The 57671-nt window shown below is 47.7% G+C and carries 52 protein-coding genes, 2 tRNA genes and 1 other RNA gene (2 of these 55 cut by a window edge); 47 read left to right on the forward strand and 8 right to left on the reverse strand.

The features are described from left to right. On the reverse strand, positions 1-135 hold the beginning of the coding sequence (locus DXD02_RS10935) for a tRNA(Met) cytidine acetate ligase (RefSeq protein WP_117805083.1). It extends 1116 nt beyond the left edge of the window; the window shows 135 of its 1251 coding nt (coding positions 1-135); its start codon is at positions 133-135; its stop codon lies beyond the left edge, outside the window. Between the two features lie 215 nt (positions 136-350). Here DXD02_RS10935 and pta point away from each other — a divergent pair, with 215 nt between their 5' ends. The 11 genes from pta to ilvA all read left to right on the forward strand — a co-directional run bounded on the left by pta (position 351) and on the right by ilvA (position 12526). Then, on the forward strand, positions 351-1346 hold the full coding sequence (gene pta, locus DXD02_RS10940) for a phosphate acetyltransferase (RefSeq protein WP_022462726.1): 996 nt from the start codon (positions 351-353) through the stop codon (positions 1344-1346). A 99-nt stretch (positions 1347-1445) separates the two neighbouring features. Further along, the gene (locus DXD02_RS10945) at positions 1446-2642 is read left to right on the forward strand and encodes an acetate kinase (protein ID WP_022462727.1); all 1197 of its coding nucleotides are present in this window, start codon (positions 1446-1448) and stop codon (positions 2640-2642) included. 74 nt (positions 2643-2716) lie between these two features. Next, entirely contained in the window at positions 2717-3244 is a 528-nt protein-coding gene (locus tag DXD02_RS10950; RefSeq protein WP_055267341.1) for a YceD family protein, read from the forward strand. Positions 3245-3246: 2 nt separating this feature from the next. Further along, a complete protein-coding gene (rpmF, locus tag DXD02_RS10955) occupies positions 3247-3426 on the forward strand; it encodes a 50S ribosomal protein L32 (RefSeq protein ID WP_022462729.1) in 180 nt (59 codons plus the stop codon). 207 nt (positions 3427-3633) lie between these two features. Continuing rightward, a complete protein-coding gene (locus DXD02_RS10960; RefSeq protein ID WP_055218872.1) occupies positions 3634-4419 on the forward strand; it encodes a hypothetical protein in 786 nt (261 codons plus the stop codon). A 228-nt stretch (positions 4420-4647) separates the two neighbouring features. Then, positions 4648-5688 carry a phosphate acyltransferase PlsX gene (plsX, locus tag DXD02_RS10965; RefSeq protein WP_117802559.1) on the forward strand — a complete coding sequence of 347 codons (1041 nt, stop codon included), beginning with the start codon at positions 4648-4650 and terminating at the stop codon, positions 5686-5688. After that, positions 5678-5911: an acyl carrier protein gene (gene acpP / locus DXD02_RS10970; RefSeq protein ID WP_117802558.1), complete on the forward strand. Its 234-nt coding sequence runs from the start codon at positions 5678-5680 to the stop codon at positions 5909-5911. Before plsX ends, acpP begins: the two co-directional genes overlap by 11 nt. Positions 5912-6016: 105 nt before the next feature. Next, positions 6017-6709 carry a ribonuclease III gene (gene rnc, locus DXD02_RS10975; protein ID WP_055228392.1) on the forward strand — a complete coding sequence of 231 codons (693 nt, stop codon included), beginning with the start codon at positions 6017-6019 and terminating at the stop codon, positions 6707-6709. 7 nt (positions 6710-6716) lie between these two features. After that, the gene (smc, locus tag DXD02_RS10980) at positions 6717-10277 is read left to right on the forward strand and encodes a chromosome segregation protein SMC (RefSeq protein WP_117805082.1); all 3561 of its coding nucleotides are present in this window, start codon (positions 6717-6719) and stop codon (positions 10275-10277) included. 60 nt (positions 10278-10337) lie between these two features. After that, complete coding sequence (gene ftsY / locus DXD02_RS10985; protein WP_022462735.1) at positions 10338-11279, forward strand: signal recognition particle-docking protein FtsY; 942 nt, start codon at positions 10338-10340, stop codon at positions 11277-11279. A 35-nt stretch (positions 11280-11314) separates the two neighbouring features. Further along, complete coding sequence (ilvA, locus tag DXD02_RS10990) at positions 11315-12526, forward strand: threonine ammonia-lyase (protein ID WP_055219017.1); 1212 nt, start codon at positions 11315-11317, stop codon at positions 12524-12526. A 125-nt stretch (positions 12527-12651) separates the two neighbouring features. Here the strand turns inward: ilvA and DXD02_RS10995 are convergent. Continuing rightward, positions 12652-12736 (reverse strand) — tRNA-Leu (locus tag DXD02_RS10995). A gap of 25 nt (positions 12737-12761) precedes the next feature. Beyond that, positions 12762-12846: transfer RNA gene (locus tag DXD02_RS11000), tRNA-Leu, on the reverse strand. A 203-nt stretch (positions 12847-13049) separates the two neighbouring features. Between DXD02_RS11000 and DXD02_RS11005 the strand changes: the two genes are divergently transcribed. From DXD02_RS11005 to DXD02_RS11090, 18 genes are all read left to right on the forward strand, one after another. Then, a complete protein-coding gene (locus DXD02_RS11005; protein WP_055218880.1) occupies positions 13050-14057 on the forward strand; it encodes a deoxyguanosinetriphosphate triphosphohydrolase in 1008 nt (335 codons plus the stop codon). A 16-nt stretch (positions 14058-14073) separates the two neighbouring features. Further along, the gene (gene dnaG / locus DXD02_RS11010) at positions 14074-15852 is read left to right on the forward strand and encodes a DNA primase (RefSeq protein ID WP_055228390.1); all 1779 of its coding nucleotides are present in this window, start codon (positions 14074-14076) and stop codon (positions 15850-15852) included. A gap of 105 nt (positions 15853-15957) precedes the next feature. Then, positions 15958-17100 (forward strand): RNA polymerase sigma factor RpoD, encoded by a 1143-nt coding sequence (rpoD, locus tag DXD02_RS11015; protein ID WP_055228389.1) that lies wholly within the window; start codon positions 15958-15960, stop codon positions 17098-17100. Between the two features lie 29 nt (positions 17101-17129). Beyond that, the gene (locus DXD02_RS11020) at positions 17130-17828 is read left to right on the forward strand and encodes a tRNA (adenine(22)-N(1))-methyltransferase (RefSeq protein WP_022462740.1); all 699 of its coding nucleotides are present in this window, start codon (positions 17130-17132) and stop codon (positions 17826-17828) included. A gap of 117 nt (positions 17829-17945) precedes the next feature. After that, entirely contained in the window at positions 17946-19601 is a 1656-nt protein-coding gene (locus DXD02_RS11025) for a nucleoside kinase (RefSeq protein ID WP_022462741.1), read from the forward strand. 100 nt (positions 19602-19701) lie between these two features. Then, positions 19702-20052: RNase P RNA component class A (gene rnpB / locus DXD02_RS11030), an RNA gene on the forward strand. 182 nt (positions 20053-20234) lie between these two features. After that, positions 20235-20831: a Maf family protein gene (locus DXD02_RS11035; RefSeq protein WP_118666840.1), complete on the forward strand. Its 597-nt coding sequence runs from the start codon at positions 20235-20237 to the stop codon at positions 20829-20831. A 16-nt stretch (positions 20832-20847) separates the two neighbouring features. Further along, positions 20848-23022, forward strand: coding sequence for a M3 family oligoendopeptidase (locus DXD02_RS11040; protein WP_022462743.1), 2175 nt, complete (start codon positions 20848-20850; stop codon positions 23020-23022). A gap of 233 nt (positions 23023-23255) precedes the next feature. Further along, positions 23256-23465, forward strand: a complete 210-nt coding sequence (locus DXD02_RS11045; protein ID WP_022462744.1) for a FeoA family protein — start codon at positions 23256-23258, stop codon at positions 23463-23465. A gap of 19 nt (positions 23466-23484) precedes the next feature. Then, the gene (locus tag DXD02_RS11050; protein ID WP_022462745.1) at positions 23485-23706 is read left to right on the forward strand and encodes a FeoA family protein; all 222 of its coding nucleotides are present in this window, start codon (positions 23485-23487) and stop codon (positions 23704-23706) included. Positions 23707-23821: 115 nt separating this feature from the next. Further along, positions 23822-25972 (forward strand): ferrous iron transport protein B, encoded by a 2151-nt coding sequence (gene feoB / locus DXD02_RS11055; RefSeq protein WP_118666851.1) that lies wholly within the window; start codon positions 23822-23824, stop codon positions 25970-25972. 97 nt (positions 25973-26069) lie between these two features. Then, a complete protein-coding gene (locus DXD02_RS11060) occupies positions 26070-26204 on the forward strand; it encodes a FeoB-associated Cys-rich membrane protein (RefSeq protein WP_022462747.1) in 135 nt (44 codons plus the stop codon). Positions 26205-26237: 33 nt separating this feature from the next. Continuing rightward, on the forward strand, positions 26238-26693 hold the full coding sequence (locus DXD02_RS11065; protein ID WP_022462748.1) for a transcriptional repressor: 456 nt from the start codon (positions 26238-26240) through the stop codon (positions 26691-26693). Positions 26694-26869: 176 nt separating this feature from the next. Next, a complete protein-coding gene (locus DXD02_RS11070) occupies positions 26870-27181 on the forward strand; it encodes a DUF6110 family protein (RefSeq protein ID WP_022462749.1) in 312 nt (103 codons plus the stop codon). Positions 27182-27278: 97 nt separating this feature from the next. Further along, entirely contained in the window at positions 27279-29366 is a 2088-nt protein-coding gene (locus tag DXD02_RS11075; protein WP_022462750.1) for a heavy metal translocating P-type ATPase, read from the forward strand. 364 nt (positions 29367-29730) lie between these two features. Next, complete coding sequence (locus DXD02_RS11080) at positions 29731-30021, forward strand: DUF2325 domain-containing protein (protein ID WP_022462751.1); 291 nt, start codon at positions 29731-29733, stop codon at positions 30019-30021. A gap of 18 nt (positions 30022-30039) precedes the next feature. Then, on the forward strand, positions 30040-30594 hold the full coding sequence (locus DXD02_RS11085; RefSeq protein WP_117761771.1) for a DUF3793 family protein: 555 nt from the start codon (positions 30040-30042) through the stop codon (positions 30592-30594). A gap of 91 nt (positions 30595-30685) precedes the next feature. Further along, on the forward strand, positions 30686-31108 hold the full coding sequence (locus DXD02_RS11090) for a flavodoxin (protein ID WP_022462753.1): 423 nt from the start codon (positions 30686-30688) through the stop codon (positions 31106-31108). A gap of 94 nt (positions 31109-31202) precedes the next feature. Here DXD02_RS11090 and DXD02_RS11095 read toward each other — a convergent pair whose 3' ends face one another. Beyond that, positions 31203-32357, reverse strand: a complete 1155-nt coding sequence (locus tag DXD02_RS11095) for a DUF4317 domain-containing protein (RefSeq protein ID WP_022462754.1) — start codon at positions 32355-32357, stop codon at positions 31203-31205. A 275-nt stretch (positions 32358-32632) separates the two neighbouring features. Here DXD02_RS11095 and DXD02_RS11100 point away from each other — a divergent pair, with 275 nt between their 5' ends. The 4 genes from DXD02_RS11100 (at position 32633) to nadC (ending at position 37373) form a co-directional block, all read left to right on the forward strand. Then, the gene (locus DXD02_RS11100) at positions 32633-33847 is read left to right on the forward strand and encodes an AI-2E family transporter (RefSeq protein ID WP_242991186.1); all 1215 of its coding nucleotides are present in this window, start codon (positions 32633-32635) and stop codon (positions 33845-33847) included. Positions 33848-34227: 380 nt separating this feature from the next. Then, on the forward strand, positions 34228-35136 hold the full coding sequence (gene nadA, locus DXD02_RS11105) for a quinolinate synthase NadA (RefSeq protein ID WP_117510301.1): 909 nt from the start codon (positions 34228-34230) through the stop codon (positions 35134-35136). A 40-nt stretch (positions 35137-35176) separates the two neighbouring features. Beyond that, positions 35177-36553: an L-aspartate oxidase gene (locus DXD02_RS11110; protein ID WP_118666841.1), complete on the forward strand. Its 1377-nt coding sequence runs from the start codon at positions 35177-35179 to the stop codon at positions 36551-36553. Continuing rightward, positions 36519-37373 (forward strand): carboxylating nicotinate-nucleotide diphosphorylase, encoded by an 855-nt coding sequence (gene nadC / locus DXD02_RS11115; protein WP_118666842.1) that lies wholly within the window; start codon positions 36519-36521, stop codon positions 37371-37373. The genes DXD02_RS11110 and nadC overlap by 35 nt, the downstream gene beginning before the upstream one ends. Before the next feature lie 141 nt (positions 37374-37514). Here nadC and DXD02_RS11120 read toward each other — a convergent pair whose 3' ends face one another. After that, positions 37515-38147, reverse strand: coding sequence for an SdpI family protein (locus DXD02_RS11120; protein ID WP_118666843.1), 633 nt, complete (start codon positions 38145-38147; stop codon positions 37515-37517). Then, positions 38131-38415, reverse strand: a complete 285-nt coding sequence (locus DXD02_RS11125; RefSeq protein WP_118666844.1) for an autorepressor SdpR family transcription factor — start codon at positions 38413-38415, stop codon at positions 38131-38133. Before DXD02_RS11125 ends, DXD02_RS11120 begins: the two co-directional genes overlap by 17 nt. Before the next feature lie 194 nt (positions 38416-38609). Here DXD02_RS11125 and DXD02_RS11130 point away from each other — a divergent pair, with 194 nt between their 5' ends. Next, positions 38610-39791: an MFS transporter gene (locus tag DXD02_RS11130; protein WP_118666845.1), complete on the forward strand. Its 1182-nt coding sequence runs from the start codon at positions 38610-38612 to the stop codon at positions 39789-39791. Between the two features lie 60 nt (positions 39792-39851). Here the strand turns inward: DXD02_RS11130 and DXD02_RS11135 are convergent, their stop codons facing one another. Both DXD02_RS11135 and pyrB read right to left on the reverse strand, forming a co-directional pair. Further along, complete coding sequence (locus DXD02_RS11135; RefSeq protein WP_022462761.1) at positions 39852-40289, reverse strand: aspartate carbamoyltransferase regulatory subunit; 438 nt, start codon at positions 40287-40289, stop codon at positions 39852-39854. A gap of 19 nt (positions 40290-40308) precedes the next feature. Beyond that, complete coding sequence (pyrB, locus tag DXD02_RS11140) at positions 40309-41229, reverse strand: aspartate carbamoyltransferase (protein WP_022462762.1); 921 nt, start codon at positions 41227-41229, stop codon at positions 40309-40311. 413 nt (positions 41230-41642) lie between these two features. Here pyrB and pheA point away from each other — a divergent pair, with 413 nt between their 5' ends. The 13 genes from pheA to tnpB form a co-directional block, all read left to right on the forward strand. After that, on the forward strand, positions 41643-42773 hold the full coding sequence (pheA, locus tag DXD02_RS11145) for a prephenate dehydratase (protein WP_118666846.1): 1131 nt from the start codon (positions 41643-41645) through the stop codon (positions 42771-42773). A 77-nt stretch (positions 42774-42850) separates the two neighbouring features. Further along, entirely contained in the window at positions 42851-44179 is a 1329-nt protein-coding gene (locus tag DXD02_RS11150) for an ATP-binding protein (RefSeq protein ID WP_055228687.1), read from the forward strand. An 83-nt stretch (positions 44180-44262) separates the two neighbouring features. After that, a complete protein-coding gene (locus tag DXD02_RS11155; protein WP_055228686.1) occupies positions 44263-45804 on the forward strand; it encodes a Ppx/GppA phosphatase family protein in 1542 nt (513 codons plus the stop codon). Positions 45805-45817: 13 nt separating this feature from the next. Next, positions 45818-48004: an RNA degradosome polyphosphate kinase gene (locus DXD02_RS11160; RefSeq protein ID WP_055228685.1), complete on the forward strand. Its 2187-nt coding sequence runs from the start codon at positions 45818-45820 to the stop codon at positions 48002-48004. 393 nt (positions 48005-48397) lie between these two features. After that, entirely contained in the window at positions 48398-49552 is a 1155-nt protein-coding gene (locus DXD02_RS11165) for an ABC transporter ATP-binding protein (protein WP_118666847.1), read from the forward strand. 55 nt (positions 49553-49607) lie between these two features. Beyond that, positions 49608-50435: a carbohydrate ABC transporter permease gene (locus DXD02_RS11170; protein WP_117814019.1), complete on the forward strand. Its 828-nt coding sequence runs from the start codon at positions 49608-49610 to the stop codon at positions 50433-50435. A gap of 101 nt (positions 50436-50536) precedes the next feature. After that, complete coding sequence (locus tag DXD02_RS11175; RefSeq protein ID WP_416388109.1) at positions 50537-51349, forward strand: carbohydrate ABC transporter permease; 813 nt, start codon at positions 50537-50539, stop codon at positions 51347-51349. A gap of 53 nt (positions 51350-51402) precedes the next feature. After that, positions 51403-52821, forward strand: a complete 1419-nt coding sequence (locus DXD02_RS11180; protein ID WP_118666852.1) for an ABC transporter substrate-binding protein — start codon at positions 51403-51405, stop codon at positions 52819-52821. Between the two features lie 477 nt (positions 52822-53298). Then, positions 53299-54027 (forward strand): glycerophosphodiester phosphodiesterase, encoded by a 729-nt coding sequence (locus DXD02_RS11185; protein WP_117510340.1) that lies wholly within the window; start codon positions 53299-53301, stop codon positions 54025-54027. A 29-nt stretch (positions 54028-54056) separates the two neighbouring features. After that, entirely contained in the window at positions 54057-54848 is a 792-nt protein-coding gene (locus tag DXD02_RS11190) for an HAD-IIA family hydrolase (protein WP_243108245.1), read from the forward strand. 408 nt (positions 54849-55256) lie between these two features. Then, on the forward strand, positions 55257-56813 hold the full coding sequence (locus DXD02_RS11195; RefSeq protein WP_118666848.1) for an ABC-F family ATP-binding cassette domain-containing protein: 1557 nt from the start codon (positions 55257-55259) through the stop codon (positions 56811-56813). A gap of 324 nt (positions 56814-57137) precedes the next feature. Next, the gene (tnpA, locus tag DXD02_RS11200; RefSeq protein ID WP_055222090.1) at positions 57138-57551 is read left to right on the forward strand and encodes an IS200/IS605 family transposase; all 414 of its coding nucleotides are present in this window, start codon (positions 57138-57140) and stop codon (positions 57549-57551) included. A 5-nt stretch (positions 57552-57556) separates the two neighbouring features. Beyond that, positions 57557-57671: the beginning of an IS200/IS605 family element RNA-guided endonuclease TnpB gene (tnpB, locus tag DXD02_RS11205; RefSeq protein ID WP_117802548.1), read on the forward strand. The gene runs 1004 nt beyond the window's last position; the window shows 115 of its 1119 coding nt (coding positions 1-115); its start codon is at positions 57557-57559; its stop codon lies off the right edge, out of view.

A 57671-nucleotide genomic window follows, 5' to 3' on the forward strand; every position in this document is an offset into this window, starting at 1 on the left:
GCCGCGCTGGACGAAATCGCCGCTCATAATCACGACAAGATAGTCCGCCCCGGTCAGTTCCCTGGCTTTTGCCAGCTGATAAGCATGGCCGTTATGAAAAGGATTATATTCTGCAATGACTGCGGTAATGGTCATAAAACGTACCTTCTTTCGAAAAAAATAGCACGATTCCAAACAGAGAGGAACCGCGGATCACATAGCCCTATCGTAACAAAAACAGAAAAGGAATGCAAGAATTCCTCCGTTTTGGATTTTTTGTCCAGTTGTTTTGAATTTTATACTTGCGAAAGGGCAAAAAGCGTACTACAATGAGAATATCGAGTAAATTTATCGAAAGGAGTCAAAAGATCATGGGATTTATTGACACAATTAAAGCAAGAGCAAAAGCAGACAAAAAAACAATTGTACTGCCAGAGTCAGAAGACAGAAGAACATATGAGGCTGCTGCACAGATCCTGAAAGAGGACCTTGCAAATCTGATCATCATCGGAAGCGAAGAGGCAGTAAAGAAAGGCAGCGAGGGACTGGATGTCTCCAAAGCTACTATTGTAGATCCAGAGAAAAACGAGAAAACACAGGCTTATGTAGATAAGCTGGTAGAGCTTCGTGCAAAGAAAGGCATGACTCCGGAGAAAGCAAGAGAGACCATCCTGAATGACTATACATATTATGGCGTTATGATGGTTAAAATGGGAGATGCAGACGGACTTGTTTCCGGTGCCTGCCATTCTACCGCAAATACCCTTCGTCCATGCCTGCAGATCTTAAAGACCAAACCGGGCACAAAACTCGTATCCGCATTCTTCCTGATGGTAGTTCCGGACTGCGAGTACGGCGATGACGGTGTATTCGTATTCGGTGACTGCGGTCTGAACCAGAACCCGAATCCGGAAGAGCTGGCTGCAATCGCAGAGTCTTCCGCAGAGTCCTACCGCATGCTGACCGGAAACGAGCCAAGAGTTGCTATGCTTTCCCACTCCTCCAAAGGAAGTGCAAAACATGCTGATGTAGACAAAGTTGTTGAGGCTACCAGAATTGCAAAAGAAGCAAACCCGGATCTCGCTCTCGACGGCGAGCTGCAGCTTGATGCAGCAATCGTTCCGAGCGTAGGTGCATCCAAAGCTCCGGACAGCAAAGTAGCAGGAAAAGCAAACGTTCTGATCTTCCCGGATCTGGATGCCGGAAACATCGGATACAAACTGGTACAGAGACTGGCAAAAGCAGAAGCATACGGCCCAATGACGCAGGGTATCGCAGCTCCAGTCAACGATCTGTCCCGTGGATGCTCCGCAGAGGATATCGTTGGTGTTGTAGCAATCACTGCTGTACAGTGCCAGGCACAGTAAGCACGAAATAAAACCAATTACAAGCGGTTTTCTGGCCGGCTGCGGAGAACAGGCCGGCCAGAAGTTTTAATAAGACTTTTAAAATAGGAGAATTTAGAAATGAACGTATTAGTAGTAAACTGCGGAAGTTCCTCTCTGAAATTCCAGCTGATCAATTACGATAACCGTGACGTCCTGGCAAAAGGACTCTGTGAGAGAATCGGTATCGACGGACGCCTCGTTTATGAGCCAAAGAACGGCGAAAAAGAGGTAACAGAAGCAGCAATGCCGACACACGTAGAGGCAATCCAGATGGTTCTGGACGCTCTGGTAAACGAGAAGAGCGGCGTCATTAAGAGCCTGGAAGAAGTAGATGCCATCGGACACCGCGTTCTGCACGGCGGAATGAAGATCACAAACTCTGTTATCATCGATGACGAAGTAATCAAAGTTATCGAGGAGTGCGCTGACCTTGGTCCTCTGCACAATCCGGCAAACCTGATGGGAATCAATGCCTGCATGAAACTGATGCCGGGCGTTCCAAACGTAGCAGTATTTGATACCGCATTCCATCAGACCATGCCTCCGAAAGCATATATGTACGGTATTCCGAAAGAGTACTATGAGAAATACGCAATCCGTAAATACGGCTTCCACGGAACTTCTCATAAATTCGTATCCAAGAGAACCGCAGAGTTCCTTGGCAAAGACTACAACGATCTGAAGATCATCGTATGCCATATGGGAAATGGTGCTTCCCTTTCCGCTGTAAAGAACGGCAAATGTGTAGATACCTCCATGGGCCTTACCCCGCTCGAAGGTGTGATCATGGGAACCCGTTCCGGAGATATCGATCCGGCTTTTGTTGAGTATCTGTGCAACAAAGAGAACCTGACCGTATCCGAGGTTCTGAACATTCTGAACAAGAAATCCGGTATGCTCGGCATGACCGGCATCTCCAGCGATTACCGTGATGTATCTGCAGCAGCAGAGGCAGGTAATCAGGATGCCATCAACTGTCTGGAAGCATACGCTTACCGCATTATCAAATACATCGGTTCCTACATCGCAGCTATGGGCGGCGTAGATGTGATCACCTTCACCGCAGGCCTTGGAGAGAACGCTATTCCACTTCGTGAGACCATCTGCAAAGCATTTGAGTTCATGGGTCTGGAATTCGATTCTGAGGCAAATAACTGCCGCGGCGTTGAGAAGATCATCACCAAAGAAGGCTCCAAGATTACAGCATGCGTGATCCCGACCAACGAGGAAATCGCAATCTGCGAGGAGACTGTAGAGTTAGTAAAAGGAAAATAAAAAATAATTCAAAAAGCAGTTGACAATTCTTACCTTCCCGGGTATAATTGGTAAAGTGTGATTAGGAGAACAATATGAAAATCAGTCTGACCAAGTTATTTGCGCAGGACGGAAAGTCCGAAAAGTATGAAATTCCGCTTACATCCGAAACTTTTTCGATCGGCGGGCAGGACTATCGGGTAATCGAAAAACATCCTGTTATCCTTGGCCTTACGCATGAAGGCAATCGTGTGATCACGATCACCGGCAGCGCAGACCTTACAATGGAGATTCCATGTGCAAGATGCCTGACACCGGTAGCGACTCCATTCCAGCTCGAGTTCGATCTGCAGATTGATCTGAATCTGTCAGAGGAAGAACGCGAGGAAAAAGAAGAGGACTCTTCGTTTGTGGAGGGAGACGAGCTCGATGTGGAAGAACTGGTTCGTAATGAGCTCATAGTCCAATGGCCGATTCGAGTGCTGTGTAAAGATGACTGTAAAGGAATCTGCAGCCGTTGTGGTGCGAATCTGAATATTCAGACCTGTGATTGTGATACCACAGGGCTAGACCCCCGAATGGCTGCAATCAAAGATATATTCAGCAAATTTAAGGAGGTGTAACTATGTCCATTTGTCCTAAGAATAAATCTTCCAAAGCAAGACGCGATAAGAGAAGAGCAAACTGGAAAATGTCTGCTCCGAACCTTGTAAAATGCAGCAAATGTGGTGCTCTTATGATGCCGCACAGAGTTTGCAAAGCTTGTGGTTCTTACAACAAAAAAGAAGTCGTTGCAATGGACTAATATTCATAAATCGGAATCAGTTCCGATGTGCAATGCAGCAAAAGGCTCCCGTCACCGGGGGCTTTTTTGTTGTCTCTGCGGGTTGTCTGGAAGCGTCATATAAAAGATTTGACGTGGTGTGTCGTGATGTGCTATAATGGTCTCGGTGAGAATTGAAACAATATTGCAACATTTTCGTAACAATTATAAAAAAGGAGTGCAAAGCATATGAAGAATAGACGAATCATATTTCTGGCAGCATGCATGTGCAGTGTAGTATTCCTCTCAGGATGTTCCACAGACAGTCTGATGGATAAAATGATGGGAACTGAGACGACGGTTTCGTCTTCGGCCAGTGTAGATATTTCAAAAGAGGACAGCGATGCTGTTCATGTAGATGCCAATCTGGAAAAGCCGGTTTTTTCGGTAAATCCGGTGGAGAGCCTGCAGATTCCCGTTGGAAATACATCTGGAAAGCTGACTTGTGAGGCAGGAATAACGGGAGAAGGCACAGTAACATATCAGTGGTATAAGAACAACGTAAATTCCAACGGCGGAGGAACGCCGATTGAAGGCGCAACAGAAGTGACATACCAGGTCGATACTTCGGCGGAGGGCAAAGATTACTATTACGTTGTGGCAACAAACACGGTTGGAAATACCGTTTCCATGGCGACGAGTACAGTAACAGAAGTTACGGTAATTCCGGCAGGGAAATGGGTTCAGAATGAAAACGGATGGCAGTATCAGAATAATGATGGAAGCTATGCAACCAATACCTGGCAGAATATCGACGGCTACTGGTACGTGTTTGATGAAAATTCATACATGGTGACAGGATGGTACTGGAGCGGAGAAGAATGGTATTATCTGGCGGACAACGGTCAGATGCAGACCGGCTGGTTCACGCAGGATGGTGAGGAATATTATTTGGATCCGGATACCGGTGTCATGGCACGGAATACAACCATAGACGGTCATGAGATGAATTCGAGCGGAGTCAAGGTTTCTTAAGAAAAATAAGATAAAACAGAGCGGGTGGATTTTGGAAAGATAAATCCACCCGCTTTTTTGGAATACAGGAGAAAGCGCGGATGGGCATTTGTGCTTGATTTTTGCAAAGGAGTTTAGTATAGTTAATACAGCACTTGCATGAGTGCTTTTAGAGCGTGGTTGAAAACGGTTTTTTGAAAGAAAAAGAGTTTTCAAACGCGCTTTAGAAAAGAGAAAAGAGGAAAAAACATGAGTGACTTAGTCAGAGTTGCAGTGGACGCGATGGGCGGCGATTATGCGCCTGTGGAGCCGGTAAAAGGCGCCGTTGAGGCCGTAAACGCAGATGAACGTGTCAAAGTCCAGCTGGTCGGCCAGGTGGATGTCATCGAAAAAGAACTGCAGAAATATACGTACCCGAAGGAGCGGGTTGAGATCGTTCCGGCAACCGAGATCATTGAGACGGGAGAGCCGCCGGTCAATGCGATCCGCCACAAAAAAGATTCTTCGATCGTTGTCGGCATGAAAAAAGTGCGCTGCGGAGAGGCAGACGCGTTTGTCTCCTCCGGAAGCACCGGAGCAGTCCTGGTCGGCGGACAGACGATCGTAGGACGCATCAAGGGCGTAGAGCGCCCGCCGCTGGCTCCGCTGATCCCGACGAAAGACGGTGTATCCCTTCTGATCGACTGCGGTGCGAATGTTGATGCAAGACCGTCCCATCTGGTGCAGTTTGCCATGATGGGTTCCATCTATATGGAACACGTTGTCGGCATTAAAAATCCGCGTGTGGGAATCGTGAATATCGGTGTGGAAGAAGAAAAAGGAAACGCGCTCGTCAAAGAGACGTATCCGCTTCTGAAAGAAAACCCGTATATCAACTTTGTCGGCAGTATCGAAGCAAGAGAAATTCCAAACGGAGCCGCAGACGTTGTTGTCTGTGAGGCGTTTGTCGGAAACGTTATCTTAAAGCTGTATGAGGGCGTCGGCGCGACCCTGATTTCCAAGGTAAAACAGGGCATGATGACATCTCTGCGCAGTAAAATCGGAGCCCTTCTTGTGAAACCGGCGCTGAAAGAGACACTGAAGTCTTTTGATGCCAGTGAGTACGGCGGAGCACCGCTGCTTGGCTTAAAAGGACTCGTTGTAAAAACGCACGGAAGCTCAAAAGCCAACGAATTTAAAAATTCCATTCTCCAGTGCATTTCATTTAGCGAGGAGAAGATTCCGCAGAAAGTGCAGGAGCATCTGGCAGACTATAAGAGCAGCAGGGAGGCAGCGAAAGATGGAATTTGAGAAATTACAGGAGATCATTGCGGATGTATTAAACGTAGATCCGAATGAAGTAACCATGGAGACAACCTTTACAGATGATCTGGGAGCGGATTCCCTGGATGTATTTCAGATTGTGATGGGAATTGAAGAAGAATTTGATATCCAGATCGAAGCAGAAGAAGCAGAGCACATCGTATCGGTTGAGGATGCGGTGGAAGCGATCAAAAAGAAACTGGCAGAATAATAGAAAATGGCGAAGGGGCTGTTTGCTACAGGACAGCCCCTTTGTTACCGTCCGCAGAACACCTGCAAACGGTAACTATGAGGAAGGACAGGCTTAAAACAGGTTATGAATAATATTGATAAACTCGTGGATTTGGAAAAGAAGATCCAGTATAAATTTCAGGATTTCGGACTGCTGGAGATGGCGATGCGCCATTCTTCCTACGCAAATGAGCACCATATGGAGCGCCTGGAGTGCAACGAGCGTCTGGAGTTCTTAGGAGATGCCGTGCTGGAAGTTGTATCCAGCGAATTTTTATACAAGACATTCCCGCGTCTCCCGGAGGGCGAGATGACGAAAAAACGCGCCAGCCTCGTCTGTGAACCGGCACTGGCATTCTGTGCCCGTGAGATTGACCTTGGCAGCTTTCTGCTCCTTGGAAAGGGCGAGGAGGCAACCGGCGGCCGTCACCGCGATTCCATCGTTTCGGATGCTATGGAGGCAACGATCGGTGCGATTTTCCTGGACGGCGGCTTTGAACCGGCAAAAGCGTTCGTTCTGAACTATATCTTAAACGATATCGAACACAAACAGCTTTTCTACGACAGCAAAACGATTCTGCAGGAGCTGATCCAGGGTGAGACGGATGAAGAGATTGTTTACACCATCTTAAAAGAAGAGGGACCGGATCACGACAAGAGCTTCTGGGCACAGGTCAGCGTCGGAAAGAAAGCGCTCGGTACCGGAAAGGGCAGAACGAAAAAAGCGGCAGAACAGGCAGCGGCATACGATGCAATTCTTGCCAGAAAAAAAGCGTAGGTGAATTATGTATCTCAAATCCATTGAAATGCAGGGATTTAAGTCGTTTGCCAACAAAACCATTCTGCAGTTCCACGACGGTATTACCGGCGTTGTAGGGCCGAACGGCAGTGGAAAGAGCAATGTTGGCGATGCGGTGCGCTGGGTGCTCGGCGAACAGAGCGCCAAGCAGCTCCGCGGCGGAAATATGCAGGATGTTATTTTCTCCGGAACCGAGACGAGAAAGCCGCTCGGCTACGCGTCGGTTGCAATTACACTCGACAATTCCGACCACAAGCTGAATGTCGATTTCGAGGAAGTCACGGTGACGAGACGGCTCTACCGCTCCGGTGAGAGCGAGTATCTGATGAACGGCGCATCGTGCCGGTTAAAGGACATCAACGAGCTGTTCTACGATACCGGTATCGGAAAAGAAGGCTATTCCATCATCGGACAGGGTCAGATTGATAAGATTTTAAGTGGTAAGCCGGAAGAGCGCCGGGAGCTGTTTGACGAAGCGGCAGGAATTGTCAAATTCAAGAGAAGGAAGGCCGTGACCGAAAAGAAGCTGGCGGAAGAGCAGCAGAATCTGGTGCGCGTCAACGACATTCTCTCGGAACTGACAAGGCAGTTAGAGCCGCTGGAACGCCAGTCTGAGACGGCAAAGATTTATTTAAAGAAGAAAGAGGAATTAAAGCTCCTCGATATCAATATGTTTCTGCTCGAGATGGAGCGCATCCGGAACGATCTCGCGAAAGTAGAAGACCGGTACCGGATTACAGAAGAGCAGTTAAAGAGCACGAAAGAGGCTTTTGAGCATACGAAGCAGGAGTATGAAAAGCTGGAACAGGAGCAGGAAAAACTGGACCAGACGATTCTTTCTGCGCGCGATCAGGCGGGGGAGAATGCACTGAAACGTCAGCAGCTCGAAAACCAGATCGAGGTGTTGAATGAGCAGATTCATGCATCGGAGAGGAACAGCGACACATTAAGAGAACGTCTGGAGGCGATCCGCGCGGAGAGCCGCACAAAGACGGCAGAAAAAAATACATATCAGGCAGAAAAGGACGGGCTTCATGAAGCACTTCTTGCGTCAGAGACGGAAAAGAGTGAGAAAGAGGCCGCTCTCTCGGAATGCCAGGAGCAGATCCAGGCAGTCGAGCTGCAGAGTGAACAGGATAAGAGCGAAGTCATCGGCCTTCTGAACCAGCGGGGTTCCACGAAGGGAAAAATGCAGCGCTACGATGCGATGCTCGAGCAGATCGGCATCCGAAAGGCAGAATTAAGCCAGAGGGTGCTGCATTTAAAGACGAGTGAGTCCGAACAGAACGGGCAGATGGAAGAACTGCAGAACGCGTTTGAAGCGCTCGAAGAGACGGTAAGCAGCCTGAAACAGCAGTACCAGGAGGCAGATCAGAAGATTACCGCGCTGACGGCGGATCTCTCGAACCAGACGAAAGAGATGGAAGCCGGCCAGACCAATTACCACAGAGAAGCGTCAAGGCTCGAATCCTTAAAGAACATCACCGAGCGGTACGACGGCTATGGAAACAGTATTCGGAAGGTCATGGAGCAGAAAGACCGGAATCCCGGCATCCACGGCGTTGTGGCGGATCTTCTGCAGGCGGAGAAAAAGTACGAGACGGCGATCGAGACCGCACTTGGCGGTAGCATTCAGAATATTGTCACCGACAATGAGGCCACGGCGAAATACCTGATTGAATACCTGAAACGGGGCCATTTCGGCCGTGCGACGTTCCTTCCGCTCACCAGTATGCGCGGGAAAAAAGCGCAGGTGAATGAGGATGCGGCAAGAGAAACCGGTGTGCTCGGTGTGGCAAATGCACTTGTTTCGTACGACCCGGTGTATGAGGGCCTTGTGGCACAGCTGCTTGGAAGAACGCTGGTGGTCGACACGATCGACCATGCCATTGTGATCCAGCGGAAATACCGTCAGACGCTCCGCATGGTAACCCTCGAGGGCGAGCTCTTGAGCCCGGGCGGTTCCATGACAGGAGGTTCGTTCCGGAACAACAGCAATCTGCTCGGAAGACGGCGTGAGATTGAGGAACTCGAAAAGAGCGTACAGGGTCTTGCGAAGGAACTGCGGGAAATCCAGCAGGAACTTGAAGAGAAGAAAAATAAGCGGAATGAAATCCGCGATCTCCGCACCGAGCTGAATGAAAAACTGCAGCGGCAGTACATCGAGCAGAATACGGTGCGCCTGAATCTGGAAAAAGCGCGCGAGAAAAAGACGGAAATCCGTCTGGATTTTGAAGCGCTTCAGAAGGAGAGTCTCGAGATTGAAAATCAGATCGCCGAGATTGAGCGGAACCGGAAAGTCATCGGTCAGGAAATGCAGGAATCGGTGGAGCGGGAAAGCACGCTGCAGGAGAATATCCAGAAGGCGCAGGAAGCGCTTACAGGGCTTCGCCGCCGGGAAGCAGAATATACGAAGGATCTTGAAGAAATCCGGTTAAATTACGCAAATCTGTCCCAGAAGGATGGATTCCTTGCCCAGAACATCCGCCGTCTTGAGGAAGAGACGGGAAAACTGGAAGCGGAAAGCCGCACCATGCTGGAAAAAGCGGCGGAGGAAAAAGACGATGTCAAAAGGAAACAGCAGGACATCGTGGAGATCCAGAAGACGATTGCAGCAGCAGTGCAGGCAAAAGAAGAGGAAGACCGCCGGATTGTGGAACTGCAGGAGAAAAAAGAAGCATTAAGCGCAGATCACAAAGAATTTTTCGAGAAGCGGGATCAGCTCTCCGACCAGATTTCCCTAATGGACAAAGAGTGCTTCCGTCTGAACAGCCAGAAAGAAAAGCTGGAGGAGACAAAAGAGGCACAGACCTCGTATCTCTGGGAAGAGTACGAAGTGACACCGGGCCACGCAAGAGAGTTCCAGATGGAGGAGATTCCGGAGCGCAGTGAATTAAAGCGGCGTGTGCTGGAAGTAAAAGATGCGATCCGGAAGCTTGGCTCTGTCAATGTGAATGCGATTGAGGAGTACAAAGAGATTTCGGAGCGCCACGCCTTTCTCGATGCACAGCACACCGATCTTGTCAAAGCGGCAGAGACACTGCAGGGCATCATCGATGAGCTGGATGCCGGTATGCGCAAGCAGTTCACGGAAAAATTCGAGGAGATCCGGAAAGAGTTTGACCGCGTGTTCCGCCAGCTGTTCGGCGGCGGAAAGGGAACGCTGGAGCTCGAGGAGGACACGGATGTACTCGAGGCAGGTATCCGCATCATTTCCCAGCCGCCGGGAAAGAAACTGCAGAATATGATGCAGCTCTCCGGAGGCGAGAAGGCACTGACCGCGATTGCGCTGCTTTTTGCAATCCAGAACTTAAAGCCGTCCCCGTTCTGTTTACTTGACGAGATCGAGGCGGCGCTCGACGATTCCAACGTAACGCGTTTTGCGCAGTATCTGCACAAGCTGACAAAAAATACCCAGTTCATCGTCATCACCCACAGGCGCGGTACGATGACGGCGGCAGACCGTCTGTACGGCATCACGATGCAGGAGAAGGGTGTTTCTACCCTTGTTTCTGTCGATTTGATTGAGGGAGAACTGGACAAATAGAAACGAATAAGATACAATACGAAAGAAGTAAGATAGAAAAGATAAAGGGAGGCGAACGGTATGGCGGAGGAGAAAGTAGGCTTTTTCAAACGTCTTGTCAACGGTCTGACGAAGACCCGAGACAGCATTGTAGCTGGAATTGATTCTATTTTCAGCGGCTATTCCAATATTGATGACGATTTTTATGAGGAGATCGAGGAGATTCTCGTCATGGGAGATATCGGCATCAATACAACGACCAAAATTATTGACCACTTAAAAGAGCGGGTGGCAGAAGAACACATTACCGATCCGGCAGAGTGCAAACAGCTTCTGATCGAGAGCATCAAAAAACAGATGGATGTAGGCGATACAGCCTATGAATTTGAAAACCGGAAATCGGTAGTGCTGGTGATCGGTGTCAATGGAGTCGGAAAAACGACCTCCGTCGGAAAGCTGGCCGGCCTTCTGAAGGATCAGGGCAAAAAGGTTGTTCTTGCGGCAGCAGATACGTTCCGTGCAGCGGCAGGCGAGCAGCTCACGGAGTGGGCGCACCGTGCTGGCGTGGATATCATCGGCGGACAGAACGGAGCAGATCCGGCGTCCATCGTGTACGATGCAGTCGCAGCGGCAAAAGCCAGAAATGCGGATGTGCTGATCTGTGATACGGCAGGAAGACTTCACAACAAGAAGAACCTGATGGAAGAGCTCCACAAGATTTACCGGATTCTGGAAAAAGAGTACCCAGAGGCATACCTGGAAACGCTGGTGGTGCTGGACGGTACCACGGGCCAGAATGCGCTGCAGCAGGCAAGACAGTTTGCAGAAGTGGCAAATGTCACCGGTATCATTCTGACGAAGCTGGACGGAACTGCAAAGGGCGGTATCGCCGTTGCCATCCAGTCCGAGCTTGATATTCCGGTCAAATACATCGGCGTGGGCGAGAGCATCCACGATCTACAGAAATTTGATGCAGACCAGTTTGTAAATGCACTGTTCCATACATCCGAAGAGAATGCTTAAAAAGACAACAAGGAGAAAAGACTATGGCAGAAGAAATGCTGACACTCCCGAAATTTGAGGAAGCGTCTGAAATCGTAAAAAAAGTAACACAGGAGACCAAACTGGTTTACAGCAAATATTTCAGCGAGCAGACGGGAAATAAAGTCTACTTAAAACCGGAAAATATGCAGCTGACCGGCGCCTATAAGCTGCGCGGTGCCTATTACAAAATCAGCACCTTAAGTGAAGAGGAGCGCGCAAAAGGACTGATCACCGCATCTGCAGGAAACCATGCACAGGGCGTTGCGTATGCGGCAAAATGCTACGGTGCAAAGGCTGTCATCGTAATGCCGACTACCACACCGCTCATCAAAGTAGAGCGTACCCAGAGCTACGGCGCTGAGGTTGTTCTGTACGGAGATGTGTACGATGAGGCATGTGCAAAAGCATACGAGCTTGCAGCAGAGCATGGCTATACCTTTATTCACCCGTTTGATGATCTGACCGTTGCAACCGGCCAGGGAACCATCGCTATGGAAGTGATTCAGGAGCTTCCGCTCGTAGATTATATCCTTGTTCCGATCGGAGGAGGCGGACTGGCTACCGGTGTTTCCACACTGGCAAAGCTGCTGAAACCAAACATCAAAGTCATCGGTGTTGAGCCGTCCGGAGCAGCCTGTATGAAGGCTTCTTTTGAAAAAGGCGAGGTAACGACCGTATCTCCTGTCAGCACAATTGCAGACGGTACTGCAGTACAGACACCGGGATCCAAGATTTTCCCGTATGTAAGACAGAACCTGGACGAGATCATTACTGTGGATGATGATGAGCTGATCGTAGCATTCCTTGATATGGTAGAAAACCACAAGATGATCGTTGAGAACTCCGGTCTTCTGACTGTGGCTGCATTAAAGCATCTGGATGTCAAGGGCAAAAAGATTGTTTCGATCTTAAGCGGCGGAAATATGGACGTCATCACCATGTCTTCCGTGATCCAGAACGGACTGATCCAGAGAGACCGTATCTTTACTGTATCCGTTCTTCTGCCGGATAAACCAGGCGAGCTGGTACGCGTTTCCCAGGTGATTGCAAACGAGAACGGAAACGTCATCAAACTGGACCACAACCAGTTCTTCACAACGAACAGAAGTGCTGCAGTAGAGCTCCGCATCACAATGGAGGCATTCGGCACCGATCACAAGAACCGTATTGTCAAAGCACTGGAAGAGGCTGGCTATACACCGAAGATTGTAAGACCGAACCTGTAAAAACAGAAATTGCAGAGAAAATTCTGAAAAAAAGAAAAATAAGAAATCAGAGGGATCCGGAAAGGAATTTCCTCTGATTTTTTTTGAGCAGGAAAAAACCCTTGCATGCACAAGGGTTTTCATTCTGCGGAAGATGGGACTTGAACCCACACGATCGCAATGACCACCAGATCCTTAGTCTGGCCTGTCTGCCAATTCCAGCACTTCCGCATGTTATGTAGTTTTTTAAATTTCATGCGGAAGATGGGACTTGAACCCACACGATCGCAATGACCACCAGATCCTTAGTCTGGCCTGTCTGCCAATTCCAGCACTTCCGCATGTTCTTTAAGTTTTTGTCATCTCGCTGACGACAAGATGTATTATAGCACCAGAGTTGTAAGCCGTCAACACTTTTTTTGAAAAAATTTGAAAAATTTGAAAAATAAAAAAGGAAATCGGAATCGGGCACCGAATATAGGAAATAGGAGGACAATGAAAAGAACTGTTACAGGCATATTACCGGGAAAGAGGTGGTCTTCGTTTGAACTTGAGAGAATCGTTTGAAGAACGGGAATTTCAGGAGCTGAGTCCTTATGCGGCGCACAGCCGGAATTCCAGAGGAAGGGACCGATATGAACCGGAGTGTGACATCCGCACCGTCTACCAGAGAGACCGGGACCGGATTCTCCACTCCAAAGCCTTTCGCAGGATGAAAGACAAAACACAGGTGTTTCTTGCTGCGCAGGGCGATCATTACCGGACCCGCCTGACGCACACACTCGAGGTGTCCCAGATTGCCCGCACGATTGCGCGGGCGCTGAATCTGAATGAGGATCTGACCGAAGCCATTGCGCTTGGCCACGATCTCGGACACACGCCGTTTGGCCATTCCGGGGAAGCGGCGCTCAATGCGGTGCATCCCGGGGGCTTCCGCCACGCGGAACAGAGCGTCCGTGTCGTGGAGGTTCTAGAAAAGGAAGGACAGGGCCTGAACCTGACCTGGGAAGTGCGGGATGGAATTCTGAACCACCGCACGGCGGGAAAGCCGTCGACCCTGGAGGGACAGGTTGTGCGTCTCTGCGACAAGATCGCCTACATCCACCACGATATGGACGATGCCATCCGTGCCGGCATTTTAAGCGAGGATGACATCCCGATTACGATCCGCGTCGTCCTTGGCGATACATGCCGCGAGCGGCTCAATACGCTGATCCACGACATTGTGGAGCAGAGCCGCGGAACGGAGTATGTGCGCCAGTCGGCGGAGATTGCCGAGGGCATGCGCATGCTGCGGGAGTTGATGTTCGCGAACGTCTACCGCAACCCGGAGGCGAAAAAAGAGGAGGAGAAGGCAAAAAAGATGCTGATTTCCCTCTACACCTACTACCAGGAGCACCCGGAACAGATGTCCCGCGAGTACCGGAATCTGATCGGGTGCGGCGAGGACAAGACACAGGTAGTATGCGATTACATTGCCGGTATGACCGATCAGTATTCCATGCACAAATACGAGGAGCTGTTCGTGCCGAAAGCCTGGGCGGTTTATTAGATACAGGGAGGAAAAAATGCGATATTCCGATGATTTAGTGGAAGAGATTCGTATGAAAAATGACATCGTAGATGTGATATCCGGCTACGTAAAGCTGACAAGAAGAGGAAGCTCTTACTTCGGGCTCTGCCCTTTCCACAATGAGAAGTCCCCTTCCTTTTCCGTCAGCCCAGGAAAGCAGATGTATTACTGCTTCGGATGCGGAGCCGGAGGAAATGTTTTCACATTTTTGATGGAATACGAAAACTTCACGTTTGTGGAAGCCTTGAAATTTCTGGCCGACCGGGCCGGGGTGGAGCTTCCGCAGATGGAGTATTCGAAAGAAGCAAAGGAGCAGGCGGATTTAAAGAACACGCTGCTGGAAATCAACAAACAGGCGGCGAAATTCTATTATTACCAGCTCCACACCGAACGCGGAAAACAGGGCTACGATTACCTGAAGGGGCGCGGCCTTTCGGATGATACGATTCGAAAATTCGGCCTTGGCTATTCAGATAAGTATGGAAGCCTGCTGTACCGTTTCTTAAAAGAAAAAGGGTATGACGATGAAATCCTGCGTCAGTCGGGCCTTTTTCTGGCGGACGAGGTGCATGGCATGCAGGACAAGTTCTGGAACCGTGTCATTTACCCGATCATGGATGCCAACAGCCGTGTCATCGGCTTCGGAGGCCGTGTGATGGGGGATGGAAAGCCGAAATACCTGAATTCGCCGGAGACAAAGATTTTCGATAAGAGCCGCAATCTCTACGGGCTGCATCTGGCGCGCTCTTCACGGAGAAAAAATCTGATTATCTGCGAGGGCTATATGGACGTCATCTCCATGCACCAGGCAGGATTCAATAACGCGGTAGCTTCTCTTGGAACAGCACTCACATCGCTGCAGGCGGGGCTGATGAAACGGTATACCGACGAGGTTCTTGTGATCTATGACAGCGATGAGGCAGGCGTCAAAGCGGCGCTTCGTGCGATTCCGATGCTCAAAGGGGTTGGTCTTACAACGCGTGTCGTCAATTTGAGACCGTATAAGGACCCGGATGAGTTTATCCAGCACGAGGGCTGCGAAGCGTTCGAAAAACGTCTGGAAGAGGCGGAGAACAGCGTTTTGTATGAGATCCGCATGAAGGAACGCGATTTCGACCTTGCCGACCCGCAGGGCAAATCCGATTTCCTGCATGAGGCGGTGCGTCGTCTCGTTGCAATCGAGGATGAGATCGAGCGGAACAGTTATCTTGAGGCAGTGGCAGGAAAATACGGGATTGCCGTCGAAGTACTGCGAAAGCAGGTCGGTCAGATGGCACTATCAGGAGCCGGAAGGACGGAGCGTGTCAAGCCGCGGAATACAGCCGCAAACAAAAAAGAGAAAGAGGGCGGTGTCGAAAAAGCACAGAAGCTGATGCTGACATGGATGACCTCTTATCCGGCGCTCATTGGAAAACTGGAAAAATATATTACGCCGGAGGATTTTACCACACCTCTTTACCGCCAGATTGCAGAGATGATTGTGCTGCAGTATCACGAGGGCGGGGTGAATCCGGCAAAGCTTTTGAATCAGTTTGTTGATTCCGAGGAGCAGAAAGAAGTTGCAGGCCTTTTTAATGCCAGAATCCCGCTGGAGACAGAGGAGGAAAAACGGCGCGCGCTGCATGATGTGATCTGCAATATGAAAGAAAACAGCATTGCGTATCAGTCGGCACATATGAATGTGACCGATATGGCGGCGCTGCAGAAGCTGATGGCGGACAAAAAGAGCCTGGAGCGGTGGAAAGCAGGGGAACTTCCGGATTTCGCTTTTTAAGGAGGCCTGGATACCAAAGAAAAACCCTGGAATCTTCTGTTCTGCGTGTTTAATTTCGCAGGGCAGGGACAGAATATATACAAGCTATGGAAGGATGGACAGTCAATGGAGTTCGATAAAGCAAAATTTATGGAAAAATTAAAAGAGCTGGTAGCATACGGCAAAAAGAAAAAGAGCGTCCTGGAATATCAGGAAATCAACGACTTTTTCCGCGATATGCCGCTGGATGCGGAGCAGATGGAGAAGGTATTTGAATACCTGGAGGCAAGCGGTATCGACGTACTGCGCCTCTCCGATATGACCGAGGATCCAAATGCGGCAGACCGCGATCTTCTCCTTCTGGACGACGATGACATCGACCTTTCCGAGGAAGAAGAGATCGATATGGAAAACATCGACCTTTCCGTTCCGGAAGGCATCAGCATTGAGGACCCGGTCCGCATGTACTTAAAAGAGATCGGTAAAGTGCCGCTTCTTTCCGCAGAGGAAGAGATCAAGCTGGCACAGAGAATGGAAGAGGGCGATGAGGATGCGAAAAAACGTCTGGCAGAGGCCAACCTTCGTCTCGTTGTTTCCATTGCAAAACGTTATGTCGGCCGCGGCATGCTGTTCCTGGATCTGATTCAGGAAGGTAACTTAGGCCTCATCAAAGCGGTTGAAAAATTCGATTACCGCAAGGGATACAAATTCTCTACGTATGCAACATGGTGGATCCGCCAGGCAATCACAAGAGCGATTGCAGACCAGGCGAGAACGATCCGTATTCCGGTTCATATGGTAGAGACCATCAACAAGCTGATCCGCGTTTCCCGTCAGTTACTGCAGGAGTTAGGCCGCGAACCTACTCCGGAAGAGATCGCAGAGGAGATGCACATGTCTGTAGAGCGTGTGCGTGAGATCCTGAAAATCTCCCAGGAACCGGTTTCACTCGAGACACCAATCGGTGAGGAAGAGGACAGCCACCTCGGTGACTTCATCCAGGACGACAATGTGCCGGTACCGGCAGACGCGGCAGCATTCACCATGCTGAAAGAGCAGCTCGAGGATGTGTTAAGCACGCTGACTGACCGTGAGCAGAAGGTTCTGCGTCTCCGTTTCGGACTCGATGACGGCCGTGCGAGAACCCTCGAAGAGGTTGGTAAAGAGTTCAACGTTACAAGAGAGCGTATCCGTCAGATTGAGGCGAAAGCGCTCCGTAAACTGCGCCATCCGAGCCGTTCCAGAAAGCTGAAAGATTACCTGGACTAATCTGCGAGGAAGAAAAGGACGACAGGAAAATGCAGTTATCAAAAAGACTTTCCGCGGTAGCGGAGTTTGTCACCCCGGGCGGCTGCCTGGTCGATGTGGGAACAGATCACGGCTATGTGCCGATTGCGCTGCTGGAACAGAAGAAGATTTCCTCCGCAATCGCCATGGATGTGAACCGCGGACCGCTGGAGCGGGCCAGGGAGCATATTGCGCAGTACCAGATGGGGGACTACATAGAAACAAGACTTTCCGACGGACTCCATGCCCTGCGTGCGGGAGAGGGTGATTCTCTTCTCATCGCGGGCATGGGCGGCGGGCTTACCATAAGAATTTTAAGCGAAGGTGAGCCGCTGCTGTCCGGTTTTCGGGAGCTGATCCTGGAGCCGCAGTCGGATATCGACCGCGTGCGTGCATGGCTTCTGGAACACGGATTTTTCCTTGCACAGGAGAATTTTGTAGAGGAGGATGGAAAATATTATCCGATTCTGCGGGCAGTGCCAGGGGAAAAGGAGAATCTGAAGGCGGAGGAGCTTTTCTATGGACCGCGCCTTCTGGAAAAGGAAAATCCGGTGCTGAGGGAATACCTTCTGAAACAGCAGGAGCAGAACCAGACGCTGATCCGCCAGCTTTCGGATCACTCCAGTGAAAAGGCAGCACAGCGCCTTTGGGAATTAAAAGAAAAAGAGGCAGTACTGGAATCTGCGCTTGCGCGTTTCCATACGATGTAACGACAGCGTTTGCACAAGAGGGGCGTGTCTGAAAATTTCAGCAGTTGTAATTTTCGGGCGCGCCTTTTCTGTCACTTCTGAATTTTCAGAAAGTTTTGCAAGAAGGAGGAATTACAATTGATTCAGGTAACAATTGATGGAAAAGGATACGAATATCCGGAAAATTGCTCTTATTATGAGATTGCAAAGGATTTTGAAAAAACAATGGACGCGCCGATTGTCCTTGTGAAAGTGGACGGACGGCTGCGGGAGCTGCACAAACAGCTGAAAAAAGACTGTGAACTGGAATTTGTGACAACGGAGGATGAGATCGGACATAAAACGTATCAGAGGAGTCTTTCTCTTCTGCTGGTAAAAGCGGTGTATCATGTGGGAGGCTACGATAAGATCCGCCATGTGATGCTGCATTTTTCGGCGGGTTCGGGCTTTTTCTACACGGTGGACGGCGATATCACGCTGAATCAGGAGTTTTTGGACGAAGTAAAAGCGTATATGCATGAACAGGTGGAAAAGGCGGTGCCGATTTATAAGCGGAGTGTCGATACGCACGAGGCGAGAGAACGGTTCCGGCTGCATGGCATGACGGATAAAGACCGCTTGTTCCGTTACCGCCGTGTCTCCCGTGTGAATCTGTACAGTCTCGGGGATTTTGAAGACTATTATTATGGATTTATGACGTATGATACGAGTTATCTGAAGTATTTTGATCTCTATTTATACGATGACGGCTTTGTGCTGCAGATGCCGGAGAAAAAGGCGCCGGAGACGGTGCCGGCGGCGAATCTCTCCCCGAAGGTGTTCCAGGTGCAGCGGGAATCGGAGCGCTGGGGTGAGCAGATGGGAATTTCCACGGTTGCCGACTTAAATGAACGCATCACGAAGGGCAATATTCAGCAGATGATGCTGATTGCGGAGGCGCTGCAGGAGCAGAAGATTGCGAAGATTGCGGAGCAGATTGCGGAAAGAAAGCAGGTTAAATTTGTGCTGATTGCGGGGCCGTCTTCCTCCGGAAAGACAACGTTCTGCAACCGGCTTTCCATCCAGCTTTCAGCGCATGGTCTGACGCCGCATCCGATCAGCCTTGATAATTACTATGTGAACCGGGTAGATACGCCGCGGGATGAAAACGGCGATTATGATTTTGAATGCCTGGAAGCACTGGATATCGAGCTTTTGAACCGGGATATGACAGCACTTTTGAACGGAGAGCGTGTGGAACTGCCGTATTTTAATTTTAAGACGGGCAAGCGCGAGTACAAGGGGAATTTTATTCAGATGAAGGAGACCGATGTGCTGGTGCTGGAGGGAATTCACGGGCTGAATGAAAAACTGACGTGGTCGCTTCCTTCGGAAAGTAAATTCCGGATTTATATCAGTGCGCTGACGCAGATTAATGTGGATGAGCACAACCGGATTCCGACGACGGACGGACGTCTGATCCGGCGGATGGTGCGCGACAGCCGGACGCGGGCAACGTCGGCGAAGGAGACGATTGCGATGTGGCCGTCGGTGCGCCGCGGCGAGGATCGGAATATTTTTCCGAACCAGGAGAAGGCGGATGTGATGTTCAATTCAGCGCTGGTGTATGAGCTTTCGGTTCTGAAGCTGTATGCGGAACCGCTGCTGTTCCAGATTGAGGAGGGAGAGCCGGAGTACCAGGAGGCAAAGCGGCTGTTGAAGTTTTTGGATTATTTTGTCGGAGTGCCGATTGAGGATATTCCCAAGAATTCGATTCTGCGGGAGTTTGTGGGGGGAAGCTGCTTTGATGTGTGAAAGGCTGTTTTGTATGGATTTGTGGGATCTGCGATTTGGGGATGGACAAGAAAGAGAGTTTGTGGTAAGATTATTAACTGTCTGATGTTCCGTTTTTGACAAAGTAAGATATGTAATCGCGGCTGGCAGGACCGAAAGGGGCCAGGTGAGGAAAGTCCGGGCTTCGCAGGGCAGGGTGCCGGATAACGTCCGGCGGAGGTGACTCCAGGGATAGTGCAACAGAGAGATACCGCCAGGTTTTTCCTGGTAAGGGTGGAAAGGCAGTGTAAGAGACTACCGTTTCTCTGGTAACAGAGAAAGCCATGTAAACCCCATCCGAAGCAAGACCGAATAGAAAACGTATATGGCTGCCCGTCATGTTTTCAGGTGGGTCGCTTAAGGGGACTGGCGACAGTTCCATTGGATAGATGATTACACACGACATAACCCGGCTTATCGTTTTGCTTTGCTTAAGACGGAAATTCAGGCATCTGGATAAAATAAGTACGCCGGGAACGGACACGAGTGGATTGTGTTCGTTCCCGGCGTACTTATTTTATCCGGCCATCCGGCGCAAGCCGCACATTCCCGCGGATCGCTGCATGGTGTGAAAAAAATGCATGTCATGAAAGAAAAAATAAAGGAGACAGCAGGATGAAAGTGATATTGGCTTCGGGGTCACCCAGAAGAAGAGAGTTGATGGAGATGTTGGGAATACGGTGTAAGGTTCAGGCTTCAGGGGCGGAAGAAGTTGTGACGTCTGCGGAACCGGAGATGGTTGTGGAGGAGCTTTCACGGCTGAAATGTCTGGATGTTGCGGAGATTACCGAAGGGGATGCCGTTGTGATCGGGGCGGATACGGTTGTGGCTTTTGAAGGGGAGATCCTTGGCAAGCCGAAAGGGATAGAACATGCCAGAAGCATGATGCAGCAGTTGCAGGGAAGGGTGCATCAGGTGTATACTGGAGTTACGATTGCGGTAACAGAGGGGGACGCAAAGCGTGTGGTATCGTTCTGTGACCGTACAGATGTAGAGTTTTATGCGATGACAGAGGAGGAGATAAACGGGTATCTTGCTCTTGAGAAAGAGGGGGAGGCTCCTGTGTGGTCGGATAAGGCTGGAGGATACGGAATTCAGACGGTGTTTGGGACAAAGTTTGTGAAAGGAATCCAGGGAGACTATTATAATGTGATGGGACTGCCGGCGTCCCGGGTTTATCATGAGTTGAAAAATCTGGGCGTTCTGGAATAGAAGGAGGTAAGAGAAGATGAAAAAGTTTTCGGAAATTGAATACGTAAGGCCGGACATGGAGGCAGAGCAGGAAAAAGTAAGAGCGTATACGAAGGCGCTCAAAGAGGCAAAATCATATGAGGAGCTGCGCGGACTTTTTATGGAAGAAAAAACGCGCGAGGATGCCTGGGCGACAATGGCGGAAGTGGCGCAGGTAAGATATACGGTGGACACCAGAGATTCGTTTTATGAAGGAGAGGTTCAGTTCTGGAATGAGACGATTCCGGCGATCCATCTGCTGATACAAAAGGCAGAGAAGGTGATTCTGGAGTCTCCGTTTATCAAAGAGTTTGCAGAGGAGTTCGGGGAATTTTTTGTGAAGAATATGGAGGTTGGCCAAAAATTAGCGGACGACTGTATCGTGGAGGATCTGATCGAAGAGGCGAATCTGACGCAGCAGTACAGTAAAATTACGGCGAATGCTTCGACGGAATTTAAGGGCGAAACGTGTAATTTTTATGGACTGCTGAAGGCGATGCAGAGTACGGACCGCCAGATGCGGAAAGAGGCGATGACGGCATGGGGAGATTTGTATGAAGAGATTTCCGGGGAGCTGGATGCGCTGTATGACAAGATGGTTCCGCTGCGCGATAAAATTGCGAAGAAGCTGGGATTTTCTTCTTACATTGAATTTATTTACCTGAGCTATGGAAGATACGATTATACGGCGGAGGATGTTGCAAAGTTCCGTGCGCAGGTGAAGGAGAAGATTGTACCGCTCTGCCTGGAGCTTCGGAAGGAGCAGGAGAAACGGCTTGGAGTGGACAGGCTGCATTATTACGATGAGGAGCTGATTTTCCCGGAAGGAAACGCGGTTCCGGAAGGAACGACGGAGGAACTGGTTGCGAAGGCGCAGAAGATGTACCATGAGCTGTCGAAAGAGACGGGTGAGTTCTTTGATTTTATGGTGGAGCATGAGCTGTTTGACCTGGAGACGAAGCCGGGAAAACAGACAGGCGGTTACTGCACATTTCTGAATACGTTCAAGGCGCCGTTCATCTTCTCCAATTTTAATGGTACGAGCGCGGACGTTGATGTTCTGACTCATGAGGCGGGCCATGCGTTCGAGGCGTATACAGCGGCAAAACAGATTCCGTTTATGGATATGGTATTCCCGACAAGCGAGGTGGCGGAGATTCACTCGATGACAATGGAGCATTTCGCATACCCCTGGATGAATGCATTCTTTGGAGAGAAAGCAGATGATTACCGTTATGCGCACCTGATGAGCGCGCTGGAAGTGATTCCGTACATGGTATGTGTGGATGAGTTCCAGCATAAGGTATTTGAAAATATCGGCATGACGGCCAAGGAGCGCCGTGCGATCTGGCATCAGTTAGAGCTGACCTATATGCCATGGAGAAATTATGACGGCCACAAGTTCCTCGAGGAGGGCGGTTTCTGGATGCAGAAGCAGCATATCTTTGTGAACCCGTTCTATTATATTGATTATGCGCTGGCACAGATCTGTGCTTTCCAGTTCTTTGAGCGTTTCAAAAAAGAGCCGGAAAAGGCGTGGGGCGATTATTACCGTCTCTGCCAGGCAGGCGGAAGCAAAGGATATTTTGCACTGCTGGAGCTGGCCGGACTGAAGAATCCGTTCGTGGATGGAACGGTGGAAGAAGTCGTTGCGGGACTGAAGCCCTATTTAAAACAAAAAGTAAAGTATACGATCCGTCCGGTAAAAGAGGAAGATCTGAAAAAGGTAGCCGAGGTGGAGGCGCTATGTTTCCCGGCTGCCGAGGCGGCAGGTTATGAAGACTTCATGGAGCGGTACAAAACCTGCAAAAACAGCTTTTTTGTAGCGGAAACTGAAGATGGCGAAATCGCAGGCTTCTGCAATGGCTGCTGTGCGGATACCGATTATCTGGCGGATGCACTCTACCATGACGCCACGCTGCACAACCCGGACGGCGATTATCAGATGATTTTCGGACTGGACGTCAATCCGAAGTTCCAGAAACAGGGCATTGGAGAAGCACTGATGCGTCATATGGTAAAAAGCGCAGGAGAGCGTGACAAAAAAGCCGTTGTTCTTACATGCAAGGATCATATGATTCCATTCTACAAAAGGATCGGATACGAATATATCGAACTTTCCGACTCGACGCATGGCGGTGCAAAATGGCATAAGATGATGTACCGTTTGTAAAAAAAAATGGAAAGCAAAAAGGGCAGAACAGGTAGATACGAAATTTCTCTGTTCTGCCTTATTTTTCAAAAAAACAGGGCCCTTAACGAAGGCTTTTTCTCAGTAACGGAGTAAATTTCAGAAAAAAATACAAAAAAATAGTAAAAAAGCAGTTGACATCTAACGTACGTTAGCATATACTAACAACTGAAATAGAGATGAAACTCATTATCATACACAGGAGGTAATTGACTATGCCTTTAACGATGGCAAATCCAGGCGAATGTTACACAATCAGAAAAGTTGGCGGAAAAGAAGAGACCAGAAGATTTCTTGAAAATCTTGGCTTCGTCGTTGGCGGAAACGTGACAGTCGTATCGGAAATCGACGGCAATCTCATCGTGAATGTGAAAGATTCCAGGGTAGCCGTTGGAAAAGATATGGCAGCCAAAATCCTGATTTGATAGGAAAGAAGGAGAGAAGATGAAGACTTTAAAAGAGACTTCCGTAGGAGAAACCGTTAAAGTTGTAAAACTCAACGGTTCCGGTCCGGTCAAAAGAAGAATCATGGATATGGGAATCACCAAGGGTGTTGACGTATTCGTGCGCAAAGTTGCTCCGCTCGGCGATCCGGTCGAAGTAACCGTCAGAGGATACGAATTATCCTTAAGAAAAGCAGATGCCGAAATGATTGAAGTAGAGTAAATTTTTTTGTCTGCTTGTTAGCGGATGCTAACAAAAGCAAGCTGTAGCCAATATTGGTAAGGCTTGTGAAGTTATTAAAATCAGTAAAAATCAAAGAAAGAGGGGCATGGGAAAAATGGCAATTAAGATTGCACTCGCAGGAAACCCGAACTGCGGTAAGACAACATTGTTCAATGCACTGACAGGCTCCAACCAGTTCGTAGGAAACTGGCCAGGTGTAACCGTCGAGAAAAAAGAAGGAAAGCTCAAAGGCCACAAAGATGTCACCATCATGGACCTTCCGGGTATCTATTCTTTATCTCCGTATACACTGGAGGAAGTGGTAGCCAGAAATTACCTGATTAATGAAAGACCAGATGCGATTCTGAACATCGTAGATGGTACCAACATTGAGCGTAACCTGTATCTGTCCACACAGATCATGGAACTTGGTATTCCGGTGATCATGGCTGTCAACATGATGGATATTGTTGAGAAGAACGGAGACAAAATACATATCGACAAACTGGCGAAAAAGCTGGGCTGTGAAGTTGTAACCATCTCTGCTCTGAAAGGAACCGGAATCAAAGAAGCTGCTGATAAAGCAGTGCAGATTGCACAGAAAAAAGGTGCTGCTGTACCGGTTCATGAGTTTGACAAGGATGTGGAGGCAGTCATCCGCACCGTTGAGAGCAAACTCGGAAGTGATATTGTAAATGAGCAGAAACGCTTCTTTGCAATCAAACTTCTGGAGAAAGATGATAAGATCACAGAGCAGATGAAATCCGTTCCGGATGTATCTGCCGAGATCAAACAGCTGGAAGACAAATTTGATGACGATACCGAGAGTATTATTACAAACGAGCGTTACGTTTATATTTCCAGCATCATCGGTGACTGTGTCACAAAGAACAAGAAAAACGCCATGACAACATCGGATAAGATCGACCGGATCGTAACTAACCGCTGGCTGGCACTTCCGATCTTTGCAGTTGTTATGTGGGTTGTATATTATGTATCTGTCACAACAGTAGGTACTTTTGTAACGGACTGGACCAACGATGTACTCTTTGGAGAGATCATTCCGCCGGCCATTGAAAATCTGCTGAACGCGATCCACTGCGCTGACTGGCTGCAGGGTCTGATCCTGGATGGTATTGTTGCCGGTGTTGGTGCCGTACTTGGATTCGTACCGCAGATGCTGGTACTGTTCCTGTTCCTGGCATTTCTGGAGTCCTGCGGTTACATGGCGCGTGTTGCATTCATCATGGACCGTATCTTCCGTAAATTTGGACTTTCCGGAAAATCCTTCATTCCGATGCTGATCGGAAGTGGTTGCGGTGTTCCTGGTATCATGGCTTCCCGTACCATCGAGAATGACCGTGACCGTAAAATGACCATCATGACAACAACGTTTGTACCTTGTGGAGCAAAACTTCCAATCATCGCCCTGATCGCAGGCGCTCTGTTTAATGGAGCTTCCTGGGTTGCACCAAGTGCTTACTTCGTTGGTATCGCAGCAATCATCTGCTCCGGTATCATCCTGAAACAAACAAAACTGTTCGCTGGCGATCCGGCTCCGTTTGTTATGGAGCTTCCGGCTTACCACTGGCCGACGGTAAGCAACGTTCTCCGCAGCATGTGGGAGCGTGGCTGGTCTTTCATCAAAAAAGCCGGTACGATCATCCTGATGTCTACCATCGTTCTGTGGTTCCTGATGAACTTCGGATGGGTTGACGGATCCTTCGGAATGCTGGAAGCTGAGCAGTTAAATGACAGTATCCTGGCTTCCATCGGAAGCGTGATCGCTCCTCTGTTTGCACCTCTTGGATGGGGCGACTGGAAGATGGCTGTTGCAGCTGTTTCCGGATTGATCGCAAAAGAGAACGTTGTTGGTACCTTCGGTATCCTGTTCGGCTTTGGTGAAGTTGCAGAAGACGGTGCCGAGATCTGGGGACAGCTCGCAGGAAGCTTATCTACGGTAGCAGCTTATTCCTTCCTGGTATTCAACCTTCTGTGCGCACCGTGCTTCGCAGCAATGGGTGCAATCAAACGTGAGATGAACAATACCAAATGGTTTTTTACTGCAATCGGATATCAGACACTGCTTGCCTATGTTGTATCCCTGTGCATTTATCAGATCGGTAACCTGTTCATCGGCGGCGGTTTTGGAATCGGAACGGTAGTTGCTGTTCTGCTCATCATTGGATTTGTATATCTGCTGGTAAGACCTTACAAAGAGAGCGCAACTCTGAGCGTTTCCACCAACAAAATGTTCAGCAAATAATTGCTGTGACAGATAGAGAACATGTATCTGATGAAGAGTCCGTATCCGGCATCCGCTGCAGGATGCGGACTCTTTTGAAAAGAAAGGAGTTGTTTCTATGGGAACTTTTATCACACTTGTAGTCGTTGTTGGTCTGGTAGGACTTGCAGTACGCAGTATGATTAAAGATAAAAAAAGTGGCAAGGGAAGCTGTGGTGGTAACTGCGGGCAGTGCAAGGGACATTGCGACTGACAGGACAGGAATCATCATCAGGAGGTAGAACGTATGCCGCAGGAACAGACAAAGCATGAAGCCAGAAATTATCACAGAACACAGATGAAGCGAGAACTGATTATTCAGAAGCTCCGGGAACAGGGATGCAGAATAACCAGACAGAGACGGATTCTGCTCGATATTATCCTGGAAGAGGAGTGCTCCTGCTGTAAAGAAATTTACTATAAAGCTCTGCAGAAAGACAGCAGCATCGGGCCTGCTACGGTGTATCGCATGGTGAATACACTGGAGAGCATCGGTGCAATCAGCCGCAAAAATTTTTACAAGATTGCCTGTGGAGAAGAATGCTTCAAAGATCAGGGCTGTACCGTAGAACTGAGCGATCATACCATCTGCCGCTTAAGCGGAGAGATGTGGATGGACGTGATGAAATCCGGACTGAAGGCAAAGGGCTATATTCAGAATCAGGATATTGAAAATGTGATTGTTTCAGCGGTGGAAGGCTGAAAAACGGGGAAAACGGGTGAAAATTCCTTCCGTTTTCCCTGTTTTAATGAAAATAATTATCAAAAAGAACTGTACGTATTGTCTAACCGAGCAGGTGAGTGCTATACTGTGAACCACAGCGGGGGAAAATGTAAAATTCAGGAAAAATTTATTTTAACAATAGGAGGAAATGTAATATGACAATCAAAGATTTAAAACATCCAGGACTTTTCGCAGCAGGAGTATTATTCGGAACAGCAGGTATCAAAGCACTGTCCAGCAAGGATGCGAAAAAACTTTACACCAACTGCACCGCAGCTGTTCTTCGTGCAAAGAAAGTTGTTATGGATACGGTAACGACCATCCAGGAGAATGCGGAGGACATCTATGCTGACGCAAAACAGATCAACGAAGAGCGTGAAGCAGCAGAAGAGGCAGTAGAGGATGTAGCTGAAGAGACAGCAGAGGAAGCTGTTGAAGCAGAAGCAGAGGATACGGTTGAGGCATAAGCTGTACACAGCAACATCTGATTTACGTCGTATTCATACGGAAAAAACAAAACGCCTGCAGAATTCTCTGCAGGTGTTTTTCTAGGAGGCATAAGATTTGAAATTTTATATTAAACACGAAAGCAGAGGCAGAATCCGAATCCATCTGGCACAGAAGCGCATGTCCTCCGTACAGGCAGAGACACTGCTGTACTATCTGCAGAATCAGAACCAGGTATCTTTCGCGAAGGTATATGACAGAACCGGCGATGCCGTGATCTGTTACGAGGGAGAACGAGCCGCTGTGATTCGGATGATACAGCTCTTCCACTACGAGGAAGTAGAGCTGCCGACCGGACTGCTTGAGAGCTCCGGCAGAGCGTTAAACAACGAATATCAGGAAAAGCTGATCAGCAAAGTGATTTACCACTTTGGAAGAAAATGGCTTCTTCCGGCACCGATCCGTGCCATCTATACTACGGTTGTTTCCGTAAAATATATCTGGAAAGGAATCCAGACACTGGCACAGGGAAAGATCGAAGTTCCGGTTCTTGATGCAACCGCAATCGGTGTTTCGATGCTCCGCGGCGACTATGGAACCGCAGGCTCTGTCATGTTCCTGCTCGGCGTAGGAGAGCTGCTTGAGGAATGGACGCATAAAAAATCCGTCGGAGATCTGGCACGCAGCATGTCGCTGAACGTCGGAAAGGTATGGCTGAAAAAAGACGGCCAGGAAATTCTCGTTCCGTCTGAAAAAATTGTTGCGGGCGACGAGATTGTCGTACATATGGGAAATCTGATTCCATTCGACGGCGAGGTATCCAACGGCGAGGGTATGGTAAACCAGGCTTCTCTGACCGGAGAATCTGTTCCGGTACGCCGTACCTTAGGTTCCGTTGTCTATGCGGGAACGGTTCTTGAGGAGGGCGAGCTTACCATTCTTGTGAAGCAGACCGGCGGATCCAGCCGTTACGAGAAGATTACCGCGATGATCGAAGAGTCCGAGAAACTGAAATCCGGACTGGAGAGCAAGGCAGAGCATCTGGCAGACCGTCTTGTACCGTATTCCCTTGGCGGAACGGCGTTGACGTATCTTCTGACCAGAAATGCAACGAAAGCACTCTCTATTCTGATGGTAGACTTCTCCTGTGCGTTAAAACTTGCCATGCCTATTTCCGTTCTCTCTGCAATCCGCGAGGCAAACCAGCACAAGATCACCGTAAAGGGCGGTAAATTCCTGGAGGCTGTGGCGGAAGCGGATACGATCGTTTTCGATAAGACCGGAACACTGACAAAAGCGCAGCCGACCGTAGCAGAGGTGGTATCCTTCAGCGAAACAAAGAGCCCGGATGAGCTTCTGCGCATCGCAGCCTGCCTGGAAGAGCATTTTCCGCATTCCATGGCAAAAGCCGTAGTAGACGCGGCAAAAGAGAAACATCTGGATCATGAGGAGATGCACTCCAAAGTAGAATATATCGTTGCACACGGTATTTCTACAACGATCAATGGCGAAAAAGCGATTATTGGAAGTTATCACTTCGTATTTGAGGATGAGAACAGTATCATTCCGGAAGGAATGGAAGAGAAGTTCCGTCATCTGCCGGAGGAGTATTCTCATCTCTATCTTGCCTTAGAAGGTGTACTTGCAGCAGTTATCTGCATTGAGGATCCGCTTCGTCCGGAGGCGGCCGAAATTATCCGTCAGCTGAAAAAAGCAGGTCTGAAAAAGATCGTCATGATGACCGGAGACAGCGAGCGCACGGCAAAAGCGATCGCGAAGAAGGTCGGCGTGGACGAGTACTATGCTGAGGTACTGCCGGAGGATAAGGCAAACTTTGTGGAGAAAGAAAAAGCAGAGGGACGTAAAGTCATTATGATCGGTGACGGTATTAACGATTCACCGGCACTTTCTGCCGCAGACGTTGGAATCGCCATCAGCGAGGGCGCAGAGATTGCGCGTGAGATCGCGGATATCACCGTTGCCGCAGACGATCTGGCAGAAATTCTGGTGCTTCGTATGCTGAGCAACCGTCTGATGAAACGGATTCATAAGAATTACCGCTTTATCGTTACGTTCAATGCCGGACTGATTCTGCTCGGCGTGGGCGGCATTTTACAGCCAACCACTTCCGCACTGCTTCACAATACATCTACTCTTTACATTGGCTTAAAGAGTATGGGTAACCTGCTGGACGAGCCGGTATAAAAAACAGAACAGAATAGCAACGGGAAAGCCGCTGGAGTCTTCTTCTTAAGATTCCAGCGGCTTTTTAACAAAAGCAGGGAAAGCCTCTGCTTCCATTGCGAATATTCTTTCACCAGCGTGATGTGAAAAAGAAAATGATACAATTTTCTCAAGAAAAGCCGGAAAAATTTGCAGGATATCCTTGACAAAATCCGACAAAAACGGTATGATATACCCAACAGTTAGATGTAGCTAACTAAAGTACAACGGATAAAACCAAAAATCATACGGGATCCCGGTAGAGGGATTCTTTCTTAAAACACAGGAGTTAGAATAAACTAATTTCAAGTAGCATAAGATAACAACAGAAAGGCAGGTAGAGAAGATGAGTGTCGTAATTATCGGTGGAAATGAAAGAATGGTGTGTCAATATACAGATATCTGTAAAGACTATGGATGTAAAGCAAAGGTGTTCCCGAAAGAGCATGGCTCCGTTAAGAAAAAAATCGGGAATCCGGATCTGATGATTCTCTTTACCAACACCGTATCCCACAAAATGGTGATCACTGCTTCCCAGGAAGCAAAGAAAAACAATATTCCGATCGCAAGAATCCATACCAGCAGTGCCACCGCACTTCGCTCGGTATTAGATGAGCACTGCGCAGCAGCAATGTAAGAAGGAGACGTAAAAGGCATGATTGAGAGATTTCTGATCGAACACTGTTCGGCAACGCTGGCTTCCATCAAAGCCGCAAATTTATGTAATATGACATTTTCATCCAAAGAAGAACTGGAAGATCAGATTTCATACTGGAGTGCCTGTCTGGAACCAAAAGGAATTCGCATCTTTGTATTGCGGGAGCATGAGACGAGAGCACTGGTCTATGTGTACCGTGAAGGGCTTCTCCAGAAGGAGCTGGAAAATCCGGAGAATGCAGCGTTTTTAAAATCCTATGGATATGAAAATACAGACATTGCTTATGCACTGAATCGCCTAAAAACCCGGGTGGCAGAGTGTAAAGAAGGATTTCCGCATGAGATCGGTGTGTTTCTCGACTATCCGCTCGGTGATGTGATCGGTTTTATTGAGAACAAAGGCCACAATTATAAATGCAAGGGATGCTGGAAGGTCTATTGCAATGAGTGCGAAACACAGAAAACATTTCAGCGCTATCAGAAATGCAGAAACGTGTATCTGCGTCTCTGGAAGCAGGGAAGAAGCGTTTTACAGCTCACCGTAGCTGTTTAACATAAAATCCTGCATACCATAAAAAGGGCAGTAGGATCGGGGAAAGAAAAATCCCCCGGAATCAGAAAATAAAGAAAGAAGGATTTGAAACATGAGCAAAGTAGCAGTAGTTTATTGGAGTGGAACCGGCAACACAGAAATGATGGCACAGAAAGTAGCAGAGGGAGCAAAAGAGGCAGGCGCAGAAGTTTCTGTTCTGACTTGCGCAGATTTCTCTGCGGATGATGTAGATGCATACGATGCAATCGCTTTCGGATGCCCGGCTATGGGGGCAGAAGAGCTGGAAGATACCGAGTTCGAGCCAATGTTCTCCGCATGTGAATCCAAACTCTCCGGAAAGAAAATCGCTCTGTTTGGCTCCTATGGATGGGGAGATGGCGAGTGGATGCGCACCTGGGAAGAAAGCTGCAAAAATGATGGCGCCGAGCTGGTATGCGACAGCGTGATCTGCGCAGACGCGCCAGATGATGAAGCTGAGGCAGCATGCATTGCACTTGGAAAAGCACTCTGCTAAGCATAAATAAAAGGAAGAAAAAGCGGCAGCCCTTTTGTCTGGGACTGCCGCTTTTTTTTTCGGACAATGAGAAAGACTCGCTGTCATTTGGCTGTTAAAATTCGGTATCATCCGCATCGGATGGCCGTGACGGTTTTAAAAGAATTCCGTTGATTTCCACTTCATCGGCTGCCTCGATCAGAATATACGGTGTTCCGTCGATCGTACGGGTTTCGATGAGCTGGGCCTTTTCCGGGCTGACTTTGATGATAACATCCGGGGTGCGGATCTCGTAGTTCCGTGTACTGGCCACGTTCGAGGCAACGAAGCTTGCTTTCTCATCCGCAATGGATTCGTACTTCTCGTCGAACTCGTCAAGCTGTTCATTCGGTACGCCGCTGCTGGCGAGCAGACGTTTTACCTCGTGTTTATCGAGCACCACCGGTTCCGGATCGTCTTTCCGCTCTTCAATCATGGTATTTAAGTTCTCCTGAATGGTCATAACAGTAGAAAAATCACAGGCGGAATCGAGAGTTTCTTCTATAATAGACTGAAACGTTTCTTTCTGGGATTTCGCGGAGAGTGGCGCCTGACAGCCTAGGAAGTGGTCGAGAAAGTCCGGCTGATCCATCTCTGCGTTTTTCGTGAAATACAGCAGATTGTGGATATCCGTGTTGCGGTCTGTGAAGGCCGGGAAGAGAAAACCGTTTTCCGGTGCGCCGACCACCCAGTCCTGCACGCGGTTTTCAATCGTATTGTGGGACACATTGTAGCAGAGACCCGGTTTGTCGAGTTTTACCGGGCAGATGCTGCAGAGGATAAATTCATAGACGTAATCGGAAGCATCGTCCATATCCAGATTATCCGAAGCGCGTCCCGGTACATCGTAGGCACCATGGATCAGAATAATATAGTAGTTTTCCGGATAGAGATAATCCGCCATCACCTTTTCATAAAATTCATCAATCAGCGCTTCGTCCTTCAGCTCACTGTTGCGGAGTTTTAAGAGAAACTCCTGTGTGCCGCCCTCACTTTCCTGGGAGAGCGGGAACTCCATATTCAGCAGATTCTTTCCGATGGTACCGGAGAGGGTGCTTTTAAAAATCTTAAAATACTTAAACATTTCTTCCTCTTCGAGAGAGAGAAACGCTTCTTTTAATTTTGTCTTAATATTCTTTTCCGCATCCACATAGCATCCGCAGATTCGCGTGATCGCACAGTGGGATGGGGTAAACAGTTTTTTAATTTCGGCAATTTCCTTTTTGTTCATATAGAATGCTCCTTTATCAGCAATTTCGTATCTTAGACAAGTACTTTCTATTATAGACCATAGGGAAGGGAAAAGGCAAGAAAGAAAATGGCGACTATATCTTTTTACACTTTAAATATAATTTCAAAAATCTTGACAGAGGTACCGATTCTGTTATACGATTAGGTCTAATAAAGGGGAGTAATTTGAGTTTGAAAATTTGCGTTTGCAAGTTTTCCGATTATTCAGCTACTTAAATGGATACGCATGAAATTAAGAAAAAGAGGAGAATGATAGTGGATATAAGTAAAAAATCTGTAAAAAAAATCCGGGAACTTATTGTGTTTACAGCATTTCTTGTGGTCGCACTGTGGAAGTTTAATGTGGTACTCGATGTGTTGAAAGCAATATGGGGGATCGTATTTCCATTTGTACTTGGCGGAGCGATCGCATTTGTGACCAACGTGCCAATGAGCTTTTTGGAAAAGAAAATTTTTGGAAGGGCAAAAAAAGAAAATAAGATCGTCGAAAAACTGGCAAGACCGATAAGCCTGTTCCTCACGATCGTATTTGCGGTTGGCGTGATTGTACTGGTGATGTTTGGTGTGATTCCGCAGCTTACGCGGACAATAGGAACCCTGATGATGAGTATCGCTGATTTTATTCCGCAGATGCAAAGCTGGATCCGGGAGTTTTCCCATAATAACCAGGAAATCATGAAGCTTGTAGATCAGGTACAGTTTAATCCGGATCAGGCGATCAAGTGGGGGATAAGCCTGCTTGGAAATGGTGCAGGAAATATGATGAATATCACAATGTCAGCAGTGGGTTCCATAGTTAGTGGATTGGCAGCCTTTTTTGTTGCATTTTCCTTTGCCTGCTATGTCCTTTTTCAGAAGGAAACGCTGCAGGTGCAGATTCGAAAAGTATTTTTCGCTTTTCTTCCAAAGGAAAAAGCAGATGCTTTTCTTAAAGTCTGCTCTCTGACTTATCAGACATTTGCAAATTTTCTTACAGGTCAGTGTCTGGAAGCCGTGATCCTTGGCTGTATGTTTGTTGTGATATTGAGCATTTTGAGGATGCCATATGCACTTTTGATCGGAGTTTTAATTGCGTTTACGGCATTGATCCCGATTTTCGGAGCCTTCATCGGGTGTGCAGTGGGAAGCTTTTTGATCTTTATGGTAAATCCGAAACAGGCAATTTTATTTATTATAGTATTTCTGGTGCTGCAGCAGATCGAGGGAAATCTGATCTATCCTCATGTTGTGGGTGAGTCTGTAGGGCTTCCATCGATTTGGGTTCTTGCAGCAGTTACGATCGGCGGAAATCTTATGGGAATTATAGGTATGCTTGTTTTTATTCCGTTGCTTTCCGTGTTCTATACTATTTTTCGGGAATTCGTATATCTGCATCTGAAAAAAAAGCATATCAAACAGGTGACAAAGACAGAAATAGAAGAAGATACGGCGGAAGAAATGGTAAATAGTGAGATACCAGAGGTGAAATGATAGAATCCCGTCTTTGACAGCTGTATGGTGATAAAACGGTTACAAACCCAGTAAATATGGGTATTGTGGCCGTTTTTTTTTGTAGATCATTATTCAACCGTCAAACTTCCGGGTGTTTTTATAGCAATCCCGGAAAATAATGCAAAAATTCAGCGCAGCAGAACGTGAATTACTGCGTCACAGATTTTCATGTCTTAGACAAGTACTTCCTATTATAGAGCACGGGGAAGGGAAAAGGCATGAAAAAAATGGACAATGGATATTACAACTGTCTTGTCACATGACAAAAGTTGTGGTATACTAAGCGCTAAAGTGTTAAAAAAATATCACTATTCAGGGTTCTGAATCGTTATAGTAAAAATAGGAAGGAAACAAAACCAATGGATACCAGAAGAGAAAAGCTGGAAACATTAAAGAAAGAAAAAAATGCCGTTATCATGGCACACTATTACGTGCCGGATGAGGTGCAGGAAATTGCCGATTACATCGGGGATTCGTATTACTTAAGCGACATGGCGACGAAAGTGGACGCCAGTGTCATCGTTCTCTGCGGCGTTCGTTTCATGGGTGAGAGCGCCAAAATCTTAAACCCGGGCAAAAAAGTACTGCTCCCGGATCTGCATGCCGACTGCCCGATGGCTCACATGGCAGCGATTGAAAAAATCGAGGAAGTCCGGAAAGAGTACCCGGATGTGGCTGTCGTATGCTATGTCAATTCCACCGCGGAATTAAAAAGTCATTCCGACGTCTGTGTCACATCCTCCAATGCAGTAAAAATTGTAAAAGAACTGCCGAACCACGACATCTTCTTTATCCCAGACGAGCATCTTGGTACCTATGTGGCTGAGCAGGTGCCGGAGAAACATATCATCTTAAATGACGGTTTCTGTCACGTACATGCTGCCATCCGTCCAGAAGCTGCAAAGGCTGCAAAGGAAGCGCGTCCGCAGGCAAAGCTTCTCGTTCACCCGGAGTGCAGAAGTGAAGTCGTTGCACTTGCCGATTACGTCGGAAGCACCGCAGGCATCATCAAATATGCCGAGGCAAGTAAAAATACCGAGTTTCTCGTTGCAACCGAGCTTGGCGTTTTCGCAGAGCTGAAAAAGCGCTGCCCGGATAAGAAGTTTTATGCAGTGGGAAATACGCAGATCTGCCCAAATATGAAAAAAGTGACATTGGACAAATTAATAGAAGCACTGGAAAATGAGGAGAATGAAGTTCTGTTAAGCGAACAGGAAATTTCAGACGCACATGCGCCGCTGTTAAGAATGCTCGAGCTTGCAAAGTAACAAAATAAGCAGAACGCAGAAGCGGAAAAGAGGAAATGAAATGAAAAAGTATTATGATGCAGTGATTGTAGGATGCGGTGTGGCAGGATGTTTTGCGGCACTTCATCTGCCCCAGGAAGCCGATATTCTGATGATAACAAAAGCAGATACCGAGGACAGCGACTCCTTCCTCGCACAGGGCGGTATCTGTGTTCTGAAAAACGAAGACGATTACGATGCGTTCTATGAGGATACGATGCATGCCGGCCACTATGAAAATACGCCGGAATCCGTCGACATTATGATCCGTTCTTCCCGGAATGTCATCAATCAGCTTATCGCCTGGGGTGTGGATTTCCGCCGCGATGAAAACGGGGAACTCTGCTATACGAAAGAAGGCGCACATTCTACCAATCGCATCTTGTTCCACGACGATGTAACCGGAAAGGAGATTACGAGCAAGCTTCTCGCGCAGGTAAAAAAGCTGCCGAACGTGACGCTTCTTGCGCACACGGAAATGTGTGATATTCTTTCCTGCAAAAATGTCTGCGAGGGTGTTCTGATCCGGGATGAAGAAGGAAAGCTGATTCCGGTTTATGCCAGGGATGTGATCTGGGCATGCGGCGGTATCGGCGGAATTTACGATAATTCCACGAACTTCCCGCATCTGACAGGAGATGCACTTGCAATTGCAATTCACAGGAACGTAGCGCTGAAAAATGTCAATTACGTACAGATTCACCCAACAACGCTGTATTCCCAAAAGAAAGGCCGCCGTTTCCTGATTTCCGAATCTGTCCGCGGAGAGGGCGCTGTACTGCTCGATAAAAATGGCGAGCGTTTCACCGATGAACTGCAGCCGCGTGACGTGGTATCCCGTGAGATCCACCGCCAGATGGAAAAGGACCACACGAAGCACGTATGGCTTTCTCTGAAAACGATTCCGCTCGATGTAAAAGAACGGTTCCCGAATATTTACCAGAAATGCCTGGAAGAGGGATATGATATCACAAAAGAACCGATCCCGGTTGTACCGGCCCAGCATTACTTTATGGGTGGCGTCAAGGTAGACAGCAATAGCGAAACGACGATGGATCATCTGTATGCAGCAGGTGAGACGAGCTGCAACGGCGTGCACGGTGCAAACCGTCTGGCAAGCAATTCTCTGCTGGAGAGCCTTGTATTCGCAGAGCGCGCGGCAAAGAAGATGGCTGCCGAATGGGCCGCAGAGGGTCTTGTAGAGAACGCAGACCGCAAAGAAACGGCAACGGAGCCGAAGGAAGATGAATGGAAGCTCCTTGCAAAACGGTACGATATTAGAAAAGAAGATTACCAGGATATGGAAGAATATGCAGAACGCTGCAAAGAGAGCATCTGGGATGCGATCAGAAAGGAAGACAAATATGAATCCAATCACAAGAACACTAAATGTGGATAATCTGCTGCTGTTGGCGCTGCAGGAAGATATCTCCAGTGAAGATGTAACCACGAATGCTGTCATGCCAGAAGCCTGCCAGGGAACGGTACAGCTTCTCTGCAAACAGGACGGCATCATTGCCGGTATGGAAGTATTTGCAAGAGTATTTACTCTGCTCGATGAGAAAACCGAGATTATTCCGTATGTGAAAGACGGAGATGAAGTCAAAAAAGGCGATCTGCTCGCAACCGTAAACGGCGATATCCGTGTTCTGCTGTCCGGTGAGAGAACCGCGCTCAATTATCTGCAGCGGATGAGCGGAATCGCAACGTATACGAGAAGCGTTGCGAAGCTGCTCGAAGGTTCCAAAACGACCCTTCTCGATACCAGAAAAACGACCCCGAATATGCGTATTTTTGAAAAATATGCAGTCAAAATCGGCGGCGGCCAGAATCACCGCTATAATCTGTCCGACGGCGTTCTGTTAAAGGACAATCATATCGGAGCTGCAGGCAGTGTCACAAAAGCGATCGAGATGGCACGTGATTATGCTCCGTTTGTGCGCAAGATTGAAGTCGAGTGCGAAAATATTGATATGGTCCGCGAAGCAGCAGATGCAGGTGCCGACATTATCATGCTCGACAATATGACTCCAGCACAGATGAAAGAGGCGGTAGCCGTCATCAACGGCAGAGCAAAAACCGAGTGCTCCGGAAATGTGACAAAAGAAAATATCGCCACGATCCTCGACACCGGCGTAGACTATGTTTCCAGCGGTGCACTGACGCATTCTGCACCGATTCTTGATGTATCATTGAAAAATCTGCATCCAGTAGAATAAGTATAAAAATAGGAATCATTTCCTTATAGATATAAAAATCGCGAAATAAAAAAGCTTCTGTTCCTCCCGGAAAAAGGGAAGAACAGAAGCTTTTTTAAACAGGAAACTTCGTTGAATTTTCTTATAAAAAATTCTCCGGGTTTAGATTCCTTTCTGAAACAGGAGAAAGGAATATCCGATCGGAATCAAAACCAGCGCTGCGATCGTGAGAAATAAAATCCATTCAAGCTGCAGAAAGCTGTTTACGATCATGGCAACGCCGCCGATGATCCAAATCCAGCCGGCGAGGCGGTGAGTGCGGTTCCAGTTTTCCTGACTGTGAAGTGTCCATGGAACTTTGATGCCGGTTGTGTAGTTCTGTTTGCATTTTGGCATGTAATTGCCGATGAGAATAAGGAGAAGGCCGACAATCCCATTGGCAACAAAACCGATATCAACTGCAATGCCGACTGCGTTTGCATAGATGGAGCAGCAGACTATCAGGGAGGTTACAGGTATGATCCACAGAACAAGACGGATCATCTTCGGGCCGATGTTCTGCCGTTTCGGATCAGAAAAAGTGAAAACAGCGGTAAAAATCTGCAGAGCGGCAAGAAACAGAGGAATACCGATCACTGCCATCGTTTTGCTGCTCCAGCCGTTGGGAACGTTGTTTGTGCCAAAATGGGTGGCAATGGTGTCCGGCATGCGATTCCAGAGCAGAAGTCCGATCACCGTCGGAAAAAGAGAAATGAGTGTTGTCAGAATCAGTGTTGTTTTATATTTTTTCCACATCAGAAGTGCCTCCTTTGAGCTCTGAAATCCAGAGCATGATTTCTTCCAGGACGGAAGTGTTGAGTTCATAATAAATAAAATTTTTCTCCCGGGATTCCAGCACAAGGTCTGCTTTTTTCAGAATACCGAGATGGTAGGAGATGGTTGCACCTGTCATATCAAAGTGCGATCCGATCTCCCCGGCAGAAAGTCTTCCGTTTTTCAGAAGCTCCAGAATCCTTCGCCGGACAGGATCGGAGAGAGCTTTAAACGTTTCTGCGAATGCCACGGAAACCTCCTTTCCGACAGTATGAATGCAACGTAATTAGAAATTTATCTAAATACTTTTTATCACAGGGAAAGTGAAAAGTCAATAAGCATTTCGAAAAAATTCTAAATAGTTTTATTGTTGATTTTGAGTTGCTATTTTCTGCAGAATACGCTACGATAAGGGAAAAGTTGTAGAAAAAGGGGGACAAAAACATGAAAAAACACCTGTCCGTGCGCTATGGCACGATTCAGGGCTGCTACTGGATGGGATACGCGGCACTGATGGGGTATGCCAGCGTCTATCTTCTTGAAAAAGGCTTCACAAACACACAAATCGGCCTTCTGACGGCAGTTGGCTGTATCGTGTCAGCGGTTCTGCAGCCTGTGCTGGCATCCTACGCAGATCGGCCAGAAAGCCCGTCCGTACGAACAATGCTCCTTGGAGCGAACCTGATTCAGCTTGTTCTTGTCATTTCCCTTGCTGCAACGGCAGAAAGCAGTTCTATGGTGGTAAGGACACTGCTGTACGGCGCAAGCATTACGATGTTGATGCTGATGATTCCGTTCGTTAATTCTCTTGGTATGGAGACGATCCGCCAGGGAGAGGAACTTGATTACGGAATCGGGCGCGGCATGGGTTCCGTTGCATATGCGATTGCATCATGGCTGCTCGGCCGGCTGACCGCATCCTTTGGAGCAGACATGATTCCGATCTGGGCTATCGCGCTGACCATTCTTTTCCTCATCTGTGTATTTCGCTTTCCGTTTAAAAAGGACAGGAAAAAAGCAGAAGCGGAAAAAGAAGAGACAGGAGCAGCCGGTCCGGTCGATTTTCTGAAACGGTATCCGTCCTTCGTGGTAGTACTGCTTGGCTGCATTCTGATCTTTATGTCACATAGCCTGATTAACAGCTTCAATTATCAGATTGCAATGGCAAAAGGTGGTGGCAGCGGTGAGATGGGAAATGCGATGACCATCTCTGCAGTTTCCGAGCTGCCAACGATGTTTCTGTTCGGCTATCTGCTGAAAAAGAAGAGCAGTGTTTTCTGGTTCCGCCTCTCCGGCCTGTTTTTTGTCCTGAAAAGCATAGGAACCTTCCTGGCCTTTAATATTCCGACGTACTACGCTGCTCAGCCGTTCCAGATGTTCGGCTGGGCGCTGATCAACGTCGCCTGCGTCTATTACGTGGACGGCATCATGGAGCCGCAGGATTCGATTAAAGGACAGGCATATATGGCGATGACCATCACCGCAGGAAATGTAATGAGCTCCCTGTTTGGCGGCTGGCTTATCGATGCAGCCGGTGTTGGCGCGATGCTGATCTGCGCATCTCTTGCGGCCTTCATCGGCTGGCTGATTGTGTGCCTCGGTTCGAAAGAAGCAAAAACTGCATAGGAAAGATAAAAGAAAGCGCCCGAAACCGAACGTGGTTCCGGGCGCTTTGCCGTACAGCTCTTATTTATTTCTGTTTCCTGTATACTTCTCATCACAGTATTTGCAACGGTAAACCTCTTTTTCCGGGTCAGCCAGGATAAAGACATGTTTTAATCCCTGCTCAATGGAGGTGATACAGCGCGGGTTTTTACATTTAATCACATCAACCACCTGTTTCGGCAGATGAAGTTCTTTTTTCTCCGTAATCTCGCCGTCTTTAATGACATTGACAGTGATATTGTGATCGATAAAGCCTAAGATGTCAAGATCCATCTTATCAACCGAACACTCAACTTTCAGAATGTCTTTTTTTCCCATTTTTTCACTTTTGGCATTTTTAATAATGGCTACGGTACAGTCCAGCTTGTCCAGTCCCAGATCATGGTAAATGGTCATAGCCTTTCCTGCTTTAATATGGTCGAGCACGAAGCCCTCTTCAATACGTCCTACGTTCAGCATAGCGAAAGATGCTCCTTTCTTAATCGACTTTGATGTTCAGCAGCGTCAGAATCAGGGCCATACGTGCATAAACACCGTACTGAACCTGTTTAAAGTAAGCAGCGCGCGGGTCGTTATCCACGTCAACGGAGATCTCATTGACACGCGGCAGCGGATGCAGAACCAGCATTTCCGGAGAAGCAAGATCCATTTTGGACTGATCCAGAATATAGAAATCCTTCATACGGATGTAATCATCCTCGTTGAAGAAACGTTCTTTCTGGACACGGGTCATATAAAGGACATCCAGCTTCGGGAGAACATCTTCCATTTTAATAACTTCCTCAAATGGAACATTGTTTGCGCGCAGCACATCATCACGGATGTAATCCGGGAGACGCAGCTCCTCCGGGGAGATTAATACAATTTTAATGCCGGTATAACGAACCAGCGCTTCAATCAGGGAGTGAACCGTTCTGCCGAATTTAAGATCGCCGCAGAAGCCGATGGTAAGATTGTTCAGGCGACCCTTTAAAGAACGGATGGTAAGAAGATCGGTAAGAGTCTGCGTCGGATGCTGATGTCCGCCATCACCTGCGTTGATCACAGGAATACGGGAGTACATCGATGCAACGAGCGGAGCGCCTTCTTTCGGATGACGCATGGCACAAATATTTGCAAAGCAGGATACCACGCGGATGGTGTCGGCTACGCTTTCACCTTTGGAAGCGGAAGAAGAATTGGCAGAAGAAAAACCAAGAACAGTACCGCCAAGATTCATCATGGCAGCCTCAAAGCTGAGACGGGTGCGTGTGCTTGGTTCATAAAATAAAGTAGCAAGTCTTTTGCCATCGCAGGCATGTGCATATTTCTCCGGATTCTTTTCAATATCGTTCGCCAGATCCATTAACTGATCCAGTTCTTCGACCGAGAAATCAAGGGGACTCATTAAGTGTCGCATATATTACCTCCTATGAAGATCCTTATTTTTGTTACTGTTCACAGGTTCCCTACGAACGGTAACATTCGCAGCCCTCATTTAAAGTTTTGCTTCGCAAAAGGAGGGCTGCTCACGCCTGAATCACTTTCTTACGCAGCAAAACAGCAGGTGTTTCACTGCTGAGTGAACAGTAACTTATTTTTTCTGTGTTCCACCTTAACACAAAAACAGGATAAATGCAAGATAAAAAATGGCAGGAAAAAGGTCGAAAAGCAGAGTAATATGAAATGTGAAAAAATAAAGTGAAATAGCAGTCAAAAAGGAAAAAGATTGTACAAAAGCCGAATTTCGGAAGATCTTTTCTTGTAAATTAAACGGAGATGGAGTAAAATATTGATATCTGCAACAAATGCAGAGTATCAGGAGGACCAGATATGCTAGACTTAGGAAAAATCCGCGACGAGATTGATGTCACCGATGACGAGATCGTCCGCCTGTTCCAGCACCGGATGGCGCTGACGGCGGAGGTTGCGCAGTACAAGATAGAGACAGGAAAAGCCGTTTTTGATGCGGAACGTGAGCGCCAGAAGCTGGAAAAGCTGACAGGCGAGGGAACAAATGCATTTAATACAAAAGGCATCCAGGAGCTGTTCCAGCAGATCATGTCGATCAGCCGGAAGCGCCAGTATCAGCTGCTGACCGAGAACGGCGGCGAGGAGATGACCGATTACACACAGGTGGATCATCTTCCAACGCACGGAAAAAGGGTTGTCTTTCAGGGTGTGGAGGGCGCCTATAGCTTCGGTGCCATGAAAGAATTTTTCGATGATACGATTACAAGCTTTCACGTAGATACCTGGAAAGAGGCAATGGAGGCGATTACGAGGGGCGAAGCCGATTACGCTGTACTTCCGATCGAGAACTCCACAGCAGGCATTGTATCCGATATTTATGATCTTCTGGTGGAATATCCGCACTATATCGTCGGTGAGCAGGAATTGCCGGTGGAGCATGTGCTGATGGCACTGCCGGGAGCTAAAGTCGAAGAAATCCGTACCGTAATTTCCCACCCGCAGGCGCTGGCTCAGTGCCGCCGCTTTCTCGATTCCAATGAAAACTGGAAAACAGAGGAACGACTGAATACGGCCGCCGCTGCAAAAGAGGTATCTGAGAGCGGGGATTTGACGATGGCAGCCGTCGGAAGCCCATATGCAGCAGAACACTTCGGACTGCAGATCTTAAAAGAAGGCATTTTTGACGCCCGAGGCAATACGACACGCTTTGTTATTATTTCCGGTCAGAAACGCTTTGTAAAGGATGCACAGAAAATCAGCGTATGCATGGAACTGCCGCATCAGAGCGGTTCTCTTTACAATGCACTGGCACATTTTATTTACAACGATTTGAACATGACAAAGATCGAATCCCGGCCGATTTCGCAGCGGAAATGGGAGTACCGTTTTTTTGTGGATTTTGAAGGGAATTTAAGTGATCCGGCGGTCAAAAATGCACTGCGTGGACTTCAGGCAGAATCCGCGAAATTCCGGATTTTCGGAAATTATTAATCCAGAAGAGAGGGCCGTACCAAGCGGCCTTTTCGCATAAATAAAATGAAAAATGACAGGAAGGAAGAGACAAAAAGATGATTAGAATAGAAGAATGTATCCTCTACCGCGATTTCGCAGAGGGAGAGGTACTGCGCGATATGACGATACTGGTGGAGACCTACAAAAAACTGGTCAATGCTCAGATTTCCCTGAAGGACCGCCGGTTCCGTGAGAATATGAGCGCATATGAGCCGCAGTTTTATGAGGCACTGAACCGCCTTGTCGAGATGGCAAACCGCTACGGCTTCTCCGGAAATCTCTGGCACGATTATCTGACATATCTTCTGGTCAACAAAGAAAATGCATTTTCTACCTCCTGCGAGATTGTCGGAAAAGTCGAGGGAAGCATCAACCAGATGGCAAAACATGATTTTGTCCGTTTCAAAGAGCTGTTCGATTTCGATATCTGTGTTTTCGACGAAATTTTCGAATCCGGCGATGCTTCCGTCATCAGCGATTACGAGAACACCGACAGCCCGAACAAGCTGTTCAACAAAGAAGTCCGCGACCGCATCTGCGAACTGGCCATCCGTCTTGCAAAAGCAGAATCTGTCGACGAATTTATGGATGATATGATTCAGTTCTACAAAGACTTTGGAGTAGGAAAACTGGGACTGCACAAAGCATTCCGCATCGCACACGTTGGCGAAAATGTTGAGATCATCCCGATCACCAACATCCCGGATGTGCGCCTTTCCGACCTTGTCGGCTACGAAATTCCAAAGCAGAAGCTGATCGACAACACGAAAGCGTTCGTCGAGGGCAAAAAAGCCAACAACTGCCTGCTTTTTGGTGATGCCGGAACCGGAAAATCCTCCAGCATTAAAGGTATCCTGAATGAGTATTACGATCAGGGACTTCGTATGATCGAGGTTTACAAGCATCAATTCCAGGATCTGAACGAGCTGATTGCGCAGATCAAAAACAGAAATTATAAATTCATTATCTACATGGACGATCTTTCTTTCGAGGAGTTTGAGATCGAGTACAAATACCTGAAAGCTGTGATCGAGGGAGGTCTGGAAAAACGCCCGGACAATATCCTCATCTATGCGACCTCCAACCGCCGCCACCTGATCAAGGAGAACTACAGCGACAAAGAGGGAACGAGACAGGATATGCACACCTCCGATACGGTACAGGAGAAGTTGTCCCTGGTATACCGCTTCGGTGTCAGCATCTATTTCGGTGCGCCGGATAAGAAAGAGTTCCAGAAGATCGTTTCCGTTCTGGCAGACCGCTACGGCGTGAAGTTAAGCGAGGAAGAGCTTTTAGCAGAAGCAAATAAATGGGAACTGTCCCACGGCGGTCTTTCCGGCCGTACCGCACAGCAGTTTATCGATTATCTGCTCGGAAAACAGTAAAAAGAAAAAGGTCAAAAAGTCCGCTTGGTATTGGGAGCGGGATTTTTGGGATATCCTTTGAAAAAGAAAGAGGAGAAGCGTATATGCAGTATTCCACATTTGCTGCCATTGATATCGGCAGCTACGACGTCATTCTGGAGATTTTCGAGATCTCCAAAAAGCAGGGTATCCGAAGCGTGGATAAGATCTGCCATCGGATGGAGCTTGGAAAAGATACGTACACGCTGGGGAAAATCCGCCCGGAAATGGAAGAGGAGCTCTGCCGCGTGCTCGCAGATTTCGTGCGGATCATGGAGGGCTACCGCGTGGATGCTTACCGCGCCATGGCTTCGAGCGCAATCAGTGAGGCGGCGAACAGCCTCTATGTCCTTGGAAAAATCCGTCAGCTGACCGGTCTTTCCGTCACGGTTCTCTCTAACTCGGAGCAACGTTTCCTTGGCTACAAGGCGCTTGCGGCGATGGAGGACAATTTCAACAAGGTCATTGAAAAGGGAACTGCGATTCTCGACCTCGACGGCGGCAGTTTTCAGATTTCCCTGTTTGATAAGGACGCCCTTGTGACGACACAGAATATCCGTATGGGTAGTCTTCGTGTCCGTGAGCGCCTCGCCGGAATCCAGAGCGAGACGGAACACTACGAGGAGATGGTCGAGGAACTGATCTGGAATGAAGTGTCGAGCTTCAAGAAGATGTATCTGAAAGACCGCAAAATCGAAAATATCATGCTGATCGGCGATGTTTTCACCGACAGTGTCTACCAGAATATCGAGGAGAAAACGACAAAAATCATTTCCCGTGAGAATTTCAACACCTGGTATGAAAAGATCATCCGTCAGTCACCGATGGAGCTGGCTGTCAAGCTTGGCATCCCGCTGGAGAATGCTTCGCTGATGTACCCGTCCGCCGTGATCTACAAATGTCTGATCGACATGATGGAGGCAGAGCATGTATGGATCCCGGGCGTGCATATGACGCGCGGCATCGCATACGAATATGCGGAGCAGATGAAACTGCAAAAAGGAAGCCACAACTTTGAAAATGATATTCTGATGGCGGCAAAAAACATCGGAAAACGGTATGCAGTAAACCGGCCGCACGTCCAGAATCTGGAGATGACGGCGCTTGCCATGTTTGATGCGACGAAAAAGATGCACGGCATGAAAGAACGCGAGCGGCTGCTGCTTCGGATGGCGGTGATGCTGCACGATGTCGGAAAATACATCAGCCTTAATAATGTCGCGGATTCTTCCTATAATATTATCATGTCAAACGAAATCATCGGACTGTCCCATATTGAACGGGAGATGGTCGCACTGATTGCAAAATACAATACGGCAGTGCTTCCATCCTACGATGAGCTGGTGATGGAATCGTCGCTTAGTGCAGAACAGTATCTGACCGTATCGGAGTTGACAGCAATCGTCCGTCTGGCGAATGCACTAGATCGGAGTCACCTGCAGAAAATCCAGTCGATCCGCGCTGTCTTAAAGGAGAGAGAACTGCATCTGTCTCTGACGGTTGACCGTGATTTCACACTGGAGCAGGGACTGTGCCAGGATAAATTAGATTTTTTCAATGAGGTATTCAGCATACAGCCGATTATTAAGATGAAACGGCAGATGTAAGGAGGCGAACAAGATGGATGTAACACCATATAAGAAACCGGAATATTTTCGAAACCGGGAATTGAGCTGGATCAGCTTCGACGAGCGTGTTTTAAACGAGGCGCGGGATAAGAGTATTCCGCTGTTTGAACGTCTGAAATTTATCAGCATTACCTCCTCCAATCTGGATGAGTTTTATATGGTCCGTGTGGCTTCACTAAAAGACCAGGTGCATGCAAACTATACGAAAAAGGATCTGTCCGGCATGGATGCGAAGGAGCAGCTTACCGAGATCAGCAAACGGACGCATGAGCTAGTGCAGCTGCAGTACAATACGTACAATCGCTCGGCGGTTCCGTCTCTGGAGCACGTTGGCCTTACGATTATCAGTGAGCACGAGAAGCTGACGAAGGAGCAGGCGGAGTATGTGGATTCCTATTTTGAGGAAAACATTTACCCGGTTCTGACCCCGATGGCCATGGATTCGGCCCGCCCGTTCCCGTTGATCCGGAACAAAACATTGAATATCGGTGCACTGGTGCAGAAGAAAGAGGATTCGCTTCTGAGCCGTGCGGAGGATAAGAAAGAGAAGAAAGGCAAGGAGAAGGAAAAGGAGAAAGAACTGGAATTTGCGACGGTTCAGGTTCCTTCGGTACTGCCGCGTTTTATTCTGCTTCCGCAGGATGAAAAGACGGGACAGCGGTATGTGATTCTTCTGGAGGAGATCATCGAGCGGAACATTGGAAAGCTGTTCTTAAGCTACGATGTGGTCTGCGCGCATCCGTACCGTGTTATGCGAAATGCAGATCTTTCGATCGATGAGGATGAGGCTTCGGACCTGTTAAAAGAGATCCAGAAGCAGCTTAAAAAACGTCAGTGGGGCGAAGTGATCCGTCTGGAAGTGGAAGATAAGATGGATAAGCGGCTCCTGAAGATGCTGGAAAAAGAGTTTGACATCGATGAAGACGACCTGTTCCGGATTCCGGGACCGCTCGATTTGACGTTTTTAATGAAAATGTATGGGCTCGACGGCTTTGATGAGTATAAAATTCCAAAATATATTCCGGCGGCAGTTCCGGCGCTGATGAATGAGGATGACATTTTTACAAACATCCGAAAAGGCGACATCCTGCTGCATCATCCTTATATGACGTTTGATCCGGTCGTGCAATTTGTACAACAGGCAGCAAAGGATCCGGATGTACTGGCGATCAAACAGACACTGTACCGTGTGAGCGGCAATTCTCCGATTATTGCAGCACTGGCTCAGGCGGCGGAAAATGGCAAACAGGTTTCCGTACTGGTGGAATTAAAGGCACGGTTCGACGAAGAAAACAATATTGTCTGGGCGAAGATGCTGGAAAAGGCGGGATGCCATGTAATTTATGGTCTTCTGGGACTGAAAACACACAGTAAGATCACACTGGTGGTTCGGCGCGAGGAGACAGGCATTCGCAGATATGTACATCTTGGCACGGGAAACTATAACGATTCTACGGCAAAGCTGTATACGGACTGTGGCCTGCTGACATGCAATGCAAAGATCGGTGAGGACGCAACAGCAGTATTTAACATGCTTTCGGGCTATTCGGAGCCGGATCGCTGGAACAAACTGATTGTTGCACCGCTCTGGATGAAGGACCGGTTCCTGCATCTGATTGCGATGGAAGAGGAGCACGCAAAGAAGGGACAGAAAGCGCATATTATTGCGAAGATGAACTCGTTATGCGACCGCGATATTATTGCGGCGCTTTACAGTGCTTCGGCAGCCGGAGTAAAGATTGACCTGATTATCCGGGGAATCTGTTGCCTGAAGGTTGGAATCCCGGGTGTCAGCGAGAATATTACCGTTCGCTCGATTGTCGGCAATTTCCTGGAACATGCGCGGATTTTCTACTTCTACAGTGGTGGAAATGAAGAGGTGTTTATGGGAAGCGCGGACTGGATGCCGCGAAATCTGGAAAAACGGGTGGAGATTGTGTTCCCGGTTGAGGATGAGCAGATCAAGAAAGAAGTAATGCATATTCTTGATATCCAGATGAAGGATAATGTGAAAGCCAGTATTTTACAGGCAGACGGAACGTATACAAAGCCGGATAAGCGTGGAAAGACGCTGGTGAATTCACAGGAGTATTTCTGCAGGGAGGCAACGGAAAGAGCGGAAAAACCGAAAGAACAGGAAAACAGCAGGGTGTTTGTGCCGGCAGAACCGGTGGAATAGGTTTGGACGGACACGGACGTGGGCGCGGGAGCGCCCACTGCGTTGACATGAAAGAAGAATATGGTATGTTATGATGAGAAAGCGCTGCAGCTTTGAGAGTTGCGGCGTTTTTTTGTGTCAAAAATAATCTGTCTGGTATTGGGAAAAAGAATGGCTATTCAGAACTCGTTTTGAAAATTGGTTTTGCGGGTGATTTTCGGGGATTTTACAAAGAGTGATCTGGAAAAATGGCTGGAAAAGAAGGGGATGGAGACGGAGATGAGAGAAAATGTAAAAGATTTTTGTAAAGTAGCCGGTTATTTTATTAACGGGTATTTTACAAAGCGGTGGTAGTGGGCTTTACGGAAGGAAAGGTATAATGAATCTCGACAAGACGAGGAGGAAGAAAAACGAATGTCAAATATTGTGTTGAAGAATGTCTGTAAATCTTATGATAAGGAACATTATGCGGTTCAGGATTTTTCGCTTGAAATACCGGATCGGGAGTTTGTGATTTTTGTTGGACCTTCCGGCTGCGGAAAATCGACGACGCTTCGGATGATTGCCGGTCTTGAGGAGATTACGAGCGGGGAGCTCTGGATTGATGGACAGCTTTGTAATTATGTAGAAGCAAAGGATCGCGATCTTTCGATGGTATTTCAGAACTACGCGCTTTATCCGAATATGACGGTATATGAAAACATGGCGTTTTCTCTGAAAATCCGGAAACAGCCCAAGGATGAAGTTGATAAAAAGGTACATGAGGCAGCTAAAATGCTTGGAATTGAGCATTTACTTGACCGGAGACCGGCAGCACTTTCCGGTGGTCAGAAACAAAGAGTTGCGATTGGAAGCGCAATTATGAGACGGCCGAAAGCATTTTTAATGGATGAGCCGCTTTCAAATCTGGATGCGAAGCTGCGGGCACAGATGCGGGTGGAGCTGGCAAAATTACATAAGGAACTGAAAACGACGGTGATTTATGTTACCCATGATCAGACGGAGGCGATGACGCTTGGTACAAAAATTATTGTTATGAAAGACGGTGTTGTGCAGCAGGCGGATACACCGGAGCGGATTTACCGCCATCCGACAAACAAATTTGTGGCTGGTTTTATCGGAGCTCCGAGTATGAATTTTATGGAAACGATGGTGATGGAAAGAAACGGAGCGGTTTATCTGGAGGCAGACGGAGGAGTTACCCTTCGTGCAAAAGGAGAGAACGAAATGGTGCTTCGTCGCGCTTATCTCGGAAAAATGGTGATCTTAGGTCTGAGACCGGAGGATTTACAGGACGAAACAACCGCTTCCGCACATCGGATGTGTTATAAAGAGAATCAGTTGAAGGCATTTGTTGACCTGCGGGAGATGATAGGTGCAGAAGCGTATCTGCATATGAACACCGGAAAAAATCTGATTACAGCAAGAGTGCCTTCCGAGGTGCCGGTTACTGCAAAGGAAAGCATTACATTGTATGCAGATATGGAAAAAGCACAGATCTTTGATCCGTTTACAGAAGAAAATATTTTATCTCGGCCGGTTGAAAAAGAAGAACGTGCAACAGCATAAGAAGGAGCAGAAAGTGAAAAAAGTAATCGAAAAGTGTAAAAAAGCAGAAGTTTATATGTATCTGATCCCGAGTATGGTGATCTTTAGCATCTTTCTGTTTTATCCGTTTTTTAAAACCATTTATCTGAGCCTGTATAAGACAAACAAGCTTGGAGAAGCGAAATTGTATGTGGGACTGGACAACTATAAAAGCTTATTATCGAATCCATCCTTTTACAACAGTCTCTGGGTTACACTGGAATTTGTGGCGATTGTTGTAGTCGGAAGTATGGCGCTTGGCCTTCTGGGAGCAGTTCTTTGCAGCAAGGCTTTTCCGGGAATCCGGGTATTCAGTACTTCCTATGCACTCCCAATGGCAGTAGCATCGAGCTCAGGTGCCATGATTTTCAAGATTATCTTAAATCCCACGATCGGTATCGTAAACAAATTGCTGCATGTGAGCATTAACTGGGTCAGTGATCCGAAATATGCGCTGATCTGTGTGGCTGTCCTCACGGCATGGCTGAACAGTGGCATCAATTTCCTGTATTTTTCGGCGGGACTTGGAAACATTGATGATTCGATTTATGAGCGTGCTTCTGTAGATGGAGCGAATGCAGTACAGAAATTTTTTAAGCTGACACTGCCGGGACTTTCTCCGATCATGTTCTACACACTGGTTGTTAACATTATTCAGGCATTCCAGTCATTCGGACAGGTGAAAATCCTGACACAGGGAGGACCGGGAGAATCCACGAACCTGATTGTATATTCGATATACCGTGATGCGTTTTTTAATTACCGGTTTGGAAGCGCAGCCGCACAGTCCGTTGTTTTGTTTCTGATTGTCATGGCGCTTACCCTGGTTATGTTCCACATGGAAAAGAGAGGAGTAAAATACTGATGTCTACGATAGCAACTACGATTGCCGGACCAAAAACTTATTCTGCAGAGGAGCTGCAGGCACTGCATCTGGCAATGAATGCAAAAGCAAAAAGAAAGAAAATGCTTCAGAAAACAGCGTTGGTTACCATGAACCTGATCGTCTGCCTGTTTATGCTGTTTCCGCTGCTTTATACCATCAGCGTAGCATTTATGCCGTCAGGTGAGTTATACACAATGGCAATGAATATCGTTCCCAAACATCCGACACTGGAAAATTTTGTGGAAGCATTTCATAAAATTCCGCTGGTACGCTTTGTCCTGAATTCATTTTTGGTTGCGGGCAGCATTACGCTGGGTCAGATTGTAACGTGTTCTCTTGCGGCATTTGCCTTCTCTTTCCTGAACTTCAAAGGAAAAAATGTTCTGTTTATGCTGGTCATGGCGACCATGATGGTGCCGGGTGAGGCAACCATTATTTCCAATTATCTGACAGTAGGAAGTCTCGGATTGCTCGATACCTATATTGTTCTGATCCTGCCTTCTCTTACCTCTGCAATGGGAATTTTCCTGTTCCGCCAGTTCTACATGACCTTTCCGATTTCGCTTTATGAATCGGCGAAGCTGGACGGCTGCGGGAATCTGCGGTTTATCGTAAAAATCCTGATGCCGCTGACAAAGTCAGCAATGGGAGCAATGGCGGTTTACACCTTTATCAATGCATGGAATATGTACATGTGGCCGCTGCTGGTTACAGGTTCGGACAGCAAGCGTACCGTACAGATTGGTATCAGTATGCTGAACAGCGTCGATGCACAGTCGATTACCCTGATGCTGGCGGGTGTGGTAATGATTATCATTCCATCCATTTCCATCTTTATCGTAGGCCAGAAGGCCTTAATCAAAGGAATGTTTTCAGGAGCAGTCAAGGGCTGATTCCTGTGACAGAAAAAAGAATAGAAAACTGTATGAAAAACGAGGAGAAAAAAATGAAGAAAAAAGTGATTGCATCGATTCTTGCGGCTTCTATGGCAGCTATGGCGCTTACCGGATGTGGAGGCGGAAAAACAACGAGTGAGGCACAGAGTGCAACAACGGATGAAACCACAGCCAGCGCAGAGGCAGGAAGTACGGCAGATGGCGCAGAAGCACCGGATTTAAACCAGGATACGAAGGGAACCACGATTACCTTCTGGCATTCCATGGGCGGTGTCAATGGCGAGGCAATGGATTATCTTGTCAATAAATTCAATGAAGAAAATACCGATGGCATTACCGTTGAGGCGGTTTACCAGGGAGAATATGATGATACGATTAACAAACTGAAAAGTGCACAGATCGGAAATATGGGAGCAGACCTGGTACAGATTTATGATATCGGAACCCGTTTTATGATTGATTCCGGCTGGGTCATTCCGATGCAGGAGCTGATTAATGCAGATGGCTATGACATTTCCCAGATCGAGCCGAATATCGCTGCTTATTATACGGTAAACAATGAGCTGTACTCGATGCCATTCAATTCGTCCACACCGATTCTGTATTACAACAAAGATATGTTTGAAAAAGCAGGGATCACTGAGGTTCCGACAAGCCTGGAAGGAATTCTTGCTATCGGTGATGATCTGAAAACAAAGGGCGGAGCCGGTGAACCGCTGGCACTCTCCATCTATGGATGGTATTTCGAACAGTGGCTCTGTAAACAGGGACTTTCCTATGCGGATAATGGAAATGGCCGTGATGCCGCTGCTACTGCAGTTGAATTTGATTCCAACGGCGGAGCGCTCAACATCTTAAATGAGTGGAAAGCCCTGAACGATGCCGACGTTGCACCAAACGTAGGCCGTGCCGGAAGTGATACCGCAACGACAGACTTTACTTCCGGAAAAGCAGCGATCACCCTTGGCTCTACCGCATCTCTGAAGCAGATTTTACAGGATGTCAATGGAAGCTTCGAAGTTGGAACCGCATATTTCCCGACAATCAAGGACGGCGATGAGGGCGGTGTTTCCATCGGAGGAGCATCTCTCTGGGCATTGAACAACAACGATGATATGAAAGCAGCAGCTACCTGGAAATTTATTAAATTCCTGATTTCCCCGGAATCTCAGGCATACTGGAATGCCGAGACGGGTTACTTCCCGGTAACAACAGCTGCTGATGAGGAGCAGACCTTTAAAGATAATGTAGCACAGTATCCGCAGTTCCAGACCGCAATCGACCAGCTGCACGATTCCAAGCCGCAGTACGCCGGCGCACTTCTCTCTGTATTCCCGGAGGCAAGACAGATTGTGGAAACAGAAATCGAGAATATGATCAACGGAAACGAGACTCCGGAGAAAGCAGTAGAATCAATGGCTTCCCAGATCAACAGCTCCATCGAGGACTATAATCTGGTAAATGAATAAGAGACAGGCTTTACAAAAATAAGATTTCGTCCTATAGTGAAGAAAAACGAGTTCCCAAAGCGTGTTTGAACGGTTTTGTGAATGGGAAGATCCGATTTACGGAAATGATTTTTCAGATATGACTGGAAATGCGTCGGAGACAAAAATCCGGCGTGTTTCCGGATTTATAGTAAGCCTCCAAATAATGCAAAAGAGTCAGTACCGCTTTTTTTAACCGAATCAAGTAAGTCCCCTGCTTCCATTGCGTGAAGCAATAAGCAGTGGGTGGGGACTTGCTTGTATCAGGAGGAGTGCAAGCTCCTTCTGATAAACTGCGGAGCAGTTATTCGGTTATGAGCAAGTAGCAAAGCGGATTGCGAATATCCGCTTGACTTATTTTCAGGGTTTACGATAAAAGAAAAAAGCTGCAGCCGGGACAAAAGATAGAAAAGAGTACAGGCTTGGAAATGGGAACGGAAAATGGAGGACAGATACGAGATGAAAACAAAAGTATGGGCACACAGAGGAGCCAGCGCATATGCACCGGAAAATACACTGGAAGCGTTTCTTCTTGCGGCAGAGCAGGGAGCTGACGGTGTGGAGCTGGATGTACAGCTGACGAAAGATGGCGAGATGGTTGTTGTCCACGATGAAGAAATCGACCGGGTCAGTGACGGAAGCGGATTTGTCAAAGATTATACGCTTGCGGAATTAAAGATCCTGAACTTTAATAAGACACATCCGGAGTATCAGAATGTAAAAATTCCGACGCTTCGCGAAGTATATGAAGCATTAAAACCAACGGGAATGACGATCAATGTCGAGCTGAAAACCGGTATTTTCTGGTATAAAGACCTGGAAAAAAAGGTACTCGAGCTGACAAAAGAGATGGAGATGGAAGATCGCGTGATTTATTCTTCCTTTAACCATTACAGCATTGCAAAAATTCTGGAACTGGATCCGAAAGCCAGCACCGGCATCCTCTACGCAGATATTATTTATGATGTCGTGAATTATGCGAAAAAAATCGGAACAGGAGCTCTTCATCCGGCAACCTTTCATGTGCAGATGGCAGATTTTCTTCAGCAGTATGTGGAAAGCGATCTTGCGGTGCATGTGTGGACGGTCAATGATAAGGCGGAGATCGAGCGTCTGATGGAGGCCGGTGTTGACGCAGTCATCACCAATTATCCGGATGTGGCCGTTTCCTGCCGCAACGCGAAGTGATACCGATTGGAGAAAAAAAGCTGTTCCTTTTGGATATCGACGGAACCATCTGCGTGGGGAACCGTCTGATTCCGGGAGCAGACCGGTTTTTAAACGGACTGTCCGAGTACGGCGGAGATTATGTATTTATCACAAATAATACGACGATGAGCGTAGCAGATTACCGGAAAAAATTTGCAAAGCTGGGCATCCCGACAACAAGCGGGAACTTTCTGACAGCATCCGTTGCGACAGCTCATTACCTGAAACAGAAATATGGATCCCGTCCCGTCTATGTGCTGGGAACGGATTCCCTGATCCGGGAATTGGAGAGCTTCGGTGTGTGTACCACCCGCGATCCGGAAAAAGAAGGAATTGCGTGTGTGCTTGCAAGCTATGATAATGAACTGACGTATCAAAAACTGACAGATATCTGTCGGCTGTTGACAGAGCGCCCGGAGCTCGATTACGCTGCAACGAACCCGGACTATGTTTGTCCGATTGAATTCGGCTACGTGCCGGATTGCGGTTCCATCTGCGAGATGATCGGTCATGCGATCCATCGTATGCCGACTTATATCGGAAAACCAGGCATACGGATGGTTGAGATGGCACTTGATATGACAGGCAGAACGCGCGATGAGGCTGTTCTTGTGGGAGACCGTCTCTATACGGACATTGCGTGCGCCAACATGGCGGGCATTTCTGCAGCACTTGTGCTTTCCGGCGAATCTACGCGTGAAGAAATGCAGAATTCGCAGTATCTTGTGGAGTATATGTATCCATCCGTAAAAGAAATGTATTCGGAGTGGGTGTACGGACAAAAAAAGAAATGTTCTTAAAATTCCGAAACGGTTATGGTTTTGGAACAAAAAAACAGAAAGAAGAATTCTGAGAGGAGAACCTTTTTCCGAAGGAGTTCTTCTTTTTTGTTGCGGAAAAGGATACTTTCCGGATACGGGATAAAAGCCTGGGACGGTATAGAAAAAGCTTGCCAAAAGAGGGAATTTCCCTATATAATGATTCAGACTATAATAGGAAAGTAACTATTCAGAGCCCCATCTCGATTCCGCTTACGCTGCATCTCGATGTTGCTTCTCGCCATATGAAAAGGAAGAAAACCGCTCATTCATGCAAGCATGATTCGCAATTTTCTTCCATTTTGCATGGCTCTGAATCGTTACATATGAAAAAGAAAACGATCAGGAGATCGGAGAATTCCAATACAACAGAAGAAGGAGAATTTATGCATGAGTATTTTAAATGTAGAACATCTGTCCCACGGCTTCGGCGACCGTGCGATTTTTGAAGATGTATCGTTCCGCCTGTTAAAGGGGGAACACATCGGTCTGGTAGGCGCAAATGGCGAGGGAAAATCAACCTTTATGAACATCATCACCGGAAAGCTGATGCCGGATGAGGGAAAGGTTGAGTGGGCCAAAAACGTCCGTGTCGGCTATCTGGACCAGCATACCGTTCTGGAAAAAGGTATGACGATCCGTGATGTGTTAAAAAGCGCTTTTTCCTGGTTGTACGAGATGGAAGAGCGGATGAACACGATCTGCGATTCCATGGGCGATGCCTCCGAGGACGAGCTGAATCAGATGATGGAGGAACTTGGTGTGATCCAGGAAATGATGGATGCACATGACTTCTATATTTTGGATTCCAGAATAGAAGAGATTGGCCGCGCGCTTGGCCTTGAAGAGATCGGTCTCGAACGCGATGTCACCGAACTTTCCGGCGGACAGAGAACGAAAGTACTTCTGGCAAAATTACTTTTGGAAAAACCGGACATCCTTCTTTTGGATGAGCCGACCAACTACCTGGATGTGGAACATATCACCTGGCTGAAACGATACCTTGAAGAGTATGAAAATGCCTTCATTCTGATCTCTCACGATATTCCATTCCTGAACAGTGTTGTCAATCTGATCTATCATATGGAAAATAAAGAGCTGAATCGTTATGTTGGTGATTACGACCACTTCCAGGAGGTTTATGCAGTCAAAAAAGCGCAGAAGGAAGCTGCCTATAACCGCCAGCAGCAGGAGATCAGTGAGCTGAAGGATTTCGTGGCACGAAACAAAGCCCGTGTGGCAACCAGAAACATGGCTATGTCACGGCAGAAGAAGCTGGATAAGATGGATGTGATCGAGCTTGCGAAAGAAAAACCAAAGCCGGAATTTCATTTCCGCACTGCGCGCACTTCGGGCCGCTTCGTTGTGACTGCAAAAGAACTTGTGATCGGCTATGAAGAACCGCTCTCCAGACCGTTGACCTTTGCGATCGAGCGTGGCGAAAAGATCGTGCTCACCGGTGCCAACGGAATTGGAAAAACAACACTCTTAAAGAGTATCCTCGGTTTGATCCCGTCCCTTGGCGGAGACGTGGAGCTTGGCGACTATCTGGAAATCGGATATTTCGAGCAGGAAATGCCAAAAGGAAACACCAACAGCTGTATCCAGGAAATCTGGGAAGAATTTCCATCCTATACTCAGTATGAAGTCCGTGCGGCGCTTGCCAAATGCGGTCTTACCACACAGCACATTGAAAGCCTGGTGCGTGTGCTCTCAGGAGGAGAACAGGCAAAAGTTCGCCTCTGTAAACTGATCAATCGCGAAACCAATCTTCTTGTCCTCGATGAGCCGACCAACCATCTCGATGTAGACGCAAAAGAGGAGTTAAAAAACGCACTGAAAGAGTACAAAGGAACTGTTCTTATGGTCTGCCATGAGCCGGAATTTTATGATGGCCTGGCAACCAGCGTATGGGACTGCTCGGAGTGGACGACGAAAGTGATTTAATCGAATCAAGCAAGTCCCCTGCTTCCATTGCGTGGAGCAATAAGCAGTGGGTTGGGACTTGTTTGTATCAGGAGTGGTACAAGTCACTCCTGATAAGCTGCGAAGCAGTTATTCGGTTATGAGCAAGTAGCGAAACGGATTGCGAATATCCGCTTGACTAATAATAAGAAGAAAAGTCAGCAGAAAACGGACTTTTATCCTCTTTCAGCAAGAAGACTCCGACCTCTAAGGTGGGAGATGAATTGCGTCCGTTACCTTCTTGATAGTGGGTTCTAATCATGGTATAATAGAATCAGTCGAATGGCAGAAAGGGGTCGAAATACAATGGATTTGGATAATAATGCACATTCAGTGTTTTTACTGCACTATCATCTTGTTCTTGTGGTTAAGTACCGCAGACAGGTTTTTGATGACGCAATTTCCGGCAGGGCAAAAGAGATCTTTGCGTATATTGCTCCAAATTACAATATCACCCTTGAAGAATGGAATCACGATAAAGACCATGTGCATATACTTTTCAAGGCGCATCCAAATACAGAAATAAGCAAGTTCATAAACGCATATAAAAGTGCAAGCAGCAGACTTCTGAAAAAAGAATTTCCACAGATAAAGCAAAAATTATGGAAAGAACATTTCTGGAGCCAGAGTTTTTGCCTGCTCACAACGGGCGGTGCCCCGATGGAAGTAATCAAAAAATACATTGAAAGTCAGGGACAAACGGATCGAAAAAGGAAGTGACCAACATGGCAAACAAAGCATATAAATTCAGAATATACCCCGATGATGTGCAGAAAGTTTTGTTTGCCAGAACGTTCGGCTGTGTCCGAATGGTGTACAACCATTGGCTTGCCAGAAAAA

It is taken from the genome of Blautia sp. TF10-30, assembly GCF_003481245.1.
GTDB lineage: Bacteria > Bacillota > Clostridia > Lachnospirales > Lachnospiraceae > Fusicatenibacter > Fusicatenibacter saccharivorans.

Coding starts and splice junctions, on each gene's coding strand:
- pta (WP_022462726.1), top strand. CDS start 351: ATGGGATTTATTGACACAATTAAAGCAAGAGCAAAAGCAGACAAAAAA.
- DXD02_RS10945 (WP_022462727.1), top strand. CDS start 1,446: ATGAACGTATTAGTAGTAAACTGCGGAAGTTCCTCTCTGAAATTCCAG.
- DXD02_RS10950 (WP_055267341.1), top strand. CDS start 2,717: ATGAAAATCAGTCTGACCAAGTTATTTGCGCAGGACGGAAAGTCCGAA.
- rpmF (WP_022462729.1), top strand. CDS start 3,247: ATGTCCATTTGTCCTAAGAATAAATCTTCCAAAGCAAGACGCGATAAG.
- DXD02_RS10960 (WP_055218872.1), top strand. CDS start 3,634: ATGAAGAATAGACGAATCATATTTCTGGCAGCATGCATGTGCAGTGTA.
- plsX (WP_117802559.1), top strand. CDS start 4,648: ATGAGTGACTTAGTCAGAGTTGCAGTGGACGCGATGGGCGGCGATTAT.
- acpP (WP_117802558.1), top strand. CDS start 5,678: ATGGAATTTGAGAAATTACAGGAGATCATTGCGGATGTATTAAACGTA.
- rnc (WP_055228392.1), top strand. CDS start 6,017: ATGAATAATATTGATAAACTCGTGGATTTGGAAAAGAAGATCCAGTAT.
- smc (WP_117805082.1), top strand. CDS start 6,717: ATGTATCTCAAATCCATTGAAATGCAGGGATTTAAGTCGTTTGCCAAC.
- ftsY (WP_022462735.1), top strand. CDS start 10,338: ATGGCGGAGGAGAAAGTAGGCTTTTTCAAACGTCTTGTCAACGGTCTG.
- ilvA (WP_055219017.1), top strand. CDS start 11,315: ATGCTGACACTCCCGAAATTTGAGGAAGCGTCTGAAATCGTAAAAAAA.
- dnaG (WP_055228390.1), top strand. CDS start 14,074: ATGCGATATTCCGATGATTTAGTGGAAGAGATTCGTATGAAAAATGAC.
- rpoD (WP_055228389.1), top strand. CDS start 15,958: ATGGAGTTCGATAAAGCAAAATTTATGGAAAAATTAAAAGAGCTGGTA.
- DXD02_RS11020 (WP_022462740.1), top strand. CDS start 17,130: ATGCAGTTATCAAAAAGACTTTCCGCGGTAGCGGAGTTTGTCACCCCG.
- DXD02_RS11035 (WP_118666840.1), top strand. CDS start 20,235: ATGAAAGTGATATTGGCTTCGGGGTCACCCAGAAGAAGAGAGTTGATG.
- DXD02_RS11040 (WP_022462743.1), top strand. CDS start 20,848: ATGAAAAAGTTTTCGGAAATTGAATACGTAAGGCCGGACATGGAGGCA.
- DXD02_RS11045 (WP_022462744.1), top strand. CDS start 23,256: ATGCCTTTAACGATGGCAAATCCAGGCGAATGTTACACAATCAGAAAA.
- DXD02_RS11050 (WP_022462745.1), top strand. CDS start 23,485: ATGAAGACTTTAAAAGAGACTTCCGTAGGAGAAACCGTTAAAGTTGTA.
- feoB (WP_118666851.1), top strand. CDS start 23,822: ATGGCAATTAAGATTGCACTCGCAGGAAACCCGAACTGCGGTAAGACA.
- DXD02_RS11060 (WP_022462747.1), top strand. CDS start 26,070: ATGGGAACTTTTATCACACTTGTAGTCGTTGTTGGTCTGGTAGGACTT.
- DXD02_RS11065 (WP_022462748.1), top strand. CDS start 26,238: ATGCCGCAGGAACAGACAAAGCATGAAGCCAGAAATTATCACAGAACA.
- DXD02_RS11070 (WP_022462749.1), top strand. CDS start 26,870: ATGACAATCAAAGATTTAAAACATCCAGGACTTTTCGCAGCAGGAGTA.
- DXD02_RS11080 (WP_022462751.1), top strand. CDS start 29,731: ATGAGTGTCGTAATTATCGGTGGAAATGAAAGAATGGTGTGTCAATAT.
- DXD02_RS11085 (WP_117761771.1), top strand. CDS start 30,040: ATGATTGAGAGATTTCTGATCGAACACTGTTCGGCAACGCTGGCTTCC.
- DXD02_RS11090 (WP_022462753.1), top strand. CDS start 30,686: ATGAGCAAAGTAGCAGTAGTTTATTGGAGTGGAACCGGCAACACAGAA.
- DXD02_RS11095 (WP_022462754.1), bottom strand. CDS start 32,357: ATGAACAAAAAGGAAATTGCCGAAATTAAAAAACTGTTTACCCCATCC.
- nadA (WP_117510301.1), top strand. CDS start 34,228: ATGGATACCAGAAGAGAAAAGCTGGAAACATTAAAGAAAGAAAAAAAT.
- DXD02_RS11110 (WP_118666841.1), top strand. CDS start 35,177: ATGAAAAAGTATTATGATGCAGTGATTGTAGGATGCGGTGTGGCAGGA.
- nadC (WP_118666842.1), top strand. CDS start 36,519: ATGAATCCAATCACAAGAACACTAAATGTGGATAATCTGCTGCTGTTG.
- DXD02_RS11120 (WP_118666843.1), bottom strand. CDS start 38,147: ATGTGGAAAAAATATAAAACAACACTGATTCTGACAACACTCATTTCT.
- DXD02_RS11130 (WP_118666845.1), top strand. CDS start 38,610: ATGAAAAAACACCTGTCCGTGCGCTATGGCACGATTCAGGGCTGCTAC.
- DXD02_RS11135 (WP_022462761.1), bottom strand. CDS start 40,289: ATGCTGAACGTAGGACGTATTGAAGAGGGCTTCGTGCTCGACCATATT.
- pyrB (WP_022462762.1), bottom strand. CDS start 41,229: ATGCGACACTTAATGAGTCCCCTTGATTTCTCGGTCGAAGAACTGGAT.
- pheA (WP_118666846.1), top strand. CDS start 41,643: ATGCTAGACTTAGGAAAAATCCGCGACGAGATTGATGTCACCGATGAC.
- DXD02_RS11150 (WP_055228687.1), top strand. CDS start 42,851: ATGATTAGAATAGAAGAATGTATCCTCTACCGCGATTTCGCAGAGGGA.
- DXD02_RS11155 (WP_055228686.1), top strand. CDS start 44,263: ATGCAGTATTCCACATTTGCTGCCATTGATATCGGCAGCTACGACGTC.
- DXD02_RS11160 (WP_055228685.1), top strand. CDS start 45,818: ATGGATGTAACACCATATAAGAAACCGGAATATTTTCGAAACCGGGAA.
- DXD02_RS11165 (WP_118666847.1), top strand. CDS start 48,398: ATGTCAAATATTGTGTTGAAGAATGTCTGTAAATCTTATGATAAGGAA.
- DXD02_RS11170 (WP_117814019.1), top strand. CDS start 49,608: ATGTATCTGATCCCGAGTATGGTGATCTTTAGCATCTTTCTGTTTTAT.
- DXD02_RS11175 (WP_416388109.1), top strand. CDS start 50,537: ATGCTTCAGAAAACAGCGTTGGTTACCATGAACCTGATCGTCTGCCTG.
- DXD02_RS11180 (WP_118666852.1), top strand. CDS start 51,403: ATGAAGAAAAAAGTGATTGCATCGATTCTTGCGGCTTCTATGGCAGCT.
- DXD02_RS11185 (WP_117510340.1), top strand. CDS start 53,299: ATGAAAACAAAAGTATGGGCACACAGAGGAGCCAGCGCATATGCACCG.
- DXD02_RS11195 (WP_118666848.1), top strand. CDS start 55,257: ATGAGTATTTTAAATGTAGAACATCTGTCCCACGGCTTCGGCGACCGT.
- tnpA (WP_055222090.1), top strand. CDS start 57,138: ATGGATTTGGATAATAATGCACATTCAGTGTTTTTACTGCACTATCAT.